This is a genomic window from Aquibium pacificum, from assembly GCF_040839445.1.
Lineage (GTDB): Bacteria > Pseudomonadota > Alphaproteobacteria > Rhizobiales > Rhizobiaceae > Aquibium > Aquibium pacificus.
The window spans coordinates 781270-836785 of sequence record NZ_JBDPGJ010000002.1; the positions used below are offsets into that span (position 1 = coordinate 781270).

58 protein-coding genes (2 of these 58 running past the window's edge) are annotated in these 55516 nt (G+C 65.3%); 11 read left to right on the forward strand and 47 right to left on the reverse strand.

Going from position 1 to position 55516, the window contains the following annotated elements:
- From ABGN05_RS10160 to ABGN05_RS10170, 3 genes are all read right to left on the reverse strand, one after another.
- Positions 1–659, reverse strand: partial view of an ammonium transporter gene (locus ABGN05_RS10160; protein ID WP_367953891.1) — the 5' end (the start) only. Its footprint begins 721 nt before the window's first position; the window shows 659 of its 1380 coding nt (coding positions 1–659); its start codon is at positions 657–659; its stop codon lies beyond the left edge, outside the window.
- Positions 660–687: 28 nt separating this feature from the next.
- The gene (locus ABGN05_RS10165) at positions 688–1026 is read right to left on the reverse strand and encodes a P-II family nitrogen regulator (protein ID WP_072601484.1); all 339 of its coding nucleotides are present in this window, start codon (positions 1024–1026) and stop codon (positions 688–690) included.
- A 228-nt stretch (positions 1027–1254) separates the two neighbouring features.
- A complete protein-coding gene (locus tag ABGN05_RS10170) occupies positions 1255–2121 on the reverse strand; it encodes an acyl-CoA thioesterase (RefSeq protein ID WP_367953892.1) in 867 nt (288 codons plus the stop codon).
- Between the two features lie 123 nt (positions 2122–2244).
- Here ABGN05_RS10170 and ABGN05_RS10175 point away from each other — a divergent pair, with 123 nt between their 5' ends.
- The 3 genes from ABGN05_RS10175 to ABGN05_RS10185 all read left to right on the forward strand — a co-directional run bounded on the left by ABGN05_RS10175 (position 2245) and on the right by ABGN05_RS10185 (position 5300).
- Positions 2245–3480 (forward strand): ubiquinone biosynthesis hydroxylase, encoded by a 1236-nt coding sequence (locus tag ABGN05_RS10175; protein WP_367954359.1) that lies wholly within the window; start codon positions 2245–2247, stop codon positions 3478–3480.
- A 97-nt stretch (positions 3481–3577) separates the two neighbouring features.
- Complete coding sequence (locus ABGN05_RS10180) at positions 3578–4003, forward strand: OsmC family protein (protein ID WP_367953893.1); 426 nt, start codon at positions 3578–3580, stop codon at positions 4001–4003.
- A 151-nt stretch (positions 4004–4154) separates the two neighbouring features.
- Complete coding sequence (locus ABGN05_RS10185; protein ID WP_367953894.1) at positions 4155–5300, forward strand: Glu/Leu/Phe/Val family dehydrogenase; 1146 nt, start codon at positions 4155–4157, stop codon at positions 5298–5300.
- 34 nt (positions 5301–5334) lie between these two features.
- Here ABGN05_RS10185 and msrA read toward each other — a convergent pair whose 3' ends face one another.
- From msrA to ABGN05_RS10250, 13 genes are all read right to left on the reverse strand, one after another.
- Positions 5335–5934, reverse strand: coding sequence for a peptide-methionine (S)-S-oxide reductase MsrA (gene msrA / locus ABGN05_RS10190; protein WP_367953895.1), 600 nt, complete (start codon positions 5932–5934; stop codon positions 5335–5337).
- Positions 5935–6025: 91 nt separating this feature from the next.
- Entirely contained in the window at positions 6026–6337 is a 312-nt protein-coding gene (locus ABGN05_RS10195) for a hypothetical protein (RefSeq protein ID WP_367953896.1), read from the reverse strand.
- A 96-nt stretch (positions 6338–6433) separates the two neighbouring features.
- On the reverse strand, positions 6434–7543 hold the full coding sequence (locus tag ABGN05_RS10200) for an alpha/beta fold hydrolase (protein WP_367953897.1): 1110 nt from the start codon (positions 7541–7543) through the stop codon (positions 6434–6436).
- A gap of 70 nt (positions 7544–7613) precedes the next feature.
- Positions 7614–8261 (reverse strand): YceH family protein, encoded by a 648-nt coding sequence (locus ABGN05_RS10205; protein ID WP_367953898.1) that lies wholly within the window; start codon positions 8259–8261, stop codon positions 7614–7616.
- Positions 8262–8311: 50 nt separating this feature from the next.
- Positions 8312–9085, reverse strand: coding sequence for a PGN_0703 family putative restriction endonuclease (locus ABGN05_RS10210; protein WP_367953899.1), 774 nt, complete (start codon positions 9083–9085; stop codon positions 8312–8314).
- The gene (locus tag ABGN05_RS10215; RefSeq protein ID WP_367953900.1) at positions 9082–9861 is read right to left on the reverse strand and encodes a succinate dehydrogenase iron-sulfur subunit; all 780 of its coding nucleotides are present in this window, start codon (positions 9859–9861) and stop codon (positions 9082–9084) included. Before ABGN05_RS10215 ends, ABGN05_RS10210 begins: the two co-directional genes overlap by 4 nt.
- A gap of 15 nt (positions 9862–9876) precedes the next feature.
- Entirely contained in the window at positions 9877–10287 is a 411-nt protein-coding gene (locus tag ABGN05_RS10220) for a type II toxin-antitoxin system VapC family toxin (protein ID WP_367953901.1), read from the reverse strand.
- On the reverse strand, positions 10271–10531 hold the full coding sequence (locus ABGN05_RS10225) for a hypothetical protein (protein ID WP_367953902.1): 261 nt from the start codon (positions 10529–10531) through the stop codon (positions 10271–10273). The genes ABGN05_RS10220 and ABGN05_RS10225 overlap by 17 nt, the downstream gene beginning before the upstream one ends.
- 26 nt (positions 10532–10557) lie before the next feature.
- Positions 10558–12387, reverse strand: a complete 1830-nt coding sequence (sdhA, locus tag ABGN05_RS10230; protein WP_367953903.1) for a succinate dehydrogenase flavoprotein subunit — start codon at positions 12385–12387, stop codon at positions 10558–10560.
- A 7-nt stretch (positions 12388–12394) separates the two neighbouring features.
- Positions 12395–12778, reverse strand: a complete 384-nt coding sequence (gene sdhD / locus ABGN05_RS10235) for a succinate dehydrogenase, hydrophobic membrane anchor protein (RefSeq protein ID WP_367953904.1) — start codon at positions 12776–12778, stop codon at positions 12395–12397.
- Positions 12779–12780: 2 nt separating this feature from the next.
- Positions 12781–13194, reverse strand: a complete 414-nt coding sequence (sdhC, locus tag ABGN05_RS10240; protein WP_367953905.1) for a succinate dehydrogenase, cytochrome b556 subunit — start codon at positions 13192–13194, stop codon at positions 12781–12783.
- 203 nt (positions 13195–13397) lie between these two features.
- Entirely contained in the window at positions 13398–13649 is a 252-nt protein-coding gene (locus ABGN05_RS10245) for an MliC family protein (protein WP_367953906.1), read from the reverse strand.
- A 169-nt stretch (positions 13650–13818) separates the two neighbouring features.
- Positions 13819–14295 (reverse strand): GNAT family N-acetyltransferase, encoded by a 477-nt coding sequence (locus tag ABGN05_RS10250; protein ID WP_367953907.1) that lies wholly within the window; start codon positions 14293–14295, stop codon positions 13819–13821.
- A 137-nt stretch (positions 14296–14432) separates the two neighbouring features.
- On the opposite strand from ABGN05_RS10250, the gene ABGN05_RS10255 reads away from it, so the two are divergent.
- From ABGN05_RS10255 to ABGN05_RS10265, 3 genes are all read left to right on the forward strand, one after another.
- Positions 14433–14810 (forward strand): hypothetical protein, encoded by a 378-nt coding sequence (locus ABGN05_RS10255; RefSeq protein WP_367953908.1) that lies wholly within the window; start codon positions 14433–14435, stop codon positions 14808–14810.
- Positions 14811–14903: 93 nt separating this feature from the next.
- The gene (locus ABGN05_RS10260) at positions 14904–16235 is read left to right on the forward strand and encodes a hypothetical protein (RefSeq protein WP_367953909.1); all 1332 of its coding nucleotides are present in this window, start codon (positions 14904–14906) and stop codon (positions 16233–16235) included.
- Positions 16236–16237: 2 nt separating this feature from the next.
- On the forward strand, positions 16238–17086 hold the full coding sequence (locus tag ABGN05_RS10265) for a COG3904 family protein (protein ID WP_367953910.1): 849 nt from the start codon (positions 16238–16240) through the stop codon (positions 17084–17086).
- 16 nt (positions 17087–17102) lie between these two features.
- On the opposite strand, the gene ABGN05_RS10270 is transcribed toward ABGN05_RS10265, so the two are convergent.
- The 8 genes from ABGN05_RS10270 to ABGN05_RS10305 form a co-directional block, all read right to left on the reverse strand.
- A complete protein-coding gene (locus tag ABGN05_RS10270; protein ID WP_367953911.1) occupies positions 17103–18302 on the reverse strand; it encodes a GGDEF domain-containing protein in 1200 nt (399 codons plus the stop codon).
- A 159-nt stretch (positions 18303–18461) separates the two neighbouring features.
- Entirely contained in the window at positions 18462–19871 is a 1410-nt protein-coding gene (gene leuC, locus ABGN05_RS10275; RefSeq protein ID WP_367953912.1) for a 3-isopropylmalate dehydratase large subunit, read from the reverse strand.
- A gap of 54 nt (positions 19872–19925) precedes the next feature.
- Entirely contained in the window at positions 19926–20048 is a 123-nt protein-coding gene (locus ABGN05_RS10280) for a hypothetical protein (protein WP_367953913.1), read from the reverse strand.
- A 60-nt stretch (positions 20049–20108) separates the two neighbouring features.
- A complete protein-coding gene (locus tag ABGN05_RS10285; protein ID WP_367953914.1) occupies positions 20109–20642 on the reverse strand; it encodes an MgtC/SapB family protein in 534 nt (177 codons plus the stop codon).
- Positions 20643–21112: 470 nt separating this feature from the next.
- Entirely contained in the window at positions 21113–21739 is a 627-nt protein-coding gene (locus ABGN05_RS10290; protein WP_367953915.1) for a class I SAM-dependent DNA methyltransferase, read from the reverse strand.
- Positions 21736–22581 carry an amino acid ABC transporter permease gene (locus ABGN05_RS10295; protein WP_367953916.1) on the reverse strand — a complete coding sequence of 282 codons (846 nt, stop codon included), beginning with the start codon at positions 22579–22581 and terminating at the stop codon, positions 21736–21738. The genes ABGN05_RS10290 and ABGN05_RS10295 overlap by 4 nt, the downstream gene beginning before the upstream one ends.
- Positions 22578–23366, reverse strand: a complete 789-nt coding sequence (locus ABGN05_RS10300; protein WP_373695925.1) for a transporter substrate-binding domain-containing protein — start codon at positions 23364–23366, stop codon at positions 22578–22580. Before ABGN05_RS10300 ends, ABGN05_RS10295 begins: the two co-directional genes overlap by 4 nt.
- Positions 23367–23499: 133 nt before the next feature.
- Positions 23500–24927, reverse strand: coding sequence for an FAD-dependent oxidoreductase (locus ABGN05_RS10305; RefSeq protein ID WP_367953918.1), 1428 nt, complete (start codon positions 24925–24927; stop codon positions 23500–23502).
- 188 nt (positions 24928–25115) lie between these two features.
- On the opposite strand from ABGN05_RS10305, the gene ABGN05_RS10310 reads away from it, so the two are divergent.
- Positions 25116–25550 (forward strand): pseudoazurin, encoded by a 435-nt coding sequence (locus ABGN05_RS10310; protein WP_367953919.1) that lies wholly within the window; start codon positions 25116–25118, stop codon positions 25548–25550.
- A gap of 57 nt (positions 25551–25607) precedes the next feature.
- Here the strand turns inward: ABGN05_RS10310 and ABGN05_RS10315 are convergent, their stop codons facing one another.
- Both ABGN05_RS10315 and ABGN05_RS10320 read right to left on the reverse strand, forming a co-directional pair.
- Positions 25608–25961 carry a YbaN family protein gene (locus ABGN05_RS10315; protein WP_367953920.1) on the reverse strand — a complete coding sequence of 118 codons (354 nt, stop codon included), beginning with the start codon at positions 25959–25961 and terminating at the stop codon, positions 25608–25610.
- 293 nt (positions 25962–26254) lie between these two features.
- A complete protein-coding gene (locus ABGN05_RS10320) occupies positions 26255–27277 on the reverse strand; it encodes an NADP-dependent oxidoreductase (protein ID WP_367953921.1) in 1023 nt (340 codons plus the stop codon).
- A 260-nt stretch (positions 27278–27537) separates the two neighbouring features.
- On the opposite strand from ABGN05_RS10320, the gene ABGN05_RS10325 reads away from it, so the two are divergent.
- Positions 27538–28725, forward strand: coding sequence for an NADH:flavin oxidoreductase/NADH oxidase (locus ABGN05_RS10325; RefSeq protein ID WP_367953922.1), 1188 nt, complete (start codon positions 27538–27540; stop codon positions 28723–28725).
- A 39-nt stretch (positions 28726–28764) separates the two neighbouring features.
- On the opposite strand, the gene ABGN05_RS10330 is transcribed toward ABGN05_RS10325, so the two are convergent.
- The 7 genes from ABGN05_RS10330 to ABGN05_RS10360 all read right to left on the reverse strand — a co-directional run bounded on the left by ABGN05_RS10330 (position 28765) and on the right by ABGN05_RS10360 (position 36798).
- Entirely contained in the window at positions 28765–30366 is a 1602-nt protein-coding gene (locus tag ABGN05_RS10330) for an SDR family oxidoreductase (protein WP_367953923.1), read from the reverse strand.
- A 26-nt stretch (positions 30367–30392) separates the two neighbouring features.
- Entirely contained in the window at positions 30393–30848 is a 456-nt protein-coding gene (locus tag ABGN05_RS10335; protein ID WP_367953924.1) for a flavin reductase family protein, read from the reverse strand.
- Positions 30849–31079: 231 nt separating this feature from the next.
- Entirely contained in the window at positions 31080–31613 is a 534-nt protein-coding gene (locus ABGN05_RS10340; protein WP_367953925.1) for a nuclear transport factor 2 family protein, read from the reverse strand.
- 17 nt (positions 31614–31630) lie between these two features.
- Positions 31631–33745 (reverse strand): acetate--CoA ligase family protein, encoded by a 2115-nt coding sequence (locus ABGN05_RS10345; protein ID WP_367953926.1) that lies wholly within the window; start codon positions 33743–33745, stop codon positions 31631–31633.
- Entirely contained in the window at positions 33730–34647 is a 918-nt protein-coding gene (locus ABGN05_RS10350; protein WP_367953927.1) for an SMP-30/gluconolactonase/LRE family protein, read from the reverse strand. The genes ABGN05_RS10345 and ABGN05_RS10350 overlap by 16 nt, the downstream gene beginning before the upstream one ends.
- A gap of 66 nt (positions 34648–34713) precedes the next feature.
- A complete protein-coding gene (locus ABGN05_RS10355) occupies positions 34714–35928 on the reverse strand; it encodes an ABC transporter substrate-binding protein (protein WP_373695926.1) in 1215 nt (404 codons plus the stop codon).
- Positions 35929–36021: 93 nt separating this feature from the next.
- Entirely contained in the window at positions 36022–36798 is a 777-nt protein-coding gene (locus ABGN05_RS10360) for an SDR family NAD(P)-dependent oxidoreductase (RefSeq protein ID WP_367953929.1), read from the reverse strand.
- A gap of 386 nt (positions 36799–37184) precedes the next feature.
- Between ABGN05_RS10360 and ABGN05_RS10365 the strand changes: the two genes are divergently transcribed.
- Positions 37185–37964: an IclR family transcriptional regulator gene (locus tag ABGN05_RS10365; protein WP_367953930.1), complete on the forward strand. Its 780-nt coding sequence runs from the start codon at positions 37185–37187 to the stop codon at positions 37962–37964.
- Positions 37965–38014: 50 nt separating this feature from the next.
- Here ABGN05_RS10365 and ABGN05_RS10370 read toward each other — a convergent pair whose 3' ends face one another.
- The 9 genes from ABGN05_RS10370 to ABGN05_RS10410 all read right to left on the reverse strand — a co-directional run bounded on the left by ABGN05_RS10370 (position 38015) and on the right by ABGN05_RS10410 (position 47954).
- Positions 38015–38989: a branched-chain amino acid ABC transporter permease gene (locus ABGN05_RS10370; protein ID WP_367953931.1), complete on the reverse strand. Its 975-nt coding sequence runs from the start codon at positions 38987–38989 to the stop codon at positions 38015–38017.
- The gene (locus ABGN05_RS10375; protein ID WP_367953932.1) at positions 38989–39870 is read right to left on the reverse strand and encodes a branched-chain amino acid ABC transporter permease; all 882 of its coding nucleotides are present in this window, start codon (positions 39868–39870) and stop codon (positions 38989–38991) included. Before ABGN05_RS10375 ends, ABGN05_RS10370 begins: the two co-directional genes overlap by 1 nt.
- A gap of 3 nt (positions 39871–39873) precedes the next feature.
- The gene (locus tag ABGN05_RS10380) at positions 39874–40620 is read right to left on the reverse strand and encodes an ABC transporter ATP-binding protein (protein WP_367953933.1); all 747 of its coding nucleotides are present in this window, start codon (positions 40618–40620) and stop codon (positions 39874–39876) included.
- Positions 40613–41416 carry an ABC transporter ATP-binding protein gene (locus ABGN05_RS10385; RefSeq protein ID WP_367953934.1) on the reverse strand — a complete coding sequence of 268 codons (804 nt, stop codon included), beginning with the start codon at positions 41414–41416 and terminating at the stop codon, positions 40613–40615. Before ABGN05_RS10385 ends, ABGN05_RS10380 begins: the two co-directional genes overlap by 8 nt.
- Positions 41417–41452: 36 nt before the next feature.
- Complete coding sequence (locus ABGN05_RS10390; protein WP_367953935.1) at positions 41453–42616, reverse strand: acyl-CoA dehydrogenase family protein; 1164 nt, start codon at positions 42614–42616, stop codon at positions 41453–41455.
- Entirely contained in the window at positions 42616–43392 is a 777-nt protein-coding gene (locus ABGN05_RS10395) for an enoyl-CoA hydratase/isomerase family protein (protein WP_367953936.1), read from the reverse strand. The genes ABGN05_RS10390 and ABGN05_RS10395 overlap by 1 nt, the downstream gene beginning before the upstream one ends.
- Before the next feature lie 15 nt (positions 43393–43407).
- The gene (locus tag ABGN05_RS10400) at positions 43408–44529 is read right to left on the reverse strand and encodes an acyl-CoA dehydrogenase family protein (RefSeq protein ID WP_367953937.1); all 1122 of its coding nucleotides are present in this window, start codon (positions 44527–44529) and stop codon (positions 43408–43410) included.
- Positions 44530–44637: 108 nt separating this feature from the next.
- Positions 44638–46269, reverse strand: a complete 1632-nt coding sequence (locus ABGN05_RS10405; RefSeq protein ID WP_367953938.1) for a long-chain-fatty-acid--CoA ligase — start codon at positions 46267–46269, stop codon at positions 44638–44640.
- 35 nt (positions 46270–46304) lie between these two features.
- Positions 46305–47954, reverse strand: a complete 1650-nt coding sequence (locus tag ABGN05_RS10410) for a flavin-containing monooxygenase (RefSeq protein ID WP_367953939.1) — start codon at positions 47952–47954, stop codon at positions 46305–46307.
- A 557-nt stretch (positions 47955–48511) separates the two neighbouring features.
- Between ABGN05_RS10410 and ABGN05_RS10415 the strand changes: the two genes are divergently transcribed.
- The gene (locus tag ABGN05_RS10415) at positions 48512–49864 is read left to right on the forward strand and encodes a ferredoxin reductase family protein (protein WP_367953940.1); all 1353 of its coding nucleotides are present in this window, start codon (positions 48512–48514) and stop codon (positions 49862–49864) included.
- A gap of 24 nt (positions 49865–49888) precedes the next feature.
- Here ABGN05_RS10415 and ABGN05_RS10420 read toward each other — a convergent pair whose 3' ends face one another.
- The 5 genes from ABGN05_RS10420 to ABGN05_RS10440 are packed head-to-tail and all read right to left on the reverse strand — an operon-like array spanning position 49889 to position 54884.
- Positions 49889–51175 (reverse strand): TRAP transporter large permease, encoded by a 1287-nt coding sequence (locus ABGN05_RS10420; RefSeq protein ID WP_367953941.1) that lies wholly within the window; start codon positions 51173–51175, stop codon positions 49889–49891.
- Positions 51172–51699, reverse strand: a complete 528-nt coding sequence (locus tag ABGN05_RS10425) for a TRAP transporter small permease (protein ID WP_367953942.1) — start codon at positions 51697–51699, stop codon at positions 51172–51174. The genes ABGN05_RS10420 and ABGN05_RS10425 overlap by 4 nt, the downstream gene beginning before the upstream one ends.
- Positions 51700–51707: 8 nt before the next feature.
- On the reverse strand, positions 51708–52703 hold the full coding sequence (locus ABGN05_RS10430) for a TRAP transporter substrate-binding protein (RefSeq protein WP_367953943.1): 996 nt from the start codon (positions 52701–52703) through the stop codon (positions 51708–51710).
- Positions 52704–52758: 55 nt separating this feature from the next.
- Positions 52759–53703: a hydroxymethylglutaryl-CoA lyase-like TIM-barrel protein gene (locus tag ABGN05_RS10435; RefSeq protein ID WP_367953944.1), complete on the reverse strand. Its 945-nt coding sequence runs from the start codon at positions 53701–53703 to the stop codon at positions 52759–52761.
- A complete protein-coding gene (locus ABGN05_RS10440; protein WP_367953945.1) occupies positions 53700–54884 on the reverse strand; it encodes a CaiB/BaiF CoA transferase family protein in 1185 nt (394 codons plus the stop codon). The genes ABGN05_RS10435 and ABGN05_RS10440 overlap by 4 nt, the downstream gene beginning before the upstream one ends.
- A gap of 114 nt (positions 54885–54998) precedes the next feature.
- Between ABGN05_RS10440 and ABGN05_RS10445 the strand changes: the two genes are divergently transcribed.
- Positions 54999–55516, forward strand: the 5' portion of a protein-coding gene (locus tag ABGN05_RS10445) for a LysR family transcriptional regulator (protein WP_367953946.1). 394 nt of this gene lie beyond the right edge of the window; the window shows 518 of its 912 coding nt (coding positions 1–518); it begins with the start codon at positions 54999–55001; the stop codon falls past the right edge of the window.

The following is a 55516-nucleotide window of genomic DNA, read 5'->3' on the forward strand; positions in this document are numbered from 1 at the left end:
ACGACCGTTCCGCCGGCGAAGTCGAGAGCGCCCCAGCCGAACAGCAGGCCGTTGGCATCCCACACCATGTGGGCGATCGGGAAGTACACGAAGGTGACCCAGAGCGCGACGAACAGGATGACCGCCGAGAACTTGATACGCTCGGCGAACGCGCCGATGATCAGCGCCGGCGTGATGCAGGCGAAGGTCATCTGGAAGCAGATGAACACGAATTCGGGGATCACCACGCCGTCGGAGAAGGTCGCGGCCTCGCTGTCAGCCGTCACGCCCGACAGGAACAGCTTGCCAAGCCCGCCCCAATAGGCGCCCGTGCCGCCGCCAAAGGCGAATGAATAGCCATAGACCACCCAGATGACGATGACGACAGCCGTGATCATCGTGCACTGCATCAGCACCGAGAGCATGTTCTTGGCGCGCACCAGGCCGCCGTAGAAGAGGGCCAGGCCCGGAAGCACCATGAAGAGGACGAGGATGGTCGACAACATCATCCAGGCGGTATCGCCCTTGTCCATGGTGGTCGCGGCGGCTTCGGCGGCTGCCTCCGCCGCGGGGGCGGCGGTTTCCTGGGCAAATGCCGCACTCGCTCCGAGAACCGCAAGTCCGAGACCGCCGAGCAATGTTGGCCGCCACGCAGCCTTGGAAATGGTCGAAAGGTTCATTTCTGTCTCCTTGAAATCGAATTGGCTCTCAAAGCGCGTCGACGTCGGTCTCGCCGGTGCGGATGCGCACGGCCTGATCGATCCCGTAGACGAAGATCTTGCCGTCGCCGATCTGGCCGGTCTTGGCGGCTCCGCTGATCGCGTCGACGGCCTTGTCGACCATGTCGCCACCGACGGCGACCTCGATCTTGATCTTGGGCAGGAAGCTCACCGCGTATTCGGCTCCGCGGTAGATCTCGGTATGCCCCTTCTGACGCCCGTAGCCTTTGACTTCGGTGACGGTCAGGCCTTGGATCCCGACGGCGGTGAGCGCTTCGCGCACCTCGTCGAGCTTGAAAGGCTTGATGATTGCCATCACGATCTTCATAAGGTTTCACCCTTCTTTTCTTGCGGGTCCCCCGCGTTACGTGACACCGCCGGCACGCCGAGGCAGCCAGAGCGTGCATCAGGTGATTCAAGCTCCGTGCCAGTTCGCGGGTGGTGGGGTTAAGCTGCTGGAATCCATAGGCGAAGGCAGCGCGCGCTGCTGCGGGTTTGCGGCAGTGCACAATGGATTGGGTTAACAAATATGCAAAAAATACGGAATGCCTAATTTTTAGGCATTAGTTCTCTGCCGGATCAGCCCTTCCTGGGCGACCGATGCGATGAGCGTGCCGTTGCGCGCGTAGAGCGAGCCGCGGGTGAACCCTCTGCCCCCGGAAGACGACGGGCTGTCCTGCGAGTAGAGAAGCCAGTCGTCGAGCGGGTCTGGCTGATGGAACCACATGGCGTGGTCGAGGCTCGCCACCTGGAGGTCCGGATCGAAGATCGCGCGGCCATGGGCGAACGTCGCGGTGTCGAGCAGCGTCATGTCCGACAGGTAGGCCAGCACCGCCGACTGCACCGGCCATTGCGGCGGCACCGGCCCGGTCGTCCTGATCCAGACGCTCTGCCTGGGCGGCAGCTTGTCGCGGCTGACATAGTGTTCCACGTGGACGGGCTTGATCTCGAGGGGGCGCTCACGGGCCCAGAAGCGCCGGATGGCTTCGGGAACGTTCGGCGTCGTATCGAGGAGTTCGCGCTGGCTCTTCAGTTCGTCGGGAGACGGCACGCCCGCCGGCATGTCGACCTGATGCTGGAGCCCCGTCTCGAGACGCTGAAAAGAGGCTTCGAGCGAGAAGATCGCCTTGCCATGCTGGATGGCGACCACGCGGCGGGTCGTGAAGGAGCCGCCGTCGCGGATGCGGTCGACCTCGTAGACGATTGGTACCTGCGTGTCGCCCGGGCGCATGAAGTAACCGTGCAGGGAGTGAACGTGCCGGTCGGGATCGACGGTGCGCTGCGCGGCGACCAGCGCCTGGCCGATCGTCTGGCCGCCGAAGACCCGCTGCCAGGTCGTCTGGGGACTGCGACCTCGAAACAGGTTGTGCTCCAGGTGCTCCAGGTCGAGAATACCGAGGAGTTCCTGCATGGGTGAAGACATCGTGCTTTGGACCCTCTCGCGCCGGCCTTGCCGGGAGGCCGGTTTCGGACAGTTAGGCAGGATGAGTCAAGCGGCCCGGTGGCGGCGTTGCTTCGGGAATGGAGTTCCAGGGTGTCGAACAAGATGCAGGACAGTGTCGATATCGTCGTGGCGGGCGCGGGCTATGTCGGGCTCGCCACCGCCGTTTCGATCGCGCAGGCGCGGCCGATGTTGAAGATTACGGTCGTGGATGCGGCGCCTGCAGGCGTCTGGGAGCGCGATACCCGCGCCTCTGCGATCGCCGCCGCGGGCCGGCGGATGTTCGAACAGCTCGGCTGCTGGTCCCAGATGGAGCCCGCGGCGCAGCCGATCATGGACATGATCGTCACCGATTCGCGCACCACCGACCCGGTGCGGCCAGTCTTCCTTACCTTCGACGGCGAAGTGAAGGAGGGAGAGCCCTTCGCCCACATGGTGCCCAACCGGGAGATGAACGCGGCGCTGCGGCGCCAGGCCGCCGAACTCGGCATCGTCCTGGTCGAAGGCGTGGCCGTGGATCATTTCGAGGTCGAGGGCGCGCGGGTCACGGTCGCTCTCGCCGGCGGCAAGGTCCTGGAGGCGCGGCTCCTGATCGCGGCGGACGGCGTGAAGTCGCGCCTGCGGCAGATGGCGGGGATCAAGACCGTGCATTGGGACTACGGTCAGTCGGGCATCGTCTGCACGGTGGCGCATGAACGGCCGCACGAAGGACGCGCGGAGGAGCATTTCCTGCCGGCCGGCCCCTTTGCCATCCTGCCGCTCAAGCCCGACGGGAATGGCGGCAACCGCTCCTCGATCGTCTGGACCGAGCGGACCGAGGTCGCCGACCGCCTGGTGGCGGAGGACGACATCGTGTTCGAGACGGAACTGGAACTGCGCTTCGGCCTCAAGCTTGGCGAAATACGCGTCGACGGTCCGCGAAAGGCGTGGCCGCTGGGGCTGACCCTTGCGCGCGAATTCGTCGCCCCGCGCTTCGCGCTTGCCGGCGACGCGGCGCATGGCATCCACCCGATCGCCGGGCAGGGCCTCAATCTCGGTCTGAAGGACGCCGCCGCGCTGGCCCAGGTGATCGTCGAAGCCGAGCGCCTAGGCGAGGACATCGGCGCGCTCGACGTTCTCGAACGCTACACGCGCTGGCGCCGCTTCGACACCGTCCAGATGGGCATCACCACCGACGTGCTGAACCGCATGTTCTCCAACGACTTCGCACCGCTGCGGACGATCCGCGACGTGGGACTCGGCATGGTCGACCGGATGCCCTGGCTAAAGGCGTTCTTCATCCGGCAGGCAGCGGGTCTCGCTGGACCCGCCCCGAACCTGCTACGCGGCGAGCCTATCTGACGTCGCCAAGCCAGTAACGGAAACTTGTCGGATCGCGATCGGCCGCCACGGTATTGTCGCCAGACGCAATCAACCCACACGAGAACGGAGATCCTGCATGGACCGCTCAGCCACCGCCACCTGGAAGGGAAATCTCAAGGAAGGGACCGGGACGTTTAGTTCGCAGAGCGGCGCGCTCAGCGGGCTCGCCTATTCCTTCAAATCGCGCTTCGAGGACGAGAGCGGCAAGGCCGGCAGCAATCCCGAAGAGCTGATCGCCGCGGCCCATGCCGGCTGCTTCGCCATGCAGCTGTCGCACTTCCTGGCCGAAAACGGCACCCCGGCCGACAAGCTCGACGCCAAGGCCGTCGTCACGCTGGTGCCGGGCAAGGGCATCACCGGCAGCGCGCTCACCCTGACGGGATCCGTTCCGGGCATCGACGAGGCGAAGTTCAAGGAACTCGCCGACAAGGCCAAGGCCGAGTGCCCGGTTTCGAAGGCGCTGGGCGCCATCAACGTGACGCTGGACGCCCGGCTCGGCTGAGGCTGCCTCTCCCGTCCGACCAGATTCTGGCTCAATCGTGCCAGAATCCGGAACGTAAGCTCGCGAACCCGGCCATCTTCGAAAGGAAAGATCGGCCGGTTCGCCCTATATGGCAGAGATGGAGAAAAGATCATCGGGAGGATCAGAAAAGATGCTTCATTCCATCGAGCCGCGCAGCTTGAAAGTGCCCGGACGTGCATCGTCTCTTTCCCTGAAGGACATCACCGCGCAAGCCGGTGGCCTGCCGGATTTCGACCGGCACGAGCAGGTCTGGCTCGGGCGCGACGAGAGCAGAGGCCTGACCGCGATCGTGGCCGTGCACGACACCACGCTGGGTCCGGCGCTGGGCGGCACCCGGGTGTGGCCGCATGAGAGCTTCGAAGCGGGCCTGACGGATGCGCTGAGACTGTCGCGCGGCATGACATACAAGGCCGCGATCGCGGGTCTCGACCTCGGCGGCGGCAAGGCAGTGATCATCGCCGATCCGAAGACGCAGAAGACGCCCGAGCTGCTGCAAGCCTACGCGGAGATGCTGCGCGCCCTCGACGGCCAGTTCTACACCGGCGAGGATGTCGGGCTGACGCTGGAGGATGCCGACTTCCTTCGTGCCCGGACCCCGAACGTGACCGGGACGACCAGCGGCGGCAGCGGTAATCCCTCGCCCGTGACCGCGCACGGCGTGTTTCTCGGCATCAAGGCAGCCCTGCGCCATCGCCGCGGCAAGGACAGGTTGGCGGGAATCCGCGTCGCCGTCCAGGGACTCGGCTCCGTCGGCTGGTCGCTCGCAAAGAAACTCAGCCAGGAAGGCGCGTTTCTCACCGTTTCAGACATCGATCCGGCGCGTGCGCAAAAGGCGGTCGACCACCTCGGCGCGCGGTCGGTCCTGGGCAATGCCATTTTGGAGGCGGACGTGGATGTCCTCGCCCCTTGCGCGCTCGGCGGCATTCTTTCGCAGGAGACCATCCCGCTCCTGAAGGCCTCGATCGTGGCTGGCGCGGCCAACAACCAGCTTGCTACTGACCGGGACGACAACCTCCTGAGGGCGCGCGGCATCCTCTATGCGCCGGACTACGTCATCAATTCCGGCGGCCTGATGAACGTCGCGGCCGAACTCGCGCCGGGCGGCTACGACGCGGACGCGACCATGAAACGGGTCGCGAGAATACCGGAGACGCTGACGGCGATCTTCAGACGCGCGGAAGAGGAGGGGAAGACGACCGAAGAAGTCGCGGAGGCGATGGCCGGCGAAAGGCTCGCACGCGGTCGGAACCGAGGCACCACGCGCGTCCGCCGGTAACGCCCGCGGTCGCTGTCCGGTTGAGAAGAAACGGTCAGTGCGAGGGGACGCCCTCGTATGCCGCCTTGCCCCAAACCTCCTCGACGCGCGCGTTGCGGCCGCAGGCATAGCGGTAGTAGCGGTACTTGAGCGGGTTCTTCTTGTAGTAATCCTGATGATAGCCCTCTGCCGGCCAGAATGGCCCGGCGGCTTCGATTGGGGTCACGACTTCCTTGCCGAGCGCCTGCTGCGCATCGGTCTTCGCCTTCTCGGCCGCCGCTTTCTGCTCGTCGCCGTTCACGTAAACGGCGGTCGTATAGGCATGCCCGCGGTCGCAGAACTGACCGCCGGAATCCGTCGGGTCGACGGTGTGGAAGAAGACGTCGACCAGCGTCTCGTAATTCACCCTTGCAGGATCGTATTCGATCCGGACCACCTCACGATGACCTTCGTGGTTCGGGTAGGTTGGGTTCTCGAGCGTTCCGCCGGAGTATCCCGACGTCGTCGAGACGACGCCCGGCACCTTGTCGAAATCGGATTCCACGCACCAGAAGCAGCCGCCCGCGAAGATGGCGGTCTCGGTCTGCTGGGCCATCGCGGGCGCGAGAAACCCGCCGGCGAGGACGAATGAAGCTGCGATGAGGCTGCGAAGCATCGATTTCTTCTCCATTTTCCGGAGAAATAATTCAGCGGCGCAGCGTTTCAAAATCAAGCCGTGACACGCTTGCGTGAGCGTACGACCGGCGTCAACCGTACGCCCCGCGTCTGCTCGTCCGGCTGTCGAGCCATCTCCGGATCTGCCCGAAGTCGCCGCCGAACGCGCGCTGCTTCAGTTCCTCATAGGCGATCGAGCAGTACATGGCGTCGCCGCCCGCCAGTCGCTGCGACGTCGCGGAGTCCTCGCAGCCGAGATAGATGACCTTCAGCCTCTCGATGGACGTTGCGTCGAGGCGGCCCGCCTCGCCGGCATGCGCGGCAGGAGCAAGCAGCAACGCACATGCGAAGGCGCATGAGAGCACGGGTGAGGAGGGGAGTTGCTGACGAACCTTGGCAATCATGGCGATTCTCCTGGCAGGCCGGTCTTCCGGCTTGAGGAGAGAATCTATGCCCAGTGTTCCCGTGCGCGCATGAGGCGGATGTCCCGGAGCGGGCGGTTATCGGCCGGTCCGGCGGTTCCTGGCTGGGACCTCGGTCCCGGGGGGGCCTGAAGAGGTCCCCAGGCCGACCTCGCGGGCCGCGACGATTGCCTGCGCCCTTGTGGTAGCCCCGAGCTTGTCGTAGATCGCCGTCACATGATTGCGCACGGTCTTTTCGCTGATGCCCAGTTCCCCGCCGATCGCCTGGTTGTCGAGCCCCCGGGCGAGGAGGTCGAGCACTCCACGCTCCCTCGGCGTCAGTCCGAAAGCATCGATCCCGCCTTCCGACGCGGGCAGGAAATCATGCAGCGCGTGCACGAACGTGCTCCACGCGGGTTCGCCGGCAAGCAGGAAGTGATTGGGGCTGTCCAGCTGGAGAAAGTGCGCGTCCGGGATGATCTGCGCGAGCCGCCGTCCTTCTTCGATTGGAGCCACCGCATCGCGGTCGGGATGAGCGACGAGCGTCGGACAGGCAATTCTTGCCGCGGAGTCGCTCACGTCGATATCGAACATGATCCGCGTCAGTGCCGCGGCATTGGCCGGCGACGTCGCCCGGCGCTGCAACTCGCACCACGAGCGAAGGTGCTCCATCGAACCTTCGGGTTGGAACTGCGTCGCAAAGGACCGCATGAAGGCGGAATCCTCCTGCCCCCAGCCAAGCTCGAGCATGTCGAGCATCACCTTCGCCTTCTCCGGTTCGAGCGGGATGGACGAGCGCCGGTTCCGCCCTCTCGCATATGTGCCGTAGAGGACGAGGTGGCTGACGCGCGCGGGATGCCTTCCGGCAAAGTCGATGGCGACCGCCCCGCCCTGGCAGGTTCCGATGAGGGGGAAGCTGTCGAGTTCCAGTCTGTCGGCAAGGGCTGCGAAATCCTGCACCCAGGCATCGAACGAAAGGTTCGAGACATCCCGGTCGGACAGGCCGCAGCCGCGCGGATCGTAGCGGATCAACGTATATCGGGAAGAGAGTGCATCGAGCCAGGGCTGCCAGGCGACGCTCCGACCCTGGTATTCGAGATGGGTCAGCCAGCTCGGCATCAGCACGACTGGAGGACCGCTCCCGCTCACCGCATAGGCGATCTGGGCGCCGTCGAAGCTCCTGACATATCGCACCTGTTGACCCGGCATCGCATCCGTCCGTCGGCTGGTGGGGCGGCTAGACTAGCGCACCAAACGCGGAGAAGATACCCGTCGGGCTTCAGCGACCCGCCGACAGCGCCTCCACCTGCGCCCTGAGTTCGGCAAGCTGCTCCTCGAGAGCAGCGACGCGCGCTTCGAGATCGGATTGCGGGGCGGAATGGGGTTGCGCGGCGGTTGCGGCCCGAACTGCCACGGTCACGGGACCGCTGAGGAGATGCGCATAGCGGTCCTCGCGCTGGCCGGGGCCGCGCGGCACGAGCTGGACGAGCGGAAACTTGCGCCCGATGAGAAGGTCCATGTCGGCCAGAAGCTCCTCGACGGAGCCGTAACGTGCCATGCGCTCGCTGCGCGACAGGAGTTCGTAGGCCGTCTGCGGACCACGCAGCATCATCAGGCCGAGCAGCGAGGTCTGGCCGCGCGTCAGCGAGAAACGCTGGCCGAGCAGATGCTCGAAACGCTCCACGCGAGACCCCGAGACCTGCCGGACGAGGCCTTTGTCCTGCAGCGACTTGAAGGCACGGTGGATGTCTGCCGCATCGAGGCTCATCACAGGTTCGCGCGCCGTCTTCTGGTTGGCCGCCGACTGCATGGCGTTGAGCGTCAGCGGATAGACGTCGGGCGTCAGCTCCTTTTTCTCGATCAGGGAGCCGAGCACGCGAGCTTCGATGGCATTGAGGAGGGGGAGGTCTGAGGCTGGGGTGTCCATGCCGGCCTATGTGGCAAATGGGTGTGGTAGCGGCAAGAAAAAAACCTGCGTCAGAGCGGCGCGAAGGCCTCGCCGACCGCAGCCCCGTGTCGTCGCAAATCCTCGTCGGGGGATGCGGCGAGGTACGCGAGCAGGCTGGCATAGGAAACCGACACGAAGGACACCTCGTCGCCATCGACCCTCTGCGCGAAGTCAGCGATCTCGTTGCGATGGGCAGCATGCAGTTCGGACGAAATGGCTCGCCCGTCCGGCCAGTGCGTCGGCTCGGCGTGAAGATAGACGAGGGTCGGCAGCTTTCCCGACTTCGCCGCCTGCGTCCGCAGTCCGAGCGCGTGCTTGACCAGTTGCGCGGCGTCGAGCCTGTCGAAACGCATGGACCCATCCATCAGGCCGTCGCGGACCGCCTCGAACCCCGCCATCCGGTCGCCCCAGACCCGGCGACGATACGCCTCCGACAGTGTCGGCACAGCCTTGGTGCGAAACGGCTCGTAGCGTTTCGATTCGACGCCGATCAGAAGCTTGGGGGTCTCGATCACCGCGTCGAGCCAGGGATGGCGGCCGCCGCTCCAGGGAAAGCGCAGGCAGCGTTCGACATCGACGCGCACCGGCCGATCGAGCGCGGGTAGTCCCGGAAAACCCGGAAACGTGTCCCCGCGCAAGCAGAACCATCCGAAGAAATTGACGGCCAGCGCCGCGGAAGATTCGGGGCTTGCGAACTTACCGCTGTCGATCTCGTTGCCGGGCGCCGCCTTGAGGCGAGCAAGCAGGGATGCCGCATCGAGATGCGGCAGGAATCCGCTGAGTTCCAGATGCGACGCGGTCACACCGCCCGTTCTACCATCATCTTCTTGATCTCGGCGATCGCCTTGGCCGGGTTCAGGCCCTTCGGGCAGGCCTGCGTGCAGTTCATGATCGTGTGGCAGCGATAGAGCCGGAAGGGGTCTTCGAGATTGTCCAGCCGCTCGCCGGTGGCCTCGTCGCGGCTATCGATCAGCCAGCGGTAGGCCTGCAACAGCACGGCCGGGCCGAGATAGCGGTCGCCGTTCCACCAGTAGCTCGGGCAGGAGGTCTGGCAGCAGAAGCACAGGATGCACTCATAGAGCCCGTCGAGCTTCTGCCGGTCCTCGTGGCTCTGCAGCCACTCCTTGGCGGGCTCGGGCGAAACCGTCTTGAGGTAGGGCTCGATCGAGGTCAACTGCGCGTAGGGCACGGTCAGGTCCGGGACGAGGTCCTTGACCACCGGCATGTGCGGCAACGGGTAGACTCGCACTGCGCCGTCGATCTCGTCCATGCCCTTGGTGCACGCCAGTGTGTTGGTGCCGTCGATGTTCATGGCGCAGGAACCGCAGATGCCCTCCCGGCAGGAGCGGCGAAGGGTCAGCGTCGGATCGACCTTGTTCTTGATCCACAGAAGCGCGTCGAGCACCATCGGCCCGCAATCGTCCATGTCGACATGGTAGGTGTCGACGCGCGGGTTCTGATCGTCGTCCGGCGACCAGCGGTAGATCCTGTACTCGCGCAGGTTTGTCGCGCCTTCCGGCTTCGGCCAGGTCTTGCCGGGATTGATCTTGGAGTTCTTGGGGAGGGTGAGTTCTACCATTGATTCAAACCTGTTTCAGGTGAGTGCCCGAGCGCGGGCGCTCTCCGGGTACGGGGCGAGCTTGTCAAGGAACCTGGTGTCGGCAGTCATCATCGTGGCGTCGTGCCGGACGGCGCAAGCGAGGTACAGACAATCGTAGACGGAGTGCCGCAGTCGCGCAGCCAGCGAGAATGCGTCCGAGACGAGTTGCCGGTCGGGAATGAACGTGCCGATGGCGGACTGCACGGCTTCCAACGCGCGAGCGCCATTCTCGGCCTCGAACTGACCCAGCGCAATCTTCGTCCGCAATGCATTGGCCACTTCGACCACGAGAAACTCCGGTGCTATCAGGTCGTCGTTCGTTAGTAGAAACCGTCTTGCTTCCTCACGGCCATCTTCGATGATGACCCATTTGATCGCTATGGAGGCGTCAACCACCCAGCGCACGATCGCGCTCCTCGCGCATTTGCCTAATGATCTCGACCGAGTCCGTCTGAGCTACGCCTTTCGGGGTCGTCGCGGCTATCTCGTCGATGCGGCTGACGATTTCCCGGCGCCGCTGGTGGTCCTCCACGGCGCGCTTCAGAACGCCCTCGATCTCCGTCTCGACCGGTCTGCCGTGGATGGACGCCATTTCCTCGATCGCCTTCACCAGCGTTGCGTCTTCAAGCCTGATCGTGATCTCGCCCATTTCCGGACCTCCTTCGGCCCTTTAGCCTAATACACCCGCGCCTTGGGCGCGATCTTGGCCAGGCTGATGCCGCCTTCACTTTCCGGCAGCATGGTGTCGGTGTGCACCGGCCGGTAGTCGAGCCGCACCTCGCCGGCGTCGTTCACCCAGGACAGCGTATGCTTGCGCCAGTTCACGTCGTCGCGGCTGTCGAAATCCTCGCGGGCGTGCGCGCCGCGGCTCTCCTTGCGCGCCTCGGCGCCGTAGACCGTGGTGATGGCGCAGGCCATCAGGTTCTCGAGTTCCAGCGTCTCGACCAGGTCGGAATTCCAGATCATCGAGCGATCGGTAACCTTGAGGTCCGAAAGCTCTCCCCAGATCGCGGAGATGCGCCGGCAGCCGCTCTCGAGCGACTCCTGCGTGCGGAACACCGCGGCATCTTCCTGCATGGCCTTCTGCATCTTTTCGCGCAGCACGGCCGTCGGCGTGGCGCCGTCGGCGTGGCGGATGCGGTCGAAGCGCGCCATGATCCGGTCGACCGCCACCTCGTCGATTGAGGGGATGGCGGACGTCCGATCCACGACCTGCCCGGCGCGGATGGCTGCGGCGCGGCCGAAGACCACGAGGTCGATCAGCGAGTTCGAGCCGAGGCGGTTGGCGCCGTGGACGGAGGCGCAGCCTGCCTCGCCGACGGCCATCAGGCCAGGCGCGACGCGGTCCGGTTCGGCCTCGGTCGGGTTCAGCACCTCGCCCCAGTAGTTGGTCGGGATGCCGCCCATGTTGTAGTGCACGGTCGGCAGCACCGGAATCGGCTCCTTGGTCACGTCGACGCCGGCGAAGATTTTCGCCGATTCCGAGATGCCCGGCAACCGCTCGTGCAGCACGGCCGGGTCGAGGTGGTCGAGGTGCAGGAAGATGTGGTCCTTGGCCTTGCCGACGCCGCGGCCCTCGCGGATCTCCATGGTCATGCAGCGCGAGACGACGTCGCGCGAGGCCAAATCCTTGGCCGAGGGCGCGTAGCGCTCCATGAAGCGTTCGCCTTCAGAGTTGACGAGGTAGCCGCCCTCGCCGCGCGCACCCTCGGTAATCAGGCAGCCGGCACCGTAGATGCCGGTCGGGTGGAACTGCACGAACTCCATGTCCTGCAGCGGCAGGCCGGCCCGCGCGATCATTCCGTTGCCGTCGCCGGTGCAGGTGTGCGCCGAGGTGGCGGAGAAATAGGCGCGGCCGTAGCCGCCGGTCGCCAGCACCACCATCTTGGCGGCGAAGCGGTGGATCGTGCCGTCGTCGAGGTTCCACGCCACGACGCCCGTGCAGACCCCGTCGGTCATGATCAGGTCGAGCGCGAAATACTCGATGAAGAACTGGGCGTTGTTCTTGATCGACTGGCCGTAGAGCGTGTGCAGGATGGCGTGGCCGGTGCGGTCGGCCGCCGCGCAGGTGCGCTGCACTGGCGGGCCGTCGCCGAAGTTCTGCATGTGGCCGCCGAAGGGCCGCTGGTAGATCTTGCCCTCTTCCGTTCGGGAGAAGGGCACGCCGTAGTGCTCCAGCTCGTAGACGGCGGCGGGTGCCTCGCGGGCGAGGTATTCCATCGCGTCGACGTCGCCCAGCCAGTCGGAACCCTTCACCGTGTCGTAGAGGTGCCACTGCCAGTGGTCGGGACCCATATTCTGCAGCGAAGCGGCGATGCCGCCCTGCGCGGCCACCGTGTGCGAGCGGGTCGGGAAGACCTTGGTGATGCAGGCGGTCTTCAGGCCCTGCTCGGCCATGCCGAGCGTGGCGCGCAGCCCTGCGCCGCCGGCGCCCACCACCACGACGTCGAACTTGTGGTCGACGAAGGTGTAGGCCTTGCCGTTCGCGGATGTTGCCTTTGCCATAGGAGCGTCAGCCTCCGAATGCGATCTTGAGCAGAGCGAAAAGGCACGCTCCGCCGACGACGAGGACGAAGAAGAGATTGAGCATCAGGAGCACGAGCTTGAGCCCCTCGCCGTGGATGTAGTCGGCGATGATCTCTTCCATGCCCGACCGCATGTGGTCGAGCGTGATGACGACGAACAGTCCGAGCAGGATCGCCACGACCGGGTGGGCGAGCATCGCCCTGGTCTCGAGATAGCCCGAGCCGAAGGTCGCCAGCACCAGCCAGATGGCGAAGAGGCTGAGCGGAACAAGCGCGACCGACGTGACGCGCACGCGCCAGAAATGCGCCGTTCCGCCCCTTGCCGAACCGAGGCCGCGCACCCTGCGCAGAGGTGTCTGCATGTCGGCCATCGTCACGCTCCAACCACGAAGACGGCGATCCAGGTAAGCAGCGTCAGCGCCAGTGAACCGGCGAGCGTCGCCCAGGCGAGCGTCGTGGCGGTGTGCTTGTCCATCGCGTAGCCGGTGTCCCACAGCAGATGGCGCATGCCGCCGAGCAGATGATGCCAGAGCGCCCAGGTGAAGCCGATCAGCACGAGGATGCCGATCCAGGAACCCATGACGCCCTGGGCGAGGCCGAAGGCGTCTTCCGACGTCGATGCGGCGACCAGCCACCACGCCACCAGCAACATGCCGAAATACAGCGCACCGCCTGTAATGCGATGCACGATCGACATCATCATCGTGGGGATCGGCTTGTAGATCGAAAGATGCGGCGAGAGCGGGCGTGGCTTCATGCCGGGACGGGTGGCTGTCGAGTTGCTCATGGCTCCCCCAGTTCGGACGGCGCGGCCGGATGCGCGATCTCGCTCCGTCAGCAGCCTATGGATGGGCGCTTTCTAGAGTGCTTTTCGCACCGCGTCAAAGCCGCAAAAAGCTTGGCCGGCCTGATATTTACTCCCCGCACGGGTTCAATCGTTTGAACCGGACCAGGCCTGCGGCGTCCGTCGGCCCGCCGGGCTGGCGCGCATCAGCGGAGGCAGGTTCCGGGCTCCTCGCCGGCTTTCATCCACAAGGCTTCGCCGTCCTCGAGAACCAGGGCGTATGCACCGGATCCGTAACGGGCGCGCGAGCCGGCGGGGGAGGCGGGCAGTTCGACCGGTTCTCCCGACGCATCCGTGACGACGACGGAGGTCCCGCGGTTTTCGATGACCACTTCCGAACCGTTCTCGCAGTGATAGCGGGTCGGCATCGACGTGAACGCCGCCGGCGACGCGGACATCCCATGGGGACTGCTGCCGACGCAGGCTGACAGGGCGGAAATGAGGGGAAGCGCGAGGAAAAGGCTCAGGCGCGGTTTCGAATCGATGGCCATCGGGCGCCGACAGTAGTGGCCGTGCGGCTGCGGAATCAACGGGTCCGCCGGCTGACCCTGGGGGAGGGCGGGCAGCCTACTTGCCGTCGAAGCGGATGACGTAGCTCGTCCAGTCCGCCGGCGCGGCGATCTGTTCGTAGAGCTTCCTGCCGTCCTCGGGCTGGCGCGGCGCATTCAGGATGAGCTTGGTCCAGCCGCGCTCCTCCGCCTGGTCCGCGAGCACGTCCACCATCGCCTTGGCGATGCCCTTGTTGCGGTGATCGTGGTGGACGTAGATGTGGTCGCAGGCGCCGCAGCGCATGCCCGACACCGGCTCGGGAAGATCCGTGAAGACCGCGAAGCCGACGAGTTGCCCGTCCATGCGCGCGCCGAGCACCTCGGCCGTGCGGTCCTGCAGCAGCGATTCCGCATAGTACTGGTCGGGACGGCGCGGCGCGCCGCGCTTCAGCGCCTGTGCGTAGGCCGCCAGCAGCGGCGCAAAATCAAGGGCATCCTTGAGACGCAGGAGAGCGATCTCGACGGCGGGTTGTGGGGTGGCGGTCTGTTTGATCATCCGGATTCCTTTGGGGATATTAACCATGTCTGTCAATTGCCTGGCGCAGTCCGGCACCTTCCCCGGTGACTTTGGTTAAGAAAGCGTTAAGTTCGGGTCCGAGGAGGCTCGAAGCCTGGAAGGAAAGGACACGAGCCATGCGCTTGAATTTGAAATCCATCGTCGGTGGACTCTGCGGAGTCGTTCTGGCGGCGACAGCGGGAAGCATCGCGACATCGTCCGCCGTGCTTGCCGGCGGTCTTCACGATCACGTCTATGCCGACAGTTTCGGCAACCTGATCATCCGCAGCCCGGCGGGGTACAAGCGGATCGTGGTCGGGCAGGGCCACCTCGCGCAGGAACTGGCGGCCTACACGAGAACCGGCAGCGCCGACGTGGTCTATCTCGACGAGACGGACGACGCATATGGCTACGAGCGGCCGTGCCGCGCGCCCGGCGTCCTCCTCCACGGGCGCAGCTACATGTACGGGCTGGCCGACAACGTGGTGCCCGTTCTGCGGCATCCCTGCCGGTAGGACCAAGCCGCGTCTGGCCCTCTTTTCGACACCTTTCTTGCTCCAATTCCGGCCGGGAAGGTTAACGAAGGATGAACCGGAGCCGGAGTGCGCATGAGTGACGCCGCGACAGCCCGCCGACTGAAGGACCATTCCGCGTCGCTGGAGACGATGACGCGGTTCGTTCTCGCCACGCTCGCGCTGGCGTCCGGCGTCTATACCTATCTCGGGGTGCGCAGCCTGCTCGACGGAACCGCCGCGATCGTCTTCTTCGCGGCGGTCATCTACTCGGCGGCCGTGTCGGTCGGCATCTACGGCTTCTGGACGTATCTCATGCGCTTCCTTCCGGAGATGCGCGACGGCTCTTCGCGTCTGGCGCTCCTCGGCATCATGGCGCTGGGCTCGGCGATGATCATTGCCATGTCGTCCTGGCTCAACGCTGCGGCGCTGGCGGGTTCGGCCGCCGTCGAGCAGCATCTGGCGGAGACGCTCGAGGACTACACCGCCGACCTCGACCAGGCCAACACCAACGCGCTCGGCGCGCTGTCGCTGCTGCCCGACATCCAGCGCGCGGAAGAGCGTTTCGCGCGGCTGGCCGACGACGAGCGCAGTTCGGGAGCGCTGACCGGCACCTCGGGCTCGGGCAGCGTCGTCCAGCTCCTCACGCAGATGTCGGCGCAGATGCGCGAACTCGAAGCCAACATTCGGTCCACCCAGGAGGTGGTTTCCGAACTCTTCCGGGAAGGTCAGGGACGCCTCGCTGCCATGCGCGGGCTCGTCTCCGAATCGGGCGCCATCGCGCCCCGGTCCGACCGGTTCGCGGAAGAGGCCGTGGCGCTCGCCGGCGTGATCGCCTCCCTCGAACAGACCTCGGTTGCGCCGTCGGTCGCGCGCGCCGCGCAGGACCTCTCCGGAGGCTTCATCGCTCCGGTGGCCGACGGAAGTACGGCCGACCTCGCCGGCCGCCAGGACCAGGTGATGGCGACGATCCGCGCCTCGGTCGACGCGCAGTCGAAGGCCCTGTCGGACGCGGCGGCCGAGATCCTCGCTCAGCCCAAGGTGACCGAGCGGCGTTACGTGCCCCTTTCGGCGGCCGAGGCCGTGCTGCGTTACGCCGGCGACTTCATTCCGAGCTGGGCCGGCGCCATCTCGATCGATCTCCTGCCCGGGGTGCTCGTCGCCATCATGGGCGTGGTCCAGGGCGCGATCCGGCGCGGCGACGAAAATCTCGCCGATGCCGACCGGATCACCGCCGCGGACATGCTGCGCTCGCTGGAACTCCACGATGCGCTCTTGGCGCGCCGCGCCACAGCGGCACCCGTGGAGGAAGTCGCGGTGGCGCCGAATGACGTCGAACCGGCTGTCGCGACCGTCCATACCCGTCCGTCCGCCGGCGAAAACGTCACCCCCATTCCCTTTTCCGAACGCAAGAGGCAGGACCCGTGAGCGTGAAAGACGCAAACCTTGCCGGCAGCCCGGCGATCCCCGGACAAACCGGGCGTGAGAATGTCCTGCTGCGCTATTTTGGCCGGTTCGACGAAGGCGAGGTGATACGCTGGGCGTTTCGCGGATTGCTCGCCGGAGCCGTCGGCGTGCTGGTCTTCGACTTCCAGGACCTGTGGGGCAATCAGCCGCTGTTTTCCAGCGAACCGACCAGTCACTTGGCCGCGCCGGCGGTGCTGCCCCCGGCGGTGACCGTCAGGGGCGGGGACGATGCGTCGGCGACGGTCGACCCGCGCGAGAATGTCACCACCGACGAGGCGGCGCTCCGTGCGCCTGTCGTCTTCGCGTTGCGGCAAGGCGGCCTGCTCGCTGTCGAAGGCTACATAGATACTGGGTCGAAGGCGCGTTTCGAGGCCGAACTCGCGGCGCGCGGCGAGTACGTCAAGACGGTGTCGCTGAATTCGCCCGGCGGGTCGCTCGACGACGCCATCGGGATGGCCACGCTGATCCGCGAGCGCGGGCTCGCCACCGAGGTCGAGGACGGCGCGCTGTGCGCCTCCTCCTGCCCGCTGATCCTCGCGGGCGGAACCAACCGGACGATCAGCGCCAAGGCCGCCGTCGGGGTGCACCAGTTCTATTCCGCCAGCACCGAACCGTCCGATCCGGCACAGGCGATGGCCGACGCCCAGGCGACCACCGCGCGCATCTCGCGCCATCTCGCCGCCATGGGCGTGGACGCGGCGCTCTGGCTGCACGCGCTCGATACGCCGCCGCGCTCGCTCTATTATCTGTCGGCCGATCAGATGCGGGATTACGGGCTTGCCACCGGGAACGCGCAGGTCGCGGCGAAGTAGGGCGCAGGCGGACCTTTCATCCGTCGCGGTGGGAGCGCCGGTCTTCTGAAGTGCCGGAGAAGTAGGGCCGGGCGACCCGCACGCAGTCCCGCCCCGCCTCCTTGGCCTCGTAGAGCGCGAGGTCGGCGCGCCGGAGCATGTCGGAGAGCGTATCTGTCCGGGTAAGTTCCGCGACGCCGAAGCTGGCGGTGGGCCTGAGACCATGGGGTGCGCCCTCGATCGGGGTCGCGGCGAACGCGCTGCGGACGCCTTCCGCAAACAGTCTCGCCGCGGGACCGTCGACACCGGACAGGATGACGGCGAACTCCTCGCCGCCGATGCGTCCGGCAATGTGGTTTTCCGAAACCGCCTCGTGCAACTGCCTCGCAAACGCTGCGATTACCTTGTCGCCGACGGCATGTCCGAATCGGTCGTTCACCGACTTGAAGTGATCGAGGTCGCAGATGACGATCGATGCCGGCAGGTTCGGCTTTGCCATATGCTGTCCGATCGCCCGCGCCCGCTGCTCGAAACCACGCCGGTTGAGCAGGCCGGTGAGAGGATCCGTCTCCGATCTAACCGTCACTTCGGTCAGCACGTCGCGCAAGAGGATCACGAGCATCATCAGCCCCACCGCTACGATCAGGACGGCGCCCATGGACTGTGACAGGACCCCGTACAACGTATCGACATAGTTTTGCGGACGATCGCCCACTCCGAACATTTCTGCCAGGAACGGCTTGCCCAGGAAGTGCAGGCTGCTGACGACGAGCAGGGCGCACAGTGCCCTGTCGAGGGAGCGCGGATTTGGCGTGCGCGCAACGATCCAGGCCGCGACGGCCTGCATCAGGAAGTACGGAGCCTGGTACAGGAAGTCGCGCACGAACAATGAACGCGGCATATCGTAGATCGCGAGGTTAAGCGGAAGCGACACGATAAGGATGCCGGCGAGCAAACGCCACGGAATGGGCTGCCGGTAGGTACGGCCCAGTCCCGCATTGAAGAATGCGAAGGCCGTGATCGAAAGCGAGAAGGAGGCAAAGACGAAGAAGCGCGCGTCCTCGGCAACCGACACCAGCCATTCGGCCCCGTAGCTCGCCATACCCAGGATGAAGCCGGCGGCGATCCAGCGAGCAGGCCGGCTAACTTTCTCGTAGGTCGCCGCCCAGGCAAACGCGCTCGCAAAGAGCCCTGCCACCAGAAGGTTGATGGCAAGGATGTATTCTGCCTGACTCATCTTGGTTCCCACACCTAATGGAAAAGACCGATAAGGCAGGGAGACCAAAAACTCGTTAATCGGCGTTTTGCCGCCGGACTGGCGGGGAAGATCCCGCACGCGAGCGCGGTCGTTCCGGCAGGGAGCGGCAAGCCGCCACGACGGCGGCTTGCCCGATCGTCACTTCCAGTCGCGGATGTCCACGAAGCGGCCGGCGATCGCGGCGGCCGCCGCCATGGCCGGCGACACGAGATGCGTGCGGCCCTTGAAGCCCTGCCGGCCCTCGAAATTGCGATTCGAGGTGGAGGCGCACCTTTCGTGCGGTTTCAGCCGGTCGTCGTTCATGGCCAGGCACATTGAGCAGCCCGGCTCGCGCCAGTCGAAGCCGGCGTCCTTGAAGATCCGGTCGAGACCTTCGGCCTCCGCCTGTGCCTTCACCAGGCCCGAGCCTGGCACCACCATGGCGTCGACCCGCGGATTGACCTTGCGGCCTTCGACGACCTTGGCCGCGGCTCTGAGATCCTCGATGCGGCCGTTCGTGCAGGAGCCGATGAAAACGCGGTCCAGCTCGATGTCGGTGATTTTCGTGCCCGGCTGAAGGCCCATGTACTCCAGCGCGCGGCGCTTGGAATTGCGCTTGTTCTCGTCGGCGATGGCTTCCGGGTCCGGCACGATCCCCGTCACCGAGACCACGTCCTCGGGCGAGGAACCCCAGGTCACGACCGGGGGCAGTTCGGCCGCATTGAGCACGACGACCTTGTCGAAATGAGCGCCCTCGTCGGTCTTGAGCGTCTCCCAATAGGCCTTGGCCATATCCCACGCGGCGCCGGTCGGCGCCTTGGGCCGGCCCTTGATGTACTCGTAGGTCTTCTCGTCGGGCGCGATCAGGCCGGCGCGGGCACCGCCTTCGATCGACATGTTGCAGACCGTCATGCGGCCTTCCATCGACAGCGCTCGGATCGCCTCGCCGGCATATTCGATGACGTAGCCGGTACCGCCGGCCGTGCCGATCTCGCCGATGATGGCCAGGATGATGTCCTTTGCCGTGACGCCCTCGGGCAGTTGCCCGTCGACGCGCACCAGCATGTTCTTGGCCTTGTTCTGGATCAGCGTCTGGGTGGCGAGAACGTGCTCGACCTCGGATGTGCCGATGCCGTGCGCCAGCGCGCCGAAGGCGCCATGCGTGGAGGTGTGGCTGTCGCCGCACACGATCGTCATGCCGGGCAGGGTGAAGCCCTGTTCTGGACCGATGATGTGGACGATGCCCTGCCGCACGTCGGCGGCGTCGTAATACTCGATGCCGAAATCGGCGGCGTTCGTGGCGAGCGCATCGACCTGAATGCGGCTTTCCTCGTTCTTGATGCCGAACTTGCGGTCCGGCGAGGTCGGCACGTTGTGGTCCACGACGGCGAGCGTCTTCTTGGGGTGGCGTACCTGCCGCCCGGTCATGCGCAGGCCTTCGAAGGCCTGCGGGCTGGTCACCTCGTGCACGAGGTGCCGGTCGATGTAGAGCAGGCAGGTACCGTCTTCCTGGCGGTCGACGACGTGGTCGTCGAATATCTTGTCGTAAAGCGTGCGTGGTGTGGTCATTGTGCTGTTCCGGTGAAAGCGTGTCGGGAGATCGGCGCGGCGGCCGCGGCGTCGTCAGGCAAGACGAAGTCGCGCGTTCAGCGGTCCCGAGATGCGCGCGAAAAAGCGCGCCGGCAGGCGCTTCCTGTCCTGCAGGACGAACCGCGTGTAGGTCGGGTCGCCGAAAAGTGCTTCCATGGCCCGTCACATAGCAACATTGGGGCCTGCCAGCAAACATTTCGCATCAGGGTTTCGGCTTCACTCTTCCGGCCGCTCGGTCTCCGCCCGGGTCGGCTCGTGCAGGCCGTCGCCCTCTTCCTTCATGTTCAGCTTCCTCTCGACGATACGGAGGAGCGTCAGGACAATGATGGCCAGCACCGTGGCGTAGACGGCAATTCCCCAGAAGCCGAACCCACAAGCGAGGCCGATGGAGCCGGCCAGCCACATCCCGGCACCCGTCGTCAGGCCATGGACTTCGCCCTTCGCGAAGACGATCAGCCCTGCCGCCAGGAAGGCGACGCCCGCCGTAACCGCTTCGATGACGCGCAGCGGATCCATGCGCACGATGTCAACTTCGAAATAGGCGGAACGAGTGATCTCCACGGACAGGATGGCCACGAGCGCGGCGGCGAGCGCCACGAGTATGTGGGTGCGAAGACCCGCCGGACGTTGCCGCCACTCGCGCTCGAAGCCGACCACGGCACCGAGAAGTGCCGCCAGCGTCAGGCGGGCCGCGATGACGGAAAAAGGCAGCCAGGACGAGTGGCCGATGTCGTCGAGTAGTTCTTGCATCGTGAACCTGCGCGAATGGGCAAACTGCCGGGAAAGCGCCGGGTTCCCGGGCAGGGTCAGGTCGCAGAAAATATCTCGGAGCCGGTAACGACGTCGACCCCGGCGAGCAAACCCTCCGTCGCTGCGAAGAAGCCCTTCGAGCCGGCGCCTGCATTGTGAGCCTCCATCGCGGCACGGGTCTGCAAAACGCTCGTGGGTGACGAAAACGCCTGTTATGTCACCAGCGGTGACGAAGAAGGAAAGGGTGCGCGGCTCGTTCTTCGCCGCAAAGTCGCCGACCTCCACCAGGGCCGCCCGCACAGCGTCTTCCGCTCCGGGCTTGCAGCGGATGGTGGCGGTGAGCGTGATCATCGGTGAATGCCTTCGTCAGGATCGCGGATATGCGGCCAGTATGCACGGTCCGGGCCGCAGGGAAATCCCATCGAAAAAAGCGGGAACTCCAATCTCGAAATGAGCCCCAGCGACCGCGATCAGGAGACCCGAAAAACGAATGCCTTCACCAACACCTCCGGTTCCGCGATGGCGAAGGCGCGGAACGGGGGGCTTTCCTCGACGGCGCGCCACCTCCCCGACGCTTCCAGTTCCTTGAACTTCCGGCGGAAACCGCCCGTTTCGAGAATGCTGTCGCGAACGGTCAGGATCACGTGTCCGCCCGGCTTCGTGATCCTGGCGATGTCGTCGAGCGCCGCCGCGGGGGCATGTCCTTCCGTGAAGACGCCGGTCGAGAACACAGCGCGGAAATGCCCGTCCGGCCAAGGAAGCTCCTGGCCGAGTTCGGCCTGCCTGAGGGCGGTGTAGGCTCCGCGGCTTTCCGCGATGCGCAGCATGTCGGCCGACAGGTCGAGCCCTTCGATGGCCTCGTAGCCCAGCGCCTTGAGGTACGGGCCGGTCAATCCGGTTCCGCAGCCCGCATCGAGCAGGGGACCTTCGCCCTTCTCGACGTAGCGTGCGACCCAGCTCGTGATCAGGAAAGGAAGGCAGTAGCCGAGTTCCGCCGTCTCGCGGTCGTAGCTCGCCGCCCAGGCGGCGTAGGCGTGCGCCAGTTCTCCCGGTGTGCTCGCGGCATAGACGAGATCGAGGGCGCGTTTGTCGGTCATGACGATCCTTTCATTTCCTGGGCTCGCCGCAGACGTCGCTCCAGCGCCCTCAGCGCCAGCGAGAGGCCGACGGTGAGGAGCAAATACACGTATGCGACGATCGAATAGGTCTCGAAGAAGCGGAAGGAGCCGGACGCGTAGATCTTGCCCATCTGGGTGATGTCGGCGACCCCGAGCACCGAGACCAGCGAGCTATCCTTCACCATGGCGACGAAGTCGTTGCCGAGCGGAGGCAGGATGATGCGGACCGCTTGCGGGAGGACGACCAGCCGGAACCGCTGGAAGGGCGAAAGGCCGAGCGCCTTGGCGGCTTCGACCTGCCCTGCGTCGACCGACTGGATGCCGGCGCGGAAAACCTCCGCGATGAAGGCCGAATAACCGATCGTCAATGCGATGATCGCCCGCCACAAGAGCGACACGTCGCGCACCAGCAGCGGCTCGACGATACCTGCCCGGTGCAGCGGCGCGGCGAGAAAGTTCCAGCCGACGACGAGCGCCGGTGCGCCGACGAAGGCGATCCAGAACAAAAGCACCAGGATCGGTATGCCGCGGACGATCTCGACGTAGAAGCGCGCGACCTGCCGCAGCACGACCGATCCGGACAGCGCCATCAGCGCGATCCCGAGACCGATCAGGCAGGCGAGCGCGAAACCCACGACGGTGACGAAAACCGTGATGCCGATGCCTTTCGCAACCACGCCGAAGACCTGCGAATAGAGGTCGCTCGCGGCAATCGCCAGGGCGGCCGCGACCGCGATCAAAGCAGCGGCGGCCAGCCAGTACGGGAATTCCTTGCCGGAAGCGGGCTTCGGCTGCGCAGCCAGATCGGTAGCCGGCCTCACTCGCCCATCTTGTAGTCGAGGAACCATTTGCGGTTCAGGGCGTCCAGCGTGCCGTCGGCGCGCATGGCAGCGATCGCCGCGTTGATCGGCGCCACGAGGTCGGATCCCTTGGGGAAGATGAAGCCGAAGTCCTCAGTGCCGAGCGGCGCGCCGACCAGCTTCAGGCCACCGTCCGATGCATCGACGTAACCCTGGCCGGCCGTCCCGTCGGTCAGCACCACGTCGACGTCGCCGGTCTTCAGCGCCTGCACGGATGCGCCGAAGGTCTCGAAGAGCTTGATGCGCGGATTGGCCTCGTTGCCGTCCAGGACGTCATAGACCGCCACGTAGAACGGCGTCGTGCCGGCCTGCGCGCCGACCAACCCCTTGTCGAAGGCGGCGAAGGATTTGGCGTCGTTGAATCGTTCCTCGTCGCCGCGCACCAGCATGAACATCTCGGAGCGCATGTAGGGATCGGAAAAATCGACCTTCTCCTTGCGGTCTTCCTTGATCGTGATGCCGGTCATGCCGAGATCGTACTGGCCGTCGGAGACGGCCTGGATCATCGCGTCCCAGCTGGTGTTCTGGTAGGCGACGTCGAAATTCAGCCGCTTGGCGATCTCGTTCATCGCGTCGTACTCCCAGCCGATCTCCTCGCCCGTCTTCGGGTCGACGAACTGCAGCGGCGGATAGGCGTTTTCGGTCACCACCACCACGTCGCGCCCGCCGAGGTCGGGCAGAGCCTGCGCGCTCGCGGCAAAGGGAGAAAGCGCGGCGGCAACAAGGGCGGCGAAGAGTGGTCTCAAGAGGTTCGTCACGGCGGGTCTCCTGTGAAACGGGCGCTTGCATGGAAGTGAGCAGGCTTCGAGCTTACCCCGCCTGCGCCGGCGCGCAAGCCGTGGCGGCGTGGAGTTCCGCCGCTCCGCGGGCGAGCCGGCGTCAGTGGATCCTGACGCCCTGGCGCACCAGTTCCGCCTGGACCGCCGCCAGGTCGACTTCCGCCACGTCGAGGCCCGCCTTCACCGCCAGTGCCGCCGCCACGCCGGCACCCTGGCCGGCCACCGCGCAGCAGGCCATGTTGCGCGTCGCCGCATGCGCGATGCGGTCGCCACCGATGGCGCGGCCGGCGACCAGCAGCCCCTTGACCTTCTTCGGCAGCATGGCGCGGTAGGGGATGTGCATGTAGCGCCCGGTCGTGGGCAGGATCAGCACGCCGTAGCCGTCGATGAACTCCGGATAGATGCCGATCGTGTCCTCGAACCGGCCCTGCCGGCGCGCGTCAGTCTCGGTCATGTTGTAGACGGCGTCGATCTTGCGCGTGTCCCGGATGCCGATGCTCATGCCGAAATTGCGCAGCCGCACGCCGTCGCAGCCCGGCATGAAGCGCCGCAGCGCCTCGACGGCAAGCATGGCCTGCCGCCTGCCCTCGATCTCGCCGCGTGTCATGCTGTCGGGATCGGTCCCGTCGATGCCGGCGAGGTGGACGAGGTTCATGTAGGTCAGCTCGCCGCTGTCGTGCACGGCGCCCCATGTGCCCGCAATGGTGCTGAGATGCGCCGGGATCAGCCCCTCCTCGATCGCCTTGCGGAACGGCTTCTTGAGAAAAGGCGAGAACATGTCGTCCTCCTTACCGTCCGTCTCGACCGTCCACTCTCCCGTCGACCAGTCCTTGTACGTCTGCGGATCGGCCGCCACCTCGGCCATGAAGACCTTCTTGTCGACGCCCGCCAGGTGGAACATGACGCTCGCGGCCTGCATCTCCTCGACCGGCGTCTTCACGGTCGGCGCTCCGGCGCGATGGGCGACGTCGGCATCGCCGGTCGCGTCGATCACCACCTTGCCCATGATCGCCTCGCGGCCCGCCTTGGACTCCACGATGATCCCCGCCACCCGGTCGCCCTCCATGACGGGGGCGACGAAGCTGCGGTGCAGCATGGGATGGATGCCGGCCTCCTCGACCAGCCGGTCGGCGACGAGCTTGAAGCCTTCGCTGTCGATCTCGTAGCTGAGCGACTGGCTCTCGGGCACGGCCGCCCCCATCTGGCGGGCGCGTTCCTCGAACTCGCGTCCGATCCCGTTCGCCTCCACCGTCGCTTCGTGGCGGTACCAGGCGAAGCCTTCTACGCCCACCACGGTGATGTTGCCGCCGAAGCAGCCGAAACGCTCGACGAGCGTCACCTCGGCGCCCGCCCGCGCTGCCGCCAGAGCTGCGGAAAGCCCGCCGGGCCCCGCCCCTACGACGAGGATCTCGGTCGTGTGAACGATGTCCGTGCGGCGGGCGGGTTCGGTGATCGATCCTGGCGGCAAGGGAACCTCGAAGATTGCGGAATTGGCTGGAATGGGCCGGAAGATAGGACGTCGGCTCATGATCCGCATGCCGAAAAGCGTCGCCGCGAGGCGCGTCGGCGGCGGTGGCCGGCGCCGATCGATGCCGGTGGCCTTGCCGCACATCCTTTCCGTTGTTTGACCGAGCGCAAACAGGCTCGCGGCTTTCTCCGTTATCCCCTCTCCCGGCGGCGCGACACGACGCGCGGATGAATGAAAGGACCACGGACATGAAGAAACTGATTGCAATGCTGGCGCTCGGGGCGGCGATGGCGATCGCCGGCGCGGCGAATGCGGCCGAGCACGAGATCAGGATGCTCAACAAGGGCGCAAAGGGCGCCATGGTTTTCGAGCCGGATTTCGTGCGGGCCGAGGCGGGCGACACGCTCCGTTTCGTGGCCGTCGACAAGGGGCACAATGCCGAGACCATGAAGGGCATGATCCCCGAAGGTGCTGAGCCGTTCAAGGGCAAGACCAATGAGGAAGTCTCGGTCACCCTCGACAAGGAGGGCGTCTACGGGGTCAAGTGCCTGCCCCACTACGCCATGGGCATGGTGCTGCTGGTCCAGGTCGGGAACGCGGTGAACCTCGAAGAGGCGAAGGCCGTCAAGCAGACCGGAAAGGCCAAGAAGACTTTCGCGGAACTGTTCGATCAGGTCCAGTAGCGGACTGCGGCTGGTAGACCGCGACCCTTCAGCCGAAACTCCTGCTTCATCCTCGCCTCAGGCCTCGCGGCGGGTGAGGATGAAGCCCGCTACCGCGACGAGCGCGGCAAGCTGGATAGCCAGGATCGTCGAGGACACTCCGGCCAGGATCGAGATCGCGAGACTGGCTGCGAGCGACGCCATGGCCAACAGTTTGGCATTGCGAGAGATCGCCCGCCGCGTCTTCCATGCGACGATGGGCGGACCAAGTGTCGGATGATCCATGAGCCAGTCGTGGAACCGGTCTGAACTCTTGGCGAACGCCCAGGCGGCAAGCAGCAGGAACGGCGTTGCCGGCAGCAGCGGCAGCACTGCGCCCGCGCCGCCGAGACCGACGCAGATCACGCCGAAGGAAAGCCACACATATCTCATCGGCTCCCCCTTTCGAGACACGAAACCGCCCGCGCCTGCCGGCAGGTGCGTTCCCAAGCAAATGGTTCGTGTCGGACGGACAGGCAAGGGCGCGCACGCGGCCAGCGGCGCCATGCTTGAGGGGAAACTCGAAAAATTACTGCCACTGGTGGAGCTGAGGTCCACCGAACGCTAGTACCCAAGCATCCGCGACTGTCCGCCTATCCGACGGAATCGCTTGTCAATTCTGAACGTTCGTCGAAGGCATTACGCGCTTCATTTGTTTCGTTGAACACAACGCGAAAAACGCGCCGCTAGGCCGATTTCTCTTCTGCAATATGAACGATCGACTTGCCGGTATTTTCGCCGGAGAGCAATCCGAGGAAGGCCGGCACGATCTGCTCGAAACCGTACCGAGGGTGCTCGCGGTGAACGATTTTTCCGGCCCGAAGCCAGCCGCCCATCGTTTCTTCGAATTCCGGGCACTCGCCTTCCAGATCGGAAACGATGAAGCCTCGGACGGTCAGCCTTCGCGTCAGGATAAGGCGCATGAACTCGTCCTGCGCCGTCGCCTCCGCCGGCTGCTGGCCGTTGTACTGAGAAATGAGGCCACAGACCACGAGCCGGCCGAAGTCGTTGAAGCGGGCCGTGACCTGCCGGGAAATCTCGCCGCCGACATTGTCGAAATAAATGTCACAGCCTTCCGGGCAGACGCTCTCGAGCCGCCCCGCAAGGTCCGGCTCCCGATAGTCGAGGCACGCGTCGAAGCCGAATTCATCGCGAACGATACGGCACTTCTCTGCGCTGCCGGCGATTCCGATGACGCGACATCCCATCATACGTCCAATCTGTCCGACGAGCCCACCCACCGCGCCGGCCGCACCCGAGACTACCAGTGTCTCGCCTCGCTGCGGCTTGCCGATACGGGTGAGGCCGGCATAGGCGGTCATGCCGGTCATTCCCAGTGGTCCCAGCCAGGCGCCCGCCGGAAAGCTCGCCAGATCGATCTTCCTTGCGGCCTGGGCACGCACGACTGCGTATTGCTGCCAGCCGCCATAGATCGCGACCCGTTCGCCCTGCTCGAAGCCGGGCGCTCGCGACGCCACGATCTCCGCGACCGCCCGACCCGGAATCGCCTCGCCGATCCGCAGTGGCGGCGTATAGCTGCGGCGCTCGTACATCTTGAGCCGCAGGTAGGGATCGACCGAGACAGTCAGGTTTCGGCAAAGGATCTCGCCGTCGCCCGGTACGCCGACATCGACCACGCGCTCCTGGAAGACCTCGGCCGTCGGGTTGCCGTCCGGCCGGCGGAAAAAATAGATCTGTCGGTTCTTCAAGTCGGTTCCTCCGATGCACAAGCGCATCTTGCTTGTCCCAGCCGCACCGCCGCCGGCCGCCTACGCCACCCCCGTGAGAGGGAAGGGAAGCCGACCCTGACACCACGGCTGCCGTGCTTCGAGGTTCCTATACACCAGCATCGCGTTCGATCCCGTGGCTGTGATGAAATTTATGTTCCTGAAATTGCGCAGGCTTTCCTCTTCGCAGTGGCATCCGCCCCGTTGAACTGCCAACGTCGCATGAATTCAGGGAGGATGTGATGAGCGTGCTGTTTTCGGAGGGTTTTCTGGGTGGCCTTCGCCTCGAGAACCGCCTCGTGGTTTCGCCGATGTGCCAGTACAGCGCCGTGGACGGCATCGCGCAGCCCTGGCACCTCGTGCATCTCGGTCAGATGATGATTTCGGGCGCGGGTCTCGTCATCGTAGAAGCTACGGCGGTCGAGCCCCAAGGCCTCGGCACGCGCGGCGACATGGGCCTGTACGATGACGCTCAAGAAAGCGCGTTGAGCGAGTTGGTGGGAAATCTCCGGACGCTCTCCTCTGCGAAAATCGGCATTCAGCTGACGCATACCGGCCGGAAGGCGGCGACCCGAACGATTCCCGAACGCTGGCGCGGCGAACCCTTGCCGCCGGAAGAGGGGCCGTGGAAACCGCTGGCACCGTCGGCACTCGCGTTCGACGAAGGCTGGCAGACGCCGCAGGAATTGGACGAGACCGGCATCCGCCGCATCATCGACGCCTTTGCCCGATCCGCCGAACGCGCCGTGCGGGCTGGCTTCGACCTCGTCGAGATCCACGGCGCCCACGGTTATCTGATCCATGAGTTCCTTTCTCCGATCACGAACCGGCGAACCGATGACTGGGGCGGGACGATCGAAAAGCGGAACCGGTTCGCCTGTGAGGTCGCAAAAGCAGTCCGGAAGGTCTGGCCGCGCGAGCGTGCCCTCGGGTTTCGTCTGAACAGCACGGACTGGCATCCGGACGGATCCACGCTGGAAGACGCTCTCGCGCTGGCCGCGGAGTTGAAATCCATTGGCGTCGACTACGTCGTGATGTCGTCCGGCAACATCGCGCCCGGCATAAGGATCCCGCCGGCGACGCCCGGGCACCAGGTTGCGTTCGCGGCCTCCGTGAGAAAGCAGATCGGGATGACCGCCATGGCCGTGGGCATGATCCTGGATCCGCACCAGGCCGAGGCGATCATTGCGAGCGGGGATGCCGATTTCGTCGCGCTGGCGCGGCCGTTTCTGGACAATCCGCGCTGGGGGCTCCATGCCGCGGCGGCACTCGGCGACGACATCGCATATCCGCCGCAATACATCCGCGCACGTCCCAACAACTGGCTGGGATTTTCGCACGTTCACCCGCATTCGCGCGCCCCGGCAACCCGCCTCCAGCTGGATCGCCCGCGAAGCGTATCGTCCTGGGATCGGCCGAACTCAGCCTGAGGATGACGCGGAGGCAACCTGGTCGACGTGCGTGGCCTGTTACTCCGCCGCCTCGGTCGCCGTATCACCGCCGACCATGCATGCATTGCCGGCATTGCCGAACGAGGTCCATCCGCCATCCACGTAGAGAATCGAGCCGTTCACATAAGATGCCTCGGGCGAAACGAGGAACAGGGCCGCATCCGCAATGTCTTCAGGCCGGCCCAGGTCTCCCATCGGGATGCGGCGCCGGATTGCGAGCGTGTCGATGTGGCCTTCACGTTCGAGTGCCGCCACCCCGGGCGTCCGGATGTAACCGGGGGCAATCGTCGCGGTCCGGATTCCCGATGGACCCAGTTCGGCCGCCATGCAACGGGTGAGGATGTCGATGCCGGCCTTCGATGCGCCGTAGGCGTGCCGCGGCGCAAACGGCAGGAAAGTGTTGATCGATCCGACGTTCAGGATCATTCCACCCGACCCCATCGCTTTCAGCGCTTCCCGGCTGCAAAGGAAGGCGCCCGCAAGGTTCACGTCCAGCACCGCCTCCAGGTCGCTGGGTGACTGGTCAAGGGCCGGCTTGAAGGCGTCGGCGATCGCCGCGTTGTTGATCAGCAAGTCGATGCGGCCGAAGCGGGCCCGGATTGCCTCGAAAGCCTCCACGACAGGCTTCTCCAGGGTCACGTCCAAAGCGAGACCGAGATGCGGCGAGCCAAGCGAGTTCGCGAGCGCCATCGCGCCTGCCCCATCCTGGTCGAGCGCCACCACCGTATCTCCGTTGGCGGCGAAAGTCCGCGCGATCGCTTCACCGATGCCACGGGCGGCGCCCGTCACCGCCACGATGCGCCCGTTGTCCGGGAGGTCGGGGAGCGCGAGTTCTTCCGCCGGAGTTCCGTCGACCGGCGCATGCGCATCGCCCGGCTGGTTGAAGGAGGCCCAGCCGCCGTCGACGGCGAGCACCGATCCCGTCGCGTAGCGAGCCCGGTCCGAAGCCAGGAACCGCAGCGCCTGTGCGATCTCGTCGGGCCGCCCCATGCGGCCCATCGGGACACGCCTGCGAACCGCCGCGAGATCGGCCTTGCCGAGCCGTTCGAGCTCCGCGACCATGGGCGTGCGGACATATCCGGGCGCGACGGCGTTGACGCGTATGCCGCGACCCGCCCATTCGCAGGCAAGCGACTTCGTGAGCGAGATCAGTCCGGCCTTGGAGGCGGCGTAGGCGTTGCGGCGCGGGTTGCCGAGCACACCCGCCAGCGAGGCGGTGTTGACGATGGCGCCGCCCGGTTTCATCCGGCTCGCAGCTTCTCGGGCCATCACGAACGGTCCGACCAGATTGACGCTGATCGCCTTGCGGAAGGCATCGAGCCCCGTCTCGATCGTGGGTGCCATCGTCGGTCCCATGGCGGCGTTGTTGACGAGCACGTCGATCCGGCCGAACCGAGCGTCGATCTGCGCGAAGAGCGCGAGGATGTCGGCCTCGCTCGAGACGTCGCAGGTCAGTCCGACGTGTTCCGGCCCGAGCGAGGCGGCGACTTGCGCGACGTCGGTGCCGGTCAGATCGACCGCGACCACGAGGTCGCCGTCGGAGGCAAGAAGCTCGACCAGCGCCCGGCCGATCCCGCCGGCCGCACCGGTGACGACCACCACTCTTCGGCTATCTTCCATGGCGTGCTCCCTTGCGGACTGCTGCTTCAAACGACTGGCGCAAGACGGCGGAAAGACCCGTCTCGCCAGATCAGGCCTTCCTCGTCGAGCGACAAGGCCGCGAGGACCCTGCCGAAGACGATTGTATGGGTGCCGTGCGAAAGCTGCGTCTCGACCTGGCAGTCGAAGGTGGCCAACGCGCCATCGAGCACAGGCGCACCGGTAACAAGCCGGTCCCAGCGGCCTTCGGCGAAACGCTCCTCGGGCGTGGTCTCCACGCCCGTGAAGAGCCGCGCGATCCTGTGCTGTTCCTCGGTCAGGAAGTTGATCGCGAATGCGCCACTTTCGGCGATCAGGCGTTCGGCCGTCGAATCCCGGTTGAGACTGACCAGCACGAGCGGCGGCTCGGCGGAAACCGAGCAGAGCGAAGCCGAGGTCAGGCCGTTCGCTTCCTCGCCGGATCGAGCGGTAAGCACGAATACCGCGCTCGCCACCTGCCGCATTGCGGCTTTGAACTCGCGCTCGCCCGCAGCCCGTAGATGCCCTTCGCCGGCTTGCCGCGCAATTCCGCCGTCTCGCCTCGTCTGTCCGCGGTGGCTCTTTGCGTCCGGGCGCCCTGGCCGGGGGGAAGACATTGCACCGCCTCTCCGTCGCTCGCGTTGTGATCGGGACGCCGATCGGGACCGGCTTTCATGAGATGGGAGCGGCGGCCGCTCCCGTGGTCGATGTGACGCTCAGCCCCGCGAGAGCTCGGCGAGCAGCGCATAGATGGGATCGTTCGGCGATGGTGCACCGATCGGCTGGCGCGGACCGAAGCGTGTCGCTTCGTCTGTCTCAGGCGGTCCCTGCTCTTCCACCCAGTCGTAGACGACCGTGCGCCGTGCCACGCGCCATTCACCGGTGCGCTTCTCGAACCTGTCGCAGTAACGTCCAGCCAGCAGGAACTGCCGCACCACACCCTTGGCGTCTGGCCCGCGCTGTAGCGCGGTGAAGTAGCTTTCCACCGCCGCCACGTCGGGTCCCGCAAACTCGATCAGGATGTTGGCCACCTGGTGCACGTTGCGCGGGCCGCTCTTGAAGATCTCCAGCGCAAGACGGATGAAACCTTCGGCGGGACCGTCATAGGCGCCATGGCAATCGTGCGCGTCTTCCCAATACGAGGCGCGCAGTGCCGCTTCGTCGGCCCGATCGATACCGCGGCAATAGCGGTAGATGTTGTCGCGGATGGCCTCGCGATCGAGAAGTTCGGTGAGTCTGGACTCGCTCAAGCCTGGTCCTCCGGCGTTCATGGGGTGGAGCTGCGCGTTACGATCAGCGCGTCGAGCGCCACGACGCCCTTCCCCGCCTCGAACACGCGCACGGGATTGAGATCGATGCTGTCCAGGGATCGTTCGTTGGCTGCGGCAAAGCGCGACAGCGCCGACAGCAAGTCGGCGAGGGCATCGATGTCGGCCGGCGGTGCCCCGCGAACGCCTTCGAGCATGGGATATCCCCGGATCTCGCGGATCATCCGGTGCGCTTCGGCGATGTCGAAAGGCGCGGCGCGGAAAGTGACGTCTTTCAGGACTTCGACGAAGATGCCGCCGAGGCCGAACATGACCACGGGGCCGAACGAGGGGTCCATTGAAACACCCGCGATCACCTCGACACCACCGGATATCATGGGCGAGATCAGAAGCCCGTCGATCCGGGCGTCCGGCCGGTGCTCGGCCGCGCGCGCCAGGATCGCCGCGCCCTCCTTCCGCGCCTCCGCTTCGTTGGCGATGCCGATCGCAACGCCGCCAATCTCGGTCTTATGGGCGATATCCGGCGAGGCGACCTTGATCACGCACGGAAAGCCGATGGTAGCCGCCACCGCGCCAACATCGTCACCCGGACCCGCGAGCGCCTCGGCGGGAAAGCGGATACCCGCCGCGGAAAGGATCTTCTTGGCCTGGTGTTCGCCCAGCGGACCTGCGCGGAGGTCGACGGGAGATGCGACCTCCGGACCGCCCTTCTTTGCTTCGGCCCGATCGAAACTCTTGCGGAAATGCACCAGCGCTCCGAGGGCGGTCATAAGCGCGGTGCCGTCCTCGTTGACGATGAAACCATCGGCTTCGTAGGATCGGACGATTTCACGCGGCGCCGACATGGTGAGCGACATGATCGTGGAGACGGAGGTGCGGGAAGCCGTCTCCAGCATTTCGCGCAGTCTGTCCGCGAAGGTGGGGCTCGCCGGTCCGCTTCCGAAGATGCCGGTGAAAAAATCGTAGCCACCCTTTTCGAGCATCGCCGCCACGTAGCTCGTCATCAACGGCAGGTCCGTCAGCGCCTGCGCGGTCGCATCGACCGGATTGCGCGGCGAAGCGTAAGGCAGCAAGGCCTTGAGTTCCCGCTGCGCCTGTTCCGGCATGGGCGCGACGTCGAGGCCTGCCGCTTCCGCGTCGTCGGCCATCTGGATGCCGAAACCGCCCGACAGCGTGAAAATACCGATCTTGTTGCTCTTGGGATAGACGCCACGTGCGCATGCCTGTGCGACGTCGAGCTGTTCGTTCGTGGTACGGGCACGCCAGACCCCGTATTGCCGGAAGACGGCGTCGAAGACCGCGTCGGAGCCTGCGAGAGCGGCGGTATGGGAACTGACAGCGTGAGCCCCGACCTCGGACCGGCCGACCTTCATGAAGACGATCGCCTTCTTCCGCTTCTGCGCCAGATCGAGCGCATCGAGGAAAACGTCCCGGTTGCGGATGCCTTCCGCGTAAGCCATCACCACGTTGATGTCGGGCTGCTCCACGGTCCAGCGCAACGCTTCGGCCACGTCGATGTCGCATTCGTTGCCGGTCGTGATGAACTTGCCGATGCCCATGCCCCGCTGCCGCGCCAGATGCGCAATGTGCGAACCGTAGGCGCCGCTCTGCGAGACGATGCCGACCGGGCCGGGCTGCATGAGCGTCCCGTCGAGCATGGCGGAGAAGGTGCCGTACCAGCCGGTCGCGGGACTGAAGACGCCGAGACAATTTGGACCGAGCAGCCGCATGCCACTTTCGCGGGCGATGCCGGTCATCTCCTCCTGCAGGGCACGGCCTGCCTCGTCGGCCTCCGCGAACCCGGCCGAAAAGACGATCGCGGCCTTGACCTTGCGCGCCGCACAGGCGCGCACCGCCTCTAGAGTTCCGGCAGCCGGGACTGCGAGGATCGCAACGTCGGGCGTCTCCGGCAGGTCCGCCACCGAGGCATAGCTGCGCAGCCCCTGCACGGTGTCGCGCCGGGGATTGACGGGGAACACGGCCCCGGCGAAGCCGGCTTCGCGGAGATAGCGCAGCGGACGGCCGCCGATGCGCTGTGGATCGTCCGAAGCGCCGATCAACGCAACCGAGTTCGGCGCCAACAGCGGGGCGAGGGTGTCTATTCGCTCGAGCATCGGTCGGTCCCGTCCTCCTGGAGAAGGGGTACACCGAAACGTGCTTCCGGGAGACCGCGGACGCCCAGCCCCTCGATGGCGTAGAGACATCCGCCCTGCGGGTGGCGCGAAATCGCGCGGCCCGAGCCCGAATCCTTGATCGAGGTGACGTAGAGGGTCGACAGGTCCTCGCCGCCGAAACTCACACAGGAGGGCATGTCCGTCGGAGCATCGATCAGGCGATCGAGTTTTCCGCGGGGCGTGAAGCGGGCGATTTTCCCGACCTGCACGAGGCAGACCCACAGGCAGCCTTCCGCGTCCACAGTCGCGCCGTCCGGTCCCGAATCGAACACGTCGGTATCGACGAGAATTCGCGGATCGCCGATTTCGGCATCGCCCGGACCATAAGAAAAAGCCCTGATCGTGCGGTCGAGGCTGTCGGAGAAATACATTGTCCGTCCGTCGGGGCTGAAACAGAGCGAATTGAATATCCGGATGCCGGTGGCAAAAACGCTGGAGCGGCCTTCGCGGTCCACTCGCCACAGCTTGCCCAGCGGGTCCGCGTTGACACCCATCGTGCCGCAAAGGAAGCGCCCGTAGCGGTCGTTCTTGCCGTCATTGAACCGTACCTTGCGGTCAGCCGGCTCCGGTATCATCAGCGGCGAGAAACCACCCGACGCGAGGTCGAGCAGATAGATGCCGTCGGCCAGTCCCACGACCAGCGTGCCCCCCTCGCCCAGCGCGATCGAGCCGACCATCGAGGGCGTATCCCAGGATTGGAACGCACCGGAAGCCGGAACATGGCAGCGGATGCGGCGCGACACGCCGTCGACCCAGTAGAGCCGCTTGTTGTCGTAGTCCCAGACGGGACTTTCGCCGAGGAGGTCCGGCGTCTCGGAGACGAGGGAATAGTGTATCGTCATGTGCGGGCCGGCCAGTGAAAGGGATGGGTGGAGGAGAAATCTCCTCCACCCCGAGCCTTGGGAGGCTTACTTGAGCAGCGGGCAGTTGCTCTCGGCGGCGGGACGCCAGGCGTCTTCCGCCGGGACCGTTCCGGTAATCGTGTAGTAGTCGTAGTCGCCCTTGGATTCGTCCGGGCTCTTGATGGTGGCGGCGTACATGGGCCGCATCGACTGGCCGTCCGCCCGGATCGTCACGTCCTTCATCTCGAAGTCGTTGATCGGCGTCTCGTGCATCGCCTTGACGACTGCCTCGCCTTCGTCGGTGCCCGTCGAAGCGACGGCCTTGAGGTAGTGATTGACGGCGCTGTAGGTGCCGGCCATCGTCTCGTTGGGCGTGCGGCCCCGGAAACGCTCGCGGAATCTTTCGGCAAATTTCCGCGTCTCGTCATTGGAGTCCCAGTAGAAGGGCGTAACGATCTGCAGGCCCTGCGCAACCTGCAGGCCGATGCCGTGCACCTGGTTGATCTGCACGCCGAGGGGGGCGAGCTTCTGGCCGGCGGCCGTGATGCCGAATTCCTGCGCCTGCTTGATCACGTTGGCGAAGTCGGAGCCGGAGTTGGCGAGGGCAATCACCTTGGCGCCGCTGGCCTGCGCCTGCAGGAGATAGGACGAGAAGTCATTCGAGTTCAGCGGATGCAGGACCGAACCCACGACCTTGCCGCCGGCGTCCTCGATGAATTTTGTCGTATCGGCCTGCCACTGCTTGCCGAACGTGTAGTCGACGGTGATGAAGAACCAGGTGTCCTCGCCCGCTTCCACCAACGATTTCGCCGTCGCCTTGGGAAGCGAATAGGTGTCGAGCACCCATTGCATGCTGTAGGGCGTGCAGGCGTCGTTGGTGAGCGAGGACGAGGCGGTTCCCGCCAGCATGTAGGGCTTCTTCTTCTCGGCCATCATCGTCTGCACGGCGAGCGCGATGGAGGAGGCGGAACCGCCGACGATGGCGTCCACGCCTTCCTCGTCGATCCACTTCTGCGCGATGGCCGCGCCGATGTCGGGCTTGTTTTGGTCGTCGGCGATGACCAGTTCGATCTTCTTGCCGTCGATCTCACCGCCGAAATCCTCGATCGCCATGCGGGCTGCCTCGACCGAACCCGGGCCGCCATTGTCGGCGTAGGGGCCGGACTGGTCGGCCATGATGCCGATCTTGATCACGTCGCCCGAGATGCCTTGAGCCAGCGCCGCCGAAGCCAGCACCGTCGAGCCTGCGAGCACTGCGGCGAAGGCCGCGAAACCCTTGATCTTCTTCATTTCATTCTCCTCCACTTTGGTTTCCGGACAATCTTCACCGCGCCGGAAGCGGGTTGCACATCCGGCGCGTCGCGCCGGCCGATCTCACGAAAAAGCAAATGTCATGGCGCCGTCGACGAGCATCATGTCGCCGCTCACCCAGGTCGACTCCGCGCTGGCGAGGAAGAGCGCAGCGTTGGCGACGTCTTCCGGTTCGCCGAGCCGTCCGAGCGGCACTTTCTGCCTGCGCCGTTCCCAGCCGGCCTCGTCGACGACGCGATTGGCGCCATCGGTGCGCGTCGAACCCGGCGCAATGGCGTTGACGCGGATGTTCATCGGGCCGAACTCCGCCGCGGCCGAGCGTGTCGAGGCTTGAACGGCTGCCTTGACGGCGCTGTACATGATGCCGTGACGCAGCGCGATGAGTGCCGCCGGCGACGCGATGTTGATGATCGATCCGCCTCCGGCGTCCCGCATTTGCGGGACCACGGCCTGATATCCCCATACGACGCCCTTGAACCCGACGTCGATCATGCGGCCGATCGTCGTCTCGTCCTGCTCGAGAAGCGAGCCGTAACGGTTCCACATGGCATTGTTGACGAGCACCGTGACGGGACCAAAAGCATCGGACAGCGCCGCGGCGGCGGCGAACACATCGGCCCGATTGGCGACGTTGCCGACGAGCGGGATCGCTTTTCCACCCGCGTTCTTGATGGCATCCGCCGCTTCACTCGAGATTTCGGGCTTGAGGTCGAGGACGCCCACCGCGGCGCCTTCACGCGCGAATGTTTCGGAGATGGCGCGACCGATCCCGCGTCCTCCTCCCGTGACCAGTGCCACAAGACCTTCAAGCCGCCCCGACATGCGCGTCCTTTCCGGCATTCCTGCTCCACCCGGACGGCTCTGAAGCCACCGCCCACAATTGCCTCGGCCTCGCTCGAAGCCGCGAGACCATCGCCGCGATCATCGCGCGCGGCGCGATTCATCGCTTTCCCTTCCGCACCTCGTGCGAAAGATCCAAACCCGCGTCCTGACCGCCGTCCGACATCGATCGAAAGTCCCGGGAAGACCCGGCCGGCATGGCTCGGTTTTCCCCCCAGAGCGGGCTTGCCCGCAGGCGCCCGTCTTCCGTTCCTCCCAGGACCGGAAGGTATCCGGCCTTGACGAAAGGCAGCTTGTCATGCGCAGTGCGGTGAGGCCAGAAGCAATTCCTACGTAGCGAGCAGTTTCACATTCTTGAAAATGACGATCGCTGGGAGGAGCGTTCGATGCAGAATTCTCAGGTCAAGTCCGCGACGCGGGCCATCGAGATACTCGAGTACTTCAAACTGTTCAGGCAGCCGCGCGCGATGTCGGAGATCGCGCTTGCTCTCGGATATCCGCAATCGAGCACGACCGTGCTCCTCAAGACTCTCGTCACGCTGGGCTACCTCAACTTCGACCGCAAGGAGAGGCTCTATTTTCCGACCCCAAAGGTGACTGCGCTGGGAGACTGGGTGCCGCGTGCGCTGTTCGGTACGGGGCGCGTGCTGGAAGCCTTGCGGGACGTGCACGCCGCGACGGGCGAAACCGCGTCCATCAACACACGCAACGACGTCTATCTACAATACGTCAAGATCATCCAGTCGGTGCATGCGCTGCGCTTCCACGTGGATGAAGGCACACTGCGCCCGCTCACGCAGTCGGCCGTCGGCTGGCTTTTGCTCTCGACCCTCTCGGACGACAAGATCGACAACACGGTGCGCCGCGCCAATATTGCGACGCCCCGCGCAGCCGACCGCGTCAAGATTTCCGACATGATGGAGCGGGTGCGCGAGATCCGGCAGCAGGGCTACGCCTGGACCGAGAACATCCCGTTCCTCGGCGGCGGCACGGTCTGCGTGCTCCTGCCGATCACGATCCAGAACCAGCCCGCCACGATCGGCGTGGGTGGCGCCGCCGAACGGGTCCGGCAGAACCGCGAGCGCTACCTCGCGATCCTCCAGCGCGCGGCCAAGTCGGTCGCGCCGAGCGACCCGTTCGACCAGCCCATCGACATCGAATTCTGAAGAAGAAAGCCCCGGGGTTGCACGCGAGAATTGGGGAATCCCGTGGAGGCTCAGAGCGCCTGGACGGAATTTTCCGGCTTGGTGACCGCGGCTTCGGCCTTTCGGCCGCGCAGGTATCGCGTCAGCGCGTCGAATTCGCCGACGAAACCGCGCCGGAAGAAGACGATCACCACGAGCAGGATAACGCCCTGGCTGATCAGTGCCCATTCGCCGAAACCCGCGAGATAGTCGTTGAGCATGATGATGATGCCTGCCCCGAAGATCGGGCCTGTCAACGTGCCCAGGCCGCCGAGCAGCGTCATCAGGATGACCTCGGCCGAGATCGGCCAGGATGCGTCGGTGAGCGTGGCGAACTGATAGACCGTTGCCTTCATGCCGCCGGCGATGCCGGCCATCGTGGCCGAAAGCACGAAGGCGAGCAGCTTGACGCGCTCGGGGTTGAAGCCGAGCGACTCGACGCGCGGCTGGTTGTCACGGACGGCCTTCAGGACTTCGCCATACGGCGAATGGACGATGCGGTAGTAGACGAAGACGCAGACCAGCGTCACTGCCAGCACCACATAGTAGAAGACCGCATTGTCGGAGACGTCGAACAAGCCGAAGAGCGCATTGCGCGGAATGGCCTGCATTCCGTCCTCGCCACCCGTGAACGACGACTGGAGGAAGATGAAGTAGACGAACTGTGAGAAGGCGAGCGTGATCATCGCGAACTGGATGCCCTGCCGGCGAATCGACAGCACTCCGATCAGGAGGCCGAGCAGGCCGCTGAAGATGCCGCCGCACAGGATCGCCAGTTCGAGCGACATTGGGGTCGTCTTGAGCAGGTGACCGGTGATGTAGGCGGCGCCGCCGAAGAACATCGCATGCCCGAAGCACAGCAGGCCCGAATAGCCGAGCAGCAGGTTGAACGAGCAGGCGAAGACGACGAAGCACATGATCGTCATCAGCGTGACGGAGTAGAAATAGAAGGGCGCCACGAGGAGAAGCGCGACCGCGACCACGGCGGCGAGAAGCGGAAGTCTCATCAGTTCGCCTCCCGCCCGCTGAAGATGCCTTGCGGGCGCAGATAGAGCGCAACCGTCATGAAGAGGAAGATAACCACGCTCGCGGCCTCCGGATAGAACACCTTGGTCAGGCCTTCCACGATGCCGAGCATGTAGCCCGTGGCGACGGCTCCGATGATGGAGCCCATGCCGCCAATGACGACGACCGCGAAGACGACGATCATCAGGCTCGAGCCCATCGAGGGCGAGACCTGGTAGATCGGTGCCGCCAGGACGCCGCAGAGACCGGCGAGCCCCACGCCGAACCCGTAGGTCAGCGTCATCAGCTTGGGCACGTTGATGCCGAAGGTCTGCACGATCTGCGGGTTCTCGTTGGCCGCGCGCAGATAGGCGCCGAGCTTGGTATGGTCGATCAGCAGCCACGTGCCCACGCAGGTGACAATAGAAAAAGCCACCACCCAGAGCCGGTAGTAGGGCATGAACATGAAGCCCAGATTGACGCCGCCGGGTATCGGGTTGTCGTAGGGCAGCCCGGTCGAACCGTACTTGATGCGCACCAGCCCCTCCACGATAAGGGCGACGGCATAGGTAGCGAGCAGGCTGTAGAGATGGTCCAGTCCGGCGAGAGGCCGCAACAGCACGCGCTCAAGAAAGATGCCGAACAGCGCGACGGCCAAGGGCGCAAGGACAAGCGATGGCCAATAGCCGATGCCCAGATAGTTCAACAGCAGCCAGGCGCAGAAGGCTCCCAGCATGTACTGCGCGCCGTGGGTGAAGTTGATGACGTGCATCATGCCGAAGATGATGACGAGCCCCATGGACAGCATGGCGTAGAAGGAGCCGTTGATCAGGCCGATCAGGATCTGTCCGAGCAGCAGTTGCGTGCTGATGCCATCGAACATTGCTCACACTCCCAGATAGGATTTGACGCGGTTCATGTCCGCCGCCAGTTCGGCGTTGGTCATGCGGTCGACCACCTTGCCGTTCTCGACGACGACATGCCGGTCGGCGACGAGGCGGGCAAAGCGTAGGTTCTGCTCGACCAGAATGATGGTGAACCCCTTGGCCTTGAGCCTCTTGATGATACCGCCGATCTCCTTGACGACCACCGGCGCCAGGCCTTCGCTGGGCTCGTCGAGGAGAAGCAGCCGTGCACCGGTTCGCAGGATGCGCGCGATCGCCAGCATCTGCTGCTCGCCGCCCGAAAGCTTGGTGCCCTGGCTGGCCGACCGCGCCCTGAGATTGGGAAAGGTTTCGAAGATCTCCGCCTCGGTCATCCCGCCCGGCTTCAAAACGGGCGGCAGGAACAGGTTCTCCTTCACCGAGAGCGAGGAGAAGATGGCGCGTTCTTCGGGGCAGTAGCCTATCCCGAGGCGCGCGATCTCGAACGGGCGCATTCCGACGAGGTCGCGTCCGTCGAAGCGGATCGCGCCGGTTCTCTTCTGCAGGAGGCCGACGATCGAGCGCAGCGTGGTCGTCTTGCCGGCACCATTTCGGCCGATCAGCGTCAGAAGCTCGCCCGGCCGCACGTCGAACGCCATGCCATGCAGCACACGCGACTCGGCGTACCACGCGCTCAGGTCGTCTACCTCGAGAAGGGTCTCGCCGTCCTTCGTCTCACCCTTGGCAAGCGATTGCGCGCCGCTATTCATCGATGCCTCCCATGTAGGCCTCGACGACCCGCTGATCGTTGGAGACCTCCTGATAGGAGCCCTCCGCCAGCACCTCACCGTGCTGCAGCACCGTGATGCGGTCGCACAGCGTCGAGACGACGGAAAGATTGTGCTCGACGAGCAGCACGGTGCGGCCGACGGCCACCCGCTTGATGAGTTCGGTGATCGGCTCGATGTCCTCGTGCCCCATGCCCGCCGTCGGCTCGTCGAGCAGCATGACGCGCGGCTCGAGCGCGAGCGTTGTGGCGATCTCCAGCGCCCGTTTCTTGCCGTAGGACAAGGCAGCGGCCGGGCTGTCGCGGTTGTCCTGGATGCCGACTTGCTCGAGCAGTTCCTCGGCGCGCTGGTTGAGCGGCGCGACGGCCCGCAGCGATCGCCAGAACTGGTAGCCGGTCCCGAAGGAGGATTGCAGCGCTACGCGCACGTTCTCGAGCACCGTCAGATGCGGGAAGATCGCCGAGATCTGAAAGGAACGGACCAGGCCGCGCCGCGCGACGTCGGACGTGCGCATGCGCGAGATGTCCTCTCCGTCGAGCAGGATGCGTCCGCGCGTCGGCGTCAGCGTCTTCGTCAGAAGGTTGAAGCAGGTCGTCTTGCCGGCACCGTTCGGTCCGATCAGCGCATGGATGGATCCTCGCCGAACAGACAGATTCACGTCCTTCACCGCGGCAAAGCCGCCGAAGACCTTCGTCAGACCTTCGCCCACCAGCGCCTTGTCCGTGATGTCAGCGGCGGAATTCGCGCCGGGTGGCGCGACTGCTGCAATGGTCGCCATCGTCTCCTCCCTCGCGCGCGCCAGTGGCGGCGCTCCTCAACTCGGCAGTTTCAGGACCGCCTTCGCAAGGATGTTCTTCTGTATCTCGTTCGATCCGCCGAAGATTGCAGGTGCGCGGGAATCCAGGAAAAGGTTCATCGCGTCGACCTTCCCGTTGCCGGCGTCTATGTCGTCGAAGTAGCGTGCATCCTCGTCCGCGAGTGTCAGCGTTTCCTCGGTGATGCGCTGGTAGAGTTCGGTCGTGAAGATCTTCAGCATGGAGACGTCGGCACCGAGCTCGCCGCCCTCGCGCAGCACCTTCGCAAAGCGGTCGAAAGCCGAGCCGAGATCGTAGAGATCGAGCCTGTGCCGCGCATAGCGCGAGCGGAAGGCGGGATCCGAAAATGCTCCCTTGGCCTGGGCGAGTTTTTCCAGGCGCTCGATGGCGATCTCGGGACGGGTGGTCGCGCCGAGAAAGATCCTCTCGTGCCCGAGGACCGACTTCGCGACGTTCCAGCCCTGATCGATCTCGCCGACGACGTTGCCGACCGGCACCCGCACGTCGTCGAAGAAGACTTCGCAGAAATCGGTCTCGCCGCGCAGGTTGGCGATCGGGCGCACCGTCACGCCGGGCGTCGTCATGTCGATCAGAAGGACCGTGATGCCCTTCTGCCGAACCTTCTCGTCACGGCTCGTGCGTACGAGCGCGAAGATCCAGTTGGCGCAGTGGGCGAGCGTGGTCCAAATCTTCTGGCCGTTGACGACGAACTCGTCGCCGTCGCGCACCGCGGAAGTCCGCAGGCTGGCGAGGTCGGAACCCGAACCGGGCTCGGAATAGCCCTGGCACCACACGTGCTCCCCCGAAAGGACGCGCGGCATGTAGTACGCCTTCTGTTCCTCGGTGCCGTGTTCCAGGAGAAGCGGCCCGACCAGACCGATTCCATGATCGGGAATGCGTGGGCAGCCGAGCCGCCCCCATTCCTCGACATAGATCATGTGCTTGGCCGGGGAGAGGCCCATGCCACCATGTTCCACCGGCCAGACCGGCGCCAGCCAGCCTTCCTCCGCCAGCGCGTGATACCACACCGCCACCTCGTCGAAGAGCGGCCGCTGCTTGCGCATGAAGCGCAGCTCGGCGGGGAGCCGCCGCTCGACCAGATCGCGAAATGCGTCGCGAAAGGCCGCGTCCGACAGCGCGTTCCAGTCCTGGGCCGCGGCCATCACAGCGTATCCTTGAAGACGGCCGGGCGCTTCTCGACGAAAGCACGCATGGCTTCCTTGGAATCCTCGTGGCGGGTCATCTCGACCGTCAGATTCTGCTCGAAGCGGTAGCCGTCGCGCAGTGGCATGTGCTCCACCGTGTTGATGGCGCGCTTGGCGAGGCTGAGCGCCTTCGGGCTCTTCGCGGCGATGATGCGGGCCATCGCCATGGCTTCGTCCATGAGCTTCTCGAGCGGCACGCAGGCCTCGATGATGCCGCGCCGGTAGAGTTCCTCGGCGGGCGCGCGGTAGCCGGTCAGGATCATGCGCCGGGCGAGCGACTTCGGAAACATCGTCATCGTGTGGCGCGCGCCTCCCATCAGACCGATGTCGATCTCGGGCAGCCCGAACACCGCGTTGTCGGAAGCCAGAACGATATCGGCCGCATAGACGGGTCCCAGTCCGGCGCCGAGCGCCGGGCCGTTGACGGCGGCGATGACGGGCTTGCCGCACTCCATGATGCAGTTCGAAACTTCGCGCGTGCGGCGCAGATGGCGATATGTCTCGCCCTTGATATCGCCCACCGCCTGCCGGTTCTTGATGTCGGCGCCGGCCGAGAAGATCTTCCCGCGGCCGGTGATGACGATGCAGCGCACCTCGGGCGTGTCGTTGAGTTCGTCGAACACCTCGATCAGTTCGTCGGAAAAATCGCGCGAGTAGGCGTTGACCGGCGGATTGTCGAGCTGGACGACCGCGATGCGCTCCTCGACCGTTACCTTGATGAGCTTGTTCTGCACGATTTCCTCCCCGCCTCAGGCGGCGCGTTCCAGATTGACGAATTGGAGCCGAAGGTCCTCCGGCTGGCCGAGTGTGGCGTTGAGGCCCGTGGCACGCTTCAGGTAGAGCCCGATGTCGCTTTCGTCGGTGAATCCCATGGCGCCATGGAGATGCACGGCGCGGCGGCAGACCGAGACGGCGGCGTCGCCGGCGCGTGCCTTGGCCGCGAGCACGGCCATCCGCCCCGCGCGATCATCGCCGAGCGCGAGCGTCTCGACCGCATTGACCACGGCCGCGCAGGCGAATTCGGCGTCGGTCCACATGTCGACGAGGCGATGCTGAATGACCTGGAAGCTCGCGATCGGCTTCCCGAACTGCACGCGCCCCTTGGTGTAGTCGATGGTGATCTCCACGGCGCGCGAGGCGATACCGGCGAGTTCCGCGGCCAGCGCGACCCGCGCGGCGGCGATCGGCTCATCCATCAGATCGTCGAGCGACGGCGCCGAGGCGATCAGAGCCTCGACTGGCACCGCACACCGTTCGAGGCGCAACGTGCCTATGACGGCCCCGTCGACCCCGGCGGCCGTTTCCACCGACATGCCCGGGCCGCCGGCGCGCACCGCGAACAGTCCCACGCCATCCGCCATGTCGGCGGTCACCAGGAAGTCCGAAGCCGAAAGTGCCAGATCGACGTGGCGCTTCGTGCCGGTGAGCGAAAATCCGCCGCCGGGCGTCTTTTGCGCCGTCATGGCGCGGCCTGGCGCATCGATCCAGGCGGGCGCGAGCGCGAGATTGCCGCCGACCAGACCCGCTGCGAGACGCTCCCGCTCCTGAGACTGGGCGGCCGCGGCAAGCAGGCGCGACGACAGAACGGCCGAGATCGCCACCGGCTCGCTGATCAGCGCACGCCCGAGCGCCTCGCTGACGACCACCTGCTCGGCGAGCGTGAGCCCGGCGCCGCCCAGTTCCTCCGGTAGAAGGATCGCGCTCCAGCCGGCTTCCGCCATGGCCTGCCAGAGCGCCGCGTCGCGATCTCCACCAGCGGCTCGCTTGGCACGCACGGAAGCGGGGCCGGGAAAGCGCGAGGCGAGCGTTGCCACGCTATCGCGCAGCATGGCGAGCGTTCCCTCGGGATCGTCGAGTTGAGCCTGGGGCATTCTTCCTCCCTTGCGCGGCTATCGCCGTCTTGAAGAAACGGTAGGCGATGGGACCGCCTCGTACAACGCAAACACCGCGCTGCGGATCGGTTTCATGGATGTGAAGATCTAGCCGGGCAGCGCGTGGCTTCCATATCGTTCGCGGAGTTTCGTCTTCTGCAGCTTGCCCGTTGCCGTGTGGGGCAGTTCCTCGGCAAACACGATGTCGTCGGGCAGCCACCATTTCGCCACCCGCGCCGACAGGAACGCCATCAGTTCGTCGCGTCCAGGCGTCTTTCCCGATTTCGGCACGACGATCATCAGCGGCCGCTCCTGCCATTTCGGGTGATGCACGCCGATCACCGCCGCCTCCGCGACGTCCGGATGCGCGACGGCCGCGTTTTCGAGATCGATGGAAGAGATCCACTCGCCGCCGGACTTGATGACGTCCTTGGACCGGTCTGTCAGTTGCACGTAGCCGTCGGCGTCGATCTTGGCGACGTCGCCTGTCGCGAACCAGCCTTCCGCATCGAGCACGTCGCCGCCTTCGCCCTTGAAATAGCCCGAAGCCACCCAGGGTCCGCGCACGAGCAGATCGCCGGCCTGCGACCCGTCGTGGGGGAGCGGCTCGCCGTTCTCGCCGCGGATCCTGAGCTCCACCCCGCAGATCGCGCGTCCCTGCCTGACCTGGACGTTGACCTGCTCCTCTTCGGAAAGGCCGCGATGCTTCGGAAGAAGGTTGCCGATCGTCGCCAGCGGGCTCGTCTCGCTCATGCCCCAGGCATGGATGACGAAGACGCCGAAATCGCGCCGGAACCGCTCGATGATGGCACGGGGCGCGGCCGATCCGCCGATGACGACGCGCTCCAGCTTCAGACGGGAAAGATCCAGGCCGGGCGTCTCGTCGATATGCTTGAAAAAGCCGAGCCAGACGGTGGGCACACCGAGCGAGAAGTTGCAAGTTTCCGCGACGGCGAGATCGAAAAGGCTCCGGCCGTCGAGGTGCGGACCCGGCAGCACCAGCTTGGCGCCGCACATCGCCGAAGCGTAGGGAACGCCCCAGGCATTGACGTGGAAGAGCGGCACGACCAGCAGAACGCTGTCGGCGGCCGAAAGCCTGAGGCCGTCCGCCGCGCATGCCGTGAACGAATGGAGCACCGTCGAGCGGTGCGAATACAGAACGCCTTTCGGATTGCCCGTCGTGCCGGACGTGTAGCAGAGCGAGGACGCGGAGCGCTCGTCGAACTGGGGCCAGACCAGCTCATCGGGTTCGCCTTCGATGAGGGCCTCGTAGGCGATCGTTCCGTCCGGTGCGTCCGGAAGGCGCGCCTCATCGGTCATCGCCACGGTCCGCTCGACCTTGCCGAGCCTCGGCCGGAGATCCGTCACGAGCGCGGCGAAGGTCATGTCGAAGAACAACACTCGGCTTTCCGCGTGGTTCAGGATGTAGTCGATCTGCTCGGGAAAGAGCCTCGGATTGACCGTGTGCAGCACAGCTCCGATGCCGGAGACAGCGAAATAGAGTTCGAGATGCCGGTGCGTGTTCCAGGCGAGCGTGGCGACGCGGTCGCCCGGGCGGATGCCCATGCGCAGCAGAGCGTTGGCAAGCCTTGCCGAGCGGGAGCGGACCTCGGCCCAGTTCGTGCGCACGATCGGCCCCTCGCAGGTACGGCTTACGATCTCGACGTCGGGATGATAGCGGGCCGCATGCTCGATCAGCCCCGATACCAGGAGCTGCCGGTCCTGCATGAGCCCGAGCATGGCTGCGCCTCCGGGCGTCGATGAGCGCGCCTCCATCATGCCGCCGCGCTCTCGCGGGCCTTCTCGAACGACAGTCCGGCGTAGCCGTCGGCCGCGGCGGCGCAGAGATCCCGATACTTGTTGAACCCGCCGACGAACATGGTCAGTCCTTGCGGCTTGCCCTTCACGTTCGAGCCGACCCACCAGGTCTTGGCCTTGCGGATCAGCGAGCGCTCGGCGAGCCGGGCGACCAGTTCCATCCACGCCGCCTCGGCCTTCTCAGTAGCCTCCGTAGTCTCGATGCCGTTCTCCTCCATGTACTCGATCGCGCCGGCGATCCAGTCCACGTCGTGCTCGGCGATGGTGATCAGGTTGGCGAGAGCGGCGGGGCCGTTCGGGCCGCTCGGCGCGAAGAGGTTCGGGAAGCCCGCCACCATGAAGCCGAGATAGGAAACCGGTCCGCTTTTCCATTTCTCCTTCAGGGAAAGTCCGTCACGGCCGACCACGTCGAAGGCGAGCAGCGCGCCCGTCAGCGCATCGTAGCCCGTCGCGAAGATGAGGATGTCCAGCTCGGTCTCCCCGGCTTCGGTGCGGACGCCTCTCTCGGTTATCTCCACGATCGGCGCCTTCAGGCAGTCGACAAGATGGACGTTGGGCCGATTGTAGGTCTCGTAATATTCGGTATCGAGGCAGGCACGACGCGCGAAGATCGGATAGCCCCTCGGCTTCAGTGCCTCGGCCGTCTCCGGGTCCTTTACGATCTTTCCGATCTTGTCGCGCACGAAATCGGCGACCTGGTCGTTGGCCTCCTGGTTGGTCATCAGGTCGGCGAAGGAACCGAGGAAGGTGTGGCCGCCGTTTTCCCAGGCCTGCTCCATCGCCTGCAGACGCTGCGACGGGGGAAGGCTGAAGAATGGACGGGTCGAGACGGGGCGCGTGCCTCCCGTGGGATTGTTGCGCATCGCCTCGCGCATGGCCGGATAGTGCCGCTTCATCTCGGCGACATAGTCGGGCTCGAGATCGTGGTTGCGCATGGGCAGCGTGTAGCTCGGCGTGCGCTGGAAGACGAAGAGTTCGCCTGCTTCCTTTCCGAGCGTCTGGACGATCTGGATGCCAGTCGAGCCGGTGCCGATCACGCCGACGCGTTTGCCGCTGAAATCAACCGGCTCGTGCGGCCACCTCTGGGCGCGCAAGAGCTGACCCCTGAAGCGTCCGATGCCTGGAATGTCGGGATCCTTGGGAACGGAGAGCGGCCCCGTGGCCATGATGCAATAGGGCGCCTCCAGTGTTTCGCCGCCGTCCGTGGTCGCTCGCCAGATGCGCCTGGCATCGTCCCAGACCGCGCTCGTGACGCGCGTGTCGAACGCGAAGTGCTTGCGCAGGTCGAGCCGGTCGGCGACGAAATTGGCATAGGCGAGGATTTCCGGCTGGGCTGCGAACTGCTCCGACCAGGTCCATTCCTGCTGGACCTCCTCGGAGAAGCCATAGCTGTAGTCGACGCTCATCAGGTCGCAGCGCGCGCCGGGATAGCGGTTCCAGTACCAGACGCCGCCGACGTCGCTGCCTGCCTCGATGCCGGCGACCTGCTTTCCCATCTCGCGGAACCGGTACACGGCGTACATGCCCGCGAAGCCGGCCCCGACCACGATGACGTCGACGCGACGGGTTCTCGTTCCCTTGTCGGGTGCATTGTCTGCTTGCGCCATTCCGGCATCCTCCGTCCTGTGACCGACCGGGCCAGATCGTGCCGGCGCGGGTGAATGCATGCTTCGAAGCAGGTCGCCGCGCAGAGCCATTGTCGGACGCGAGGGTCCCAGCCGCCGCCCATAGGGACGGCGCGTTTCGCAGCAGCCGGTCTTTCGTGTGTCCTCCAGGCTGCCGATCTCGGCGACGCCTGTTGTGAAAGATCATTTTCCTGGCTCGACAAGTCAACGACCACGAGACCAGGAAGGAAAGTTTCACGAATGTGAATTCCTTCAGCCTCTCCGGCGTGAAACCGGCTGATGGGGAAATCGGCAGGAGCAGCGCCGGCGTCGCGACAATGTCGGGGGCTGGCACGACTGGAAATTGGTTCGTTGCGGGGGTGTCGACGCTCTGCAGGTGTCGTACGCCCTGATCAATTGGCGGAAGGGGGCCAGCCGAAAGTCTCCTTCCGGCCCCGGTCCTCAGGTCACATCCCCACATTGATTCACGTCAACGATCTCCTCTGCCTTTCCCCCAATAAAGAGCACCACAACCTGCTGGCACGAAGAGAACCCTTGAAATGCGGCACATCAAACTCGCCCTCTGGGGGATGTTGGCACTGTTGACCGTTTTGTGGCTTCTCGCCGAGCCCCAACTGTTCCAGCCTGCCAATTTCCTGGCCCTTCGCGGGACGATGGTCCAGTACAGCGGCATCATCGCCATGGCTGCCATGAGCGTTGCCATGGTCCTGGCGCTGCGGCCGCGCCGGCCGGAACGGTGGTTCGGCGGGTTGGACAAGATGTACCGCCTGCACAAGTGGCTGGGGATCGCCGCGCTCGTCATTTCCGTGGTCCATTGGCTGTGGAGCCAGGGGCCGAAATGGGCGGTGGGCTGGGGCCTGATCGCGCGGCCGGCAAGAGGCGAGAGGCCTCCACTTGAAAACCCGATCGAGCAGTTCCTTATGACACTGCGTGGCTCGGCGGAGGGTCTCGGCGAATGGGCATTCTACGCTGCAGTGCTGCTGATTGCCCTGGCGCTCATAAAGTCCTTCCCTTATCGGCTCTTCTATAAGACGCACCGCCTGCTCGCCGTCGTCTATCTGGTGCTGGTGTTCCACGCCGTGGTGCTGACGACGTTCAGATATTGGACGTCGCCCATCGGCGTGGTGATGGCGCTGCTTCTCGCCGCAGGGACATATGCTGCGGTGATCGTTCTGCTGCGTCGCGTCGGCGCCGGACGTCAGGTTCGGGGCAGGATCGCCTCGCTCCAGTATTATCCCGGCGTGAAAGCTCTTGAGACTGTGATCGAGGTGCCGCAGGGCTGGCATGGCCACAGGCCAGGCCAATTCGCCTTCGCGACGTCGGACCGTTTCGAAGGTGCACACCCTTACACCATCGCCTCCGCTTGGAACGACAACGACCGGCGCATCACCTTCGTCACGAAGGAACTTGGCGACCACACCGGCCACCTGCGCGAGAAGCTACGGGTCGGGCAGGAGGTGACGATCGAGGGGCCATATGGTTGTTTCGATTTCGATAACGGTCAGCCCCGGCAGATCTGGATCGGCGGCGGCATAGGGATCACGCCGTTCATCGCCGCCATGAAGCATCTGGCGCGGGAGCGACGCGAAAATCCGGGTGCGCCCCGCCCGGCGATCGACATGTTCCACACGACCGCCGACTACGACGAGAAAGCTATCGACAAGCTGAACGCAGATGCGGATGCGGCGAACATCCGCCTGCACGTTCTGGTCGACGCTCGCGACGGCTTGCTGACCGGCGAGCGCATCCGTGCCGCCGCGCCAGAATGGCGCGATGCCAGCATCTGGTTCTGTGGTCCGACGGCCTTCGGCGAGGCGTTGCGCAAGGATTTCGCCGCGCAGGGACTGCCTGTGGCCGAGCGCTTCCATCAGGAACTGTTCGACATGCGCTAGGAGCGGGTCCGTTGGATGGGCCTATTATCGCCCGAAGCCCGCGCTCGTCGGCAGCCACAGCGAAAGTTGCGGGAAAGCCCAGAACAGGAGGAGGCCACCGACGAGAAGCGCAACATAGGGCACCGACCCTCGGATCACGTCGGCAAGCGGCGCGCCGGTGATACCCTTGATGACGAAAAGGTTCATGCCGACCGGCGGCGTGATCAGCGCCAGTTCGAGATTGATCATCAGAAGCACGCCGTACCAGACCGGGTTGATCTCAAGGGCAATCATCGCGGGCAGTATGATCGGTGTGGTAATCAGGATGATCGCGATCGTCTCCAGGAACATGCCGAGGATGAAGATTGCGATCATCACCACCAGGATGAAACCGGTCTGCGACAGGCCGTAGGCGGTCACGGTTTCCATGATTTCGGCCGGCAGGCGGATGATCGTGACGGCATGGCCGAACAGGCCGGCGCCGGCGATGATCATGAACAGCATCGCGCTGGTGCGCATGGTTTGCCAGGCGCAGTCCCACAGATCGGCCAGCGAGACGTTGCGATAGACGATCAGCGCGACGGCGATCGCGTAGACCGCGCCGACAGCCGCAGCTTCGGCGGCCGTGAAGATGCCGAGATAGATGCCTCCAAGAATGATCGGCGGCATGGCGACGGCCCAGACCGAATTGAACATCGCGCGCGCGACGACGCGGGTTCCCGGCCAGATCTGTGCCTCGGTCTCTCCGTGCCTGTTGGCCTGTGCCCAGGAGAACACGGCGAAGACCGCCGCCATGATGAGGCCCGGGATCATGCCGGCCAGGAACAGCGCCCCGATCGAGGCATCGGTCACGATCGCGTAGAGGATCATCGGGCCGGAGGGAGGGATCAGGATCCCCAACGTACCCCCGGCTGCGATGATGCCGTAGGTGTCGCGCGGCCGGTAGCCGAACCGCTGCATCTGCGGAATCGCCGTGGAGCCGATGGTGAGCGCCGTGGCGACCGACGAACCCGAGATGGTCGAGAAGATGGTACAGGAGAGGATCGTCGCGAAGCCGAGTCCGCCCTTCACGTGCCCGACCAGCTTGTTGGCCATGTCGTAGAGGTCGTCGACGACCTTCGCCTTGATCATCACATGCGCCATGAAGGCGAACATGGGGATCGTCGCCAGCAGCGGATTGTTCAGGCTTGCGAAGACCGTATCGGCGATCGAATCGATCTTGCCTTCGAAGGCCAGCAGCACCGCAACCGACGAGAGTCCGAGCGCGGCGAATATTGGCATGCCTGTCAACAACAGCGCGACAAGCGATCCAAGGATGAGAAGGGTCGTCACGACCGTCTTCCTGCAACGAAGTCGAGCAAGGCGGCGAGAGCGGCAAAGGCGAGGAGGATCGAGCCGACGACCATGGTGGATTGCGGTATCCACATCGGTATCGAGAGATAGCCGGTCGAATACGCGCCGAAGGCGCGCGAGAACTGGACCGTGTGCCACGAGGTCACGAGCAGAAGAGCCGAAAAGCCTGCCACGCTGGCAAGCGACCAGAGTTCCAGCCACCAGCGGATTCGCGGGCCGACGTGGTCGAAGACCAGGTCTATGCGGATATGATCCCCGCGCCGCAGCGCCTCCGCCGCGCCAAGCATCACGATGGCCACAACAAGAAAGCCGGTTCCCTCGTCCACGCCCATGATCGGCTGGTTGAGCACATACCGGTTGAAGACGCTGACGACGGTGATCGCGAGCACGACCAGGATCAGCAGTGCGCTCAGGGCCCCGCCCAGAAGCGAGAGGGCCCTCGCCGCCCGATAGGGAAGCGAGGAGGCGCCTGGCGCCTCCTGCTTTTCCAGCTCTCCGGTCATGCCGGCCGCTACTGGATCTTTTCGATCAGGCCAAGCAGCGTCTTGCCGTCCTCGCCGGTCTCCTCCGCGAAGCCTTCGGCGAATGCAGGCTGCATTGCGGCCCTGAACGCCTCGTTCTCTGCATCGGTGGCGATGTGAACGGTGACCCCCTTCTCTTCAAGCTGCTTCGGCGCGTCGGCCGAAGCCTGGATCGAGGCGTCCAGCGCCCACTGCGAGGCGGATTTGCCAGCCTGGTCCAGAGCTGCCTTCGACTTCTCGCTGAGGCCTTCATACCAGCCGGGGTTCACGTAGCCGTGCAGATAGGCCGCGAGCACCGGAACCACCGTCATGTGGTCCTGTACCTCGTAGTACTTGCGCGAATAGGCGGCAGCGACGTCGGTGATCGCCGCATCGACGATCCCGGTCGCCAGTGCCTGGTAGACCTCGCTTCCCGGCATCGAGACCGTGGTCGCGCCCATCGCCGTCAGGCCGCGGTCGAAGGCCGGCCCGATGCCACGCATCTTCAGGCCCTGGAAATCTGCCGGCGTGATCAGCGCCTTGCCTTTCGAGGTGAAGACGCTGGTGTTGGTCTGGAACATCCACGCGACGTTCTTCACGCCCTTCTCGGCGAGTTTTTGCTCGAGGAAAGCAGCGGCCTCGGACGTCGGCCACTTCTTCCACGCCTCGATGGACGACATTGTGTACGGGCCGACGGTGACGTTCATCAGCGGCAGCGTCTTGCCCCACTGGAAGTTGAGCGAGAACGCACATTCTATGTCGCCCTTGGCGACCGCCAGGATATTGTCATTGGCCTTGACGAGACTGTCGGCGCCGAACACCTGAACATCGAGCTCTCCCTCGGAGAGCTTCTCGACCTCGGCCGCCCACTGATCGACGACCTTGGCGATGTGATGTGCAGGCGGAAGCTGATGGCTGCAGCGCATCGCGGTCTGCGCACTCGCCATGCCGATCGCGGATGCGGAAAATAGCAGCGTCGCCGCCAGTGTTTGCGTCGTTCGTTTCATTGCAGTTCCTCCCTTGGATGCCTTGTTGTCTGGAAAGCGGGGCTCCCGTTTCTGCTCAGACCCGCCAGTCGAACGCCGCCGGCGGACCGGCGCGCGCAATTCCTCCGTAGAACTTCTCCCCCGGCATCGCATGCTCGGGTATATCACGAACCGCGGCCAGCGCGGGCAGATCGATGCCGGTGGCGAAGCCTTTGGTCTCGCAGAGATAGACCAGGTCCTCGAACACGACATTGCCCGTGGCGCCTGGGGCGAACGGGCAGCCGCCGAGGCCGCCCAGCGATCCGTCGAGGATGCGGCAGCCCGCGTCGAGCGCGGCCGAGGCGTTGGCGATGCCCATGCCTCGGGTGTCGTGAAGGTGGACGATGAACCCGCCATCGCCAACAAGCCCGCACATGCGCTTCGCCAGCCGCTCCACCTGCCTCGGGCCGGCAAAGCCGACGGTATCGGCAATGCCGACGACATCGGCGCCCGCCGCCAGGCATGCTTCCGCCAGCAGAAGCACCTCGTCCGGATCGACGCGCCCGGCGATCGAGCAGCCGAAGGCCATGGCGATGCCGGCGTTGACCATTGCCTTATGGCCGGCCTCGTCGCGCAGCCGCGCCACCGTGCGGACAAGATCGATGGCGTCTGCGCGAGAACGGCGCGTGTTTGCCTGGCTGTGCTCCTCGGTCGCCGAGATCACACACACGATCTCGTCGACGTCCGTTCCGATGGCGTCGCCGGCGCCGCGCTCGTTCAACGCCAGCGCGGCCGATCGCGCGCCCTCAAGCGCCGCTACCGCCGCGATCGTCGACGCGAGATCGGCGAATTGCGGCATGCGGTTGGCCGGCAGGAACGAGCCGACCTCGAAGTGCCGGACGCCCGCAGCATGCTCTCGCTCCAGCCACGAGCGCTTCTCTTCGGTCGTCGGCCACGTCTTGACCAGTTGAAGCCCGTCGCGCAGCCCGACCTCGCGCAGGCTGACCCTGTCGGCGGGATAGGCTTCGGCGCGGCGGTTCATGCCGCTTTCCTCGCGCTGCCGCGCGCCTTGGCGATCTCGTCGGCGTCGAAGCCGAGGCCCGCCAGAACCGCCACCGTATCCGCGCCGAGCGCGGGCACATCCCCGCCGGCATCGATCATGGCTCCGTCCACGTCGACCGGCAGCGACGGAGCGCGGAACACCTGGCCGTCCGGCAGCCTGGACGGCACCAGCCCTCCCGGCCTCATGACGTGCGGATCGGAATACATGTCGGAAGGCTTGGCGATCGGCGAATAGGGAATGCCGAGGGCCTCGAACTCGCGCGACAGATCGTCTGCGCGGCGCCTGGCGATCGCCGCCGCGACGATGGGAACGGTGCGGTCGCGGGCATCGATCTGGTCCATGCGCGTCTGGAGCGAGGGGTCGGATAGCAGGTCGTCCAGACCGAGCAACTTGCAAAGGGCAACCCACTGCCCTTCGGTCACCGCCCCGACGAACATCTGTCTGGCGTCGGCGGTGTCGAATATATCGTAGACCGGCCAGGAGAACGTTCGCTCCGGCATCGGCGGCGGGTTCACGCCCTCGAGTTCGAATTGCACCATGTGTTGGGCGACGAGCAGCAGGCAGTTCTCGAACAGCCCGATGCGCAGGCTGCGGCCCTTGCCCGTCTGCTGGCGTTCCAACAGTGCGGCCACGACCGAGAACGCACCGAACAACCCGCCCATGATGTCGTTGGCGGACGAACCGACCCGCAGCGGCCGCCCGGTCGGGCCGGTCATGTAGGCGAGGCCCGTCATCATCTGCACCACTTCGTCGAGCGCCGTACGGTCCTGGTAGGGTCCGGCGAGGAAGCCCTTGTGCGAGGCCAGCACCAGGCGGGGAAAGCGCTTGCGCAGGTCGGCCGGGTCCGCTCCCATCCTTGCCAGCGATGCGTCGCGGAAATTGTCGATGAAGACGTCGGCCGTCGCCAGCAGCGCGTCCAGTGCCTTGCGACCGGTTTCCGACTTCAGGTCCAGTTGCACCGACTTTTTGCCGCGGTTGAACAGCGGGAAGAACGGACGGCCCATGCCTGTAAGATCGCGCGTCTTGTCGCCTTCCGGCGGCTCGACCTTGATCACTTCCGCGCCGACCATGCCGAGGAACATGCCACAGGACGGTCCCATGATCATGTGGGTCATCTCCACGACCCGGATGCCGGCCAGCGGTTGGAAGTCCGATTGCATTCACACCTCCTCGATGGCCCCACGGTAGCGTTGCCGGAGAGGTCGGAAAATCATAATGTTTCTAAGCGAACATTCGAAATTCCAGAAAGGTCGAGCAAAGTGGATTCGCGACAGTTGCGGTATTTCGCGGCCATCTACGAGCAGGGCACGTTGTCCAGCGCGGCGGAGACGTGCCGCGTCGCGGTCTCTGCGCTCAGCCACCATCTCGCCAATCTCGAGGCCGAGTTCGGCACCGATCTCTTCGTGCGCAAGCCGCGGGGCCTGCGCCCCACCGCGGCGGGAGAACGGCTTTACGGTCACGCCAAGGCGATCCTCAAAGCGATGTCAGCCGCACAAAAGGATATCCGCGAAGCCGGCGACGACGTTTCCGGGGACGTCTCGGTCGGCATGGCCTATTCCGCCGTCAAGGCGATCGGCGTCGATCTGTGCCGGCGGATTGTCGACGACTATCCGAGGGTGCGCCTGTCCCTGTCGGAAAGCCTGTCAGGCTCTACGCTGCTCCACCTGATGGCCTCGGAGGTCGACCTGGCGCTCGTCTACAATCCGCCTGCCGACCCCCGCCTCAGGACTCAGCCGGTGCTGGAGGAGCAGATGGTGCTCGTGGGAACGCGTGCCATCATCGGCGACAGCGA

Bases quoted from the DNA above. Each gene is read 5' to 3' on its own strand.
- ABGN05_RS10165 (WP_072601484.1), bottom strand. From the start codon at position 1,026: ATGAAGATCGTGATGGCAATCATCAAGCCTTTCAAGCTCGACGAGGTG.
- ABGN05_RS10170 (WP_367953892.1), bottom strand. From the start codon at position 2,121: ATGTCTTCACCCATGCAGGAACTCCTCGGTATTCTCGACCTGGAGCAC.
- ABGN05_RS10175 (WP_367954359.1), top strand. From the start codon at position 2,245: ATGCAGGACAGTGTCGATATCGTCGTGGCGGGCGCGGGCTATGTCGGG.
- ABGN05_RS10180 (WP_367953893.1), top strand. From the start codon at position 3,578: ATGGACCGCTCAGCCACCGCCACCTGGAAGGGAAATCTCAAGGAAGGG.
- ABGN05_RS10185 (WP_367953894.1), top strand. From the start codon at position 4,155: ATGCTTCATTCCATCGAGCCGCGCAGCTTGAAAGTGCCCGGACGTGCA.
- msrA (WP_367953895.1), bottom strand. From the start codon at position 5,934: ATGCTTCGCAGCCTCATCGCAGCTTCATTCGTCCTCGCCGGCGGGTTT.
- ABGN05_RS10195 (WP_367953896.1), bottom strand. From the start codon at position 6,337: ATGATTGCCAAGGTTCGTCAGCAACTCCCCTCCTCACCCGTGCTCTCA.
- ABGN05_RS10200 (WP_367953897.1), bottom strand. From the start codon at position 7,543: ATGCCGGGTCAACAGGTGCGATATGTCAGGAGCTTCGACGGCGCCCAG.
- ABGN05_RS10205 (WP_367953898.1), bottom strand. From the start codon at position 8,261: ATGGACACCCCAGCCTCAGACCTCCCCCTCCTCAATGCCATCGAAGCT.
- ABGN05_RS10215 (WP_367953900.1), bottom strand. From the start codon at position 9,861: ATGGTAGAACTCACCCTCCCCAAGAACTCCAAGATCAATCCCGGCAAG.
- ABGN05_RS10225 (WP_367953902.1), bottom strand. From the start codon at position 10,531: ATGGGCGAGATCACGATCAGGCTTGAAGACGCAACGCTGGTGAAGGCG.
- sdhA (WP_367953903.1), bottom strand. From the start codon at position 12,387: ATGGCAAAGGCAACATCCGCGAACGGCAAGGCCTACACCTTCGTCGAC.
- sdhD (WP_367953904.1), bottom strand. From the start codon at position 12,778: ATGGCCGACATGCAGACACCTCTGCGCAGGGTGCGCGGCCTCGGTTCG.
- sdhC (WP_367953905.1), bottom strand. From the start codon at position 13,194: ATGAGCAACTCGACAGCCACCCGTCCCGGCATGAAGCCACGCCCGCTC.
- ABGN05_RS10245 (WP_367953906.1), bottom strand. From the start codon at position 13,649: ATGTCCGCGTCGCCGGCGGCGTTCACGTCGATGCCGACCCGCTATCAC.
- ABGN05_RS10250 (WP_367953907.1), bottom strand. From the start codon at position 14,295: ATGATCAAACAGACCGCCACCCCACAACCCGCCGTCGAGATCGCTCTC.
- ABGN05_RS10255 (WP_367953908.1), top strand. From the start codon at position 14,433: ATGCGCTTGAATTTGAAATCCATCGTCGGTGGACTCTGCGGAGTCGTT.
- ABGN05_RS10260 (WP_367953909.1), top strand. From the start codon at position 14,904: ATGAGTGACGCCGCGACAGCCCGCCGACTGAAGGACCATTCCGCGTCG.
- ABGN05_RS10270 (WP_367953911.1), bottom strand. From the start codon at position 18,302: ATGAGTCAGGCAGAATACATCCTTGCCATCAACCTTCTGGTGGCAGGG.
- leuC (WP_367953912.1), bottom strand. From the start codon at position 19,871: ATGACCACACCACGCACGCTTTACGACAAGATATTCGACGACCACGTC.
- ABGN05_RS10280 (WP_367953913.1), bottom strand. From the start codon at position 20,048: ATGGAAGCACTTTTCGGCGACCCGACCTACACGCGGTTCGTCCTGCAG.
- ABGN05_RS10285 (WP_367953914.1), bottom strand. From the start codon at position 20,642: ATGCAAGAACTACTCGACGACATCGGCCACTCGTCCTGGCTGCCTTTT.
- ABGN05_RS10290 (WP_367953915.1), bottom strand. From the start codon at position 21,739: ATGACCGACAAACGCGCCCTCGATCTCGTCTATGCCGCGAGCACACCG.
- ABGN05_RS10305 (WP_367953918.1), bottom strand. From the start codon at position 24,927: ATGAGCCGACGTCCTATCTTCCGGCCCATTCCAGCCAATTCCGCAATC.
- ABGN05_RS10310 (WP_367953919.1), top strand. From the start codon at position 25,116: ATGAAGAAACTGATTGCAATGCTGGCGCTCGGGGCGGCGATGGCGATC.
- ABGN05_RS10315 (WP_367953920.1), bottom strand. From the start codon at position 25,961: ATGAGATATGTGTGGCTTTCCTTCGGCGTGATCTGCGTCGGTCTCGGC.
- ABGN05_RS10325 (WP_367953922.1), top strand. From the start codon at position 27,538: ATGAGCGTGCTGTTTTCGGAGGGTTTTCTGGGTGGCCTTCGCCTCGAG.
- ABGN05_RS10330 (WP_367953923.1), bottom strand. From the start codon at position 30,366: ATGGAAGATAGCCGAAGAGTGGTGGTCGTCACCGGTGCGGCCGGCGGG.
- ABGN05_RS10335 (WP_367953924.1), bottom strand. From the start codon at position 30,848: ATGCGGCAGGTGGCGAGCGCGGTATTCGTGCTTACCGCTCGATCCGGC.
- ABGN05_RS10345 (WP_367953926.1), bottom strand. From the start codon at position 33,745: ATGCTCGAGCGAATAGACACCCTCGCCCCGCTGTTGGCGCCGAACTCG.
- ABGN05_RS10350 (WP_367953927.1), bottom strand. From the start codon at position 34,647: ATGACGATACACTATTCCCTCGTCTCCGAGACGCCGGACCTCCTCGGC.
- ABGN05_RS10360 (WP_367953929.1), bottom strand. From the start codon at position 36,798: ATGCCGGAAAGGACGCGCATGTCGGGGCGGCTTGAAGGTCTTGTGGCA.
- ABGN05_RS10365 (WP_367953930.1), top strand. From the start codon at position 37,185: ATGCAGAATTCTCAGGTCAAGTCCGCGACGCGGGCCATCGAGATACTC.
- ABGN05_RS10370 (WP_367953931.1), bottom strand. From the start codon at position 38,989: ATGAGACTTCCGCTTCTCGCCGCCGTGGTCGCGGTCGCGCTTCTCCTC.
- ABGN05_RS10375 (WP_367953932.1), bottom strand. From the start codon at position 39,870: ATGTTCGATGGCATCAGCACGCAACTGCTGCTCGGACAGATCCTGATC.
- ABGN05_RS10380 (WP_367953933.1), bottom strand. From the start codon at position 40,620: ATGAATAGCGGCGCGCAATCGCTTGCCAAGGGTGAGACGAAGGACGGC.
- ABGN05_RS10385 (WP_367953934.1), bottom strand. From the start codon at position 41,416: ATGGCGACCATTGCAGCAGTCGCGCCACCCGGCGCGAATTCCGCCGCT.
- ABGN05_RS10390 (WP_367953935.1), bottom strand. From the start codon at position 42,616: ATGGCCGCGGCCCAGGACTGGAACGCGCTGTCGGACGCGGCCTTTCGC.
- ABGN05_RS10400 (WP_367953937.1), bottom strand. From the start codon at position 44,529: ATGCCCCAGGCTCAACTCGACGATCCCGAGGGAACGCTCGCCATGCTG.
- ABGN05_RS10405 (WP_367953938.1), bottom strand. From the start codon at position 46,269: ATGCTCGGGCTCATGCAGGACCGGCAGCTCCTGGTATCGGGGCTGATC.
- ABGN05_RS10410 (WP_367953939.1), bottom strand. From the start codon at position 47,954: ATGGCGCAAGCAGACAATGCACCCGACAAGGGAACGAGAACCCGTCGC.
- ABGN05_RS10415 (WP_367953940.1), top strand. From the start codon at position 48,512: ATGCGGCACATCAAACTCGCCCTCTGGGGGATGTTGGCACTGTTGACC.
- ABGN05_RS10425 (WP_367953942.1), bottom strand. From the start codon at position 51,699: ATGACCGGAGAGCTGGAAAAGCAGGAGGCGCCAGGCGCCTCCTCGCTT.
- ABGN05_RS10430 (WP_367953943.1), bottom strand. From the start codon at position 52,703: ATGAAACGAACGACGCAAACACTGGCGGCGACGCTGCTATTTTCCGCA.
- ABGN05_RS10435 (WP_367953944.1), bottom strand. From the start codon at position 53,703: ATGAACCGCCGCGCCGAAGCCTATCCCGCCGACAGGGTCAGCCTGCGC.
- ABGN05_RS10440 (WP_367953945.1), bottom strand. From the start codon at position 54,884: ATGCAATCGGACTTCCAACCGCTGGCCGGCATCCGGGTCGTGGAGATG.